Origin of the sequence: Tenacibaculum sediminilitoris, assembly GCF_964513795.1 — a bacterium.
GTDB classification, from domain to species: Bacteria; Bacteroidota; Bacteroidia; order Flavobacteriales; family Flavobacteriaceae; genus Polaribacter; species Polaribacter sediminilitoris.
Map to the genome: position 1 here is coordinate 57,672 of NZ_CAZEQR010000033.1, position 57,671 is coordinate 115,342.

Consider the following 57,671-nt stretch of genomic DNA (forward strand, 5'->3'; position numbering starts at 1 on the left):
TGACAACAAACAGTATATCAGTCAATTATATTGTTTTATTTAATTTTGGAGCGCAAATATACAAAGTATTATTTAAAATATAATTGCTTTTTCTCTTTTTTAGATAAAAAAAAGTCTAAGTAAATTTCTTCAAGGCAAGCCCATGGAGCATTTAGTGGAGTCATGTTTCCAAACTTTAATCATTTACTAATGAGGCAAGCCTTGGCCAGTATAAATACAAAACCCTGCGATATAGCAGGGTTTTAATTTTATTGTTTTTCTACAACTTATGTAGCAGGCTTATATTCTTTTTTTTCTATTATTATTTTTGCAATAATCTCTTTAAGAATCTCAGAGGTACCGCCTCCAATTGGCCCTAATCGACTATCTCGTAATAAACGTGCCATTGGATATTCTTCCATATAACCATACCCTCCTAACAACTGCAAGGCTTCATAAATAACTTCATCTGCCATTTTTGTAGATAGCAGTTTACTCATACTAGCCTCTTTCACTACATAGATACCATCGTTTAATCGTTTTGCTATGGAGTAGTTATACTCTCTACACATATCTACTTTACTAGCCATTTCTGCTACTTTATGACGTAAGGCTTGAAATTTATCTAATGTTTTTCCGAAAGCTTCACGTTCACTCATATACTTCACTACATAATCAACAGCATAATCTGCACGTGCATGAGCATTAATTCCCATTACTAATCTTTCTAGAGCAAAGTGCTGCATTATGTATGGGAATCCTTTCCCTTCTTCTCCCATTAAATTTTCAGCAGGTATTATCACATTATCAAACGCTATTTCTGCAGTGTCAGAAGCTCTCCAGCCTAACTTATCTAATTTAGTTGAAGAAATTCCAGGAGTATCTCTATCAACAATAAAAATACTCATTCCTTTATGTTTGTCTTCTGGATTTGTTTTCGCTGCCACCACTAAGTAATCAGAATACACTCCATTTGTTATAAATGTTTTTGATCCATTAATTACATAAGTATCTCCTTTTTTTATTGCTGTTGTACGCATTCCAGCTACATCACTTCCTCCAAAAGGTTCAGAAATACATAAGCATCCTATTTTATCTCCTTCAATACTTGGTGTTAAATATTCTTTTTTTATCCGATCGTCTCCTTCTTTATTTACATGTGTCATTGCTAAATAAGCGTGAGCCCACATGTTAGCAGCAAAACCTCCTGAATTTATTTTTTGTAATTCTTCTAAAAAAATAACCGTATAAAAAAGGTCTAAACCTAACCCTCCATGTTCTTCTGGCTGATTTAAACCAAAGTACCCCATTTCACCGAATTTCTTCCAGATAAAACGTTCTACTGCACCTTCTTTCTCCCATTTGTCTATATGAGGAACTACCTCTTTTTGTAAAAAATCTTTAAAACTCTGACGAAAGGCTTCATGCTCTTCGGTGAAGTACATACTATTCATAGTGGTTTGTTTATTAAATTTTGTTGCTTGTTTATTTTGCTTCCAAATATAAGATTATTCTATCGTATTTATTTAATGGAAAATCTTTAATATTTCTTAATTCTGAGATATTTTGAAGTTCGGCTACTTCATCTCTGTATTCAAAAATCTTTTTACACAAGTCATAATCGATATATGGATTCTTTAATACTTCTTTAAATTTAGCTGTATTTACATTTACTTTTTTAATTATTGGTTTTTCATCTATAGCAAAAGTTTGTAAAGCTCTATTTGCTGTTTCTTTATCTAAGCCCCAAACTTCATATAGCTGTTCAGAAAGTGAATATCCTTGTAAATTACTTCGATATTTAATGATTCGAGAAGACAGTACTTCTCCTATTCCGCTAATAGTTTTAAAATCTTCTTGAGTAGCCTTATTTATATCTGTAGTACTTAACGTTGGTTTGATGTATGTTAAATTTTGATTTTCGGCTTCATAATTACTTTCCGACTTTACTTGAAATAATGTTTGAGCTTTCCTTTGATTTTTAGCACTCACCCATTCTGGAAATTTGAAATACGGAGCTATCTTGTTCAACAAGCTATCAGACACTTTTGTTACTTGTTTAAAATCTTCAACAGAGTTAACCCACTTATTTTGCTTTCTGTAATTATGTAATCTATCAATCTCTTCAACTGACATTCCTAACTGATATCCTTTAAAGTCAGTAATATAATTTGGATTAAATGGATACCTTTTTGGTTCTCTTTTATCCAGTTCAATTCTTTTTAAACTGTCTATTTTTCTCTGAAAAACTATCAACTCCTTCTTATTTACATCTTGTGCTTCTTTCGAGAAAAAACCGCCATAAACATATACTAATTGTAAAACAACAATTATAAAAAGGAAAAAGAAAACCCCATTTCGTTGGCGTTTATTATACCAGAAATGGGGTTTAAATATTTTCATTTATAGTGAATTTTACATGTGCTCTGTAACATCAATAGCACCATCTTCTATCGCTTCTTCTTTCTTATTGATTGCATTCATATACTTAGATAACTCTTTTTTAATTACCGGTGACAACATTACCACACCAATAATATTTGGAACTACCATTGCAAAGATCATTGCATCAGAAAAATCGATTACAGCTCCTAAACTGATAGATGCTCCAACAACTACAAAGAATAAGAATAAGATTTTATAAACCAAATCAGTAATTTTCCCTTTTCCAAACAGGAATTTCCATCCTTGCATACCATAATAAGACCATGATATCATTGTTGAAAATGCAAAAAGAATTACAGCTATAGTTAATACAATTGAGAAGTGAGGGATTACAGAATCAAAAGCTACTGCTGTTAACTCAACTCCTTCTTTAATTGGAACTCCGTATTCCATAAACTGACCTTCGAAGTTTGTAATAATAATAACCAAAGCTGTCATTGTACAAATTACAACTGTATCAACAAACGGCTCTAACAATGCAACAATACCTTCACTGGCAGGGTACTTTGTTCGAACTGCTGAGTGTGCAATTGCTGCTGAACCAACACCTGCTTCATTAGAAAAAGCTCCTCTTCGGATACCTTGAATCATAACACCTATTAAACCTCCTGCAATACCTAATCCAGAAAATGCTCCTTCAAATATTAATCCGAAAGCATCATCAATTAAGGAAAAGTTTGCAAAAAGAATAATAACTGCTGCTAAAACATAAATACCAGCCATGAAAGGAACTACTTTTTCAGTAACCGAAGCAATTCTTCTAATACCTCCAATAATTACTACAGCAACTAAAACTGCCATTACCAAACCAAAATACAATCCTGCATTAGGGCCTGTTAATTCAAAAAGCTTTGTAAACTGAGCTGCTGCTTGGTTTGCTTGAAACATGTTTCCACCTCCAAAAGACCCTCCAATAACAAAAATTGCAAATAAAACTGCTAAAACTTTACCTAAGCCTCCTGCTCCTTTTTCTTTTAGTCCTTTAGTTAAATAATACATTGGCCCTCCATAAACAGTTCCATCTTCACCTACATCTCTATACTTTACACCTAGAGTACATTCTGCAAACTTAGAAGCCATCCCTAACAAACCTGCTAATATCATCCAAAACGTAGCTCCTGGGCCTCCTATAGATAATGCAACTGCCACTCCTGCTATATTACCTAAACCTACCGTTGCTGACAATGCCGCCGTTAGTGCTTGAAAGTGAGAAACCTCGCCTTCTACTGACTCATCTCTTATGGTTTCAAAAATATCACCTCCAGGAGTTTGATCTCCATAAAGCTTATCTACACCATGTTTTTCTATATCCTCATATTTCCCTCTTACAACCTGTATTGCTGTTTTAAAACCTACAAAATTTATAAATTTAAAATAGAAAGTAAAATATAATGCTCCTCCTACCAACACAATTAACACCCATGGGATTTTAAAGTTTTCCGAAAATGGAATTTCGTAAAATATTGCATTTACAAACCACCCTGTATAATCTTTAAAAATTGAATCTATTTTGTCTGTTGTACTATCGGATGCGAAAGTTAACATTGGTACTAAAGTAAAAAGCAACGTAAGTAGTCTTTTGTTCATGATTGTGTATGATTATATTTTTGAATTTGTAGCCCGCAATATCATAAAAAAATGTACTTACGACAAGTTTTCATTGTTAAATATAGTATTTATGTTAGCTTTTCTTTAATTTTTTGTAAACCTTCTTGAAATGGTTTGGGAACTAAACCTAGATACTTCCTTGTTTTTGTTAAATCAAAACCTGTTATAGGTGGACGTTTAGCTGTTTGATTTAATGAAACTGTGGAAATTGGTTTAATTAAGCTTTTATCTAATTTAAAAACCTCTGCTATTTGTTGTGCTATTTCATAAATACTCAACAAGGTATTTGATGATATATTAAAAATTCCGAATGCTTTCTTATCCATTGATAATTTGCACGCTAAAGCTAAATCTTCCACGTACGTTGGCATACGGAACTGATCTTTTACCATTGTAATTTCTTTCCCATCTTCCAACATTTTTTTTACCCATAACACTATATTACTACGAGACATATTGTGCACTTTTCCATAGACCAATATAGTACGCAAAATCGTGTAGTTTATCATAGACGCTGTTAAAACCTGTTCTGATTTTAACTTTGAGAGTCCATAATAACTTAAAGGATTCGGTTTATCAGTCTCTATATAAGGCCCATTTTTACCATCAAAAATAAAATCAGTTGAAATATGGATTAAGTGTGTGATATTTTCTTTAGAATAGTTTTTAAGGTATTGAACCACATCTATATTTAGTTTATCGCATACCTCTTTATTCTCTTCACATGCATCAACATTGGTCATCGCTGCCGTATTCACAATAACATCTGGTTTGTATTCAGACAACTTTCTATAAAGTAACGTTTCATCTGTAATATCAATCGAAACATACTCAAAATCATTCCTCCCACTCCTATTATCGCCTCTAGAGAAGCCTATTACTTGATACTCTTTTTCTTTTAACAAAAGGTTTACTAAAGTTTGCCCCAACAAACCATTACTCCCAGTTACAACAACTTTCTTCATTAAAAAATTCTTCTAAGCGTTTCTATTTGCTCTGGGCGACCTAGGACAATTAAATTACCCCCTGCTTCTAATTTCACAGAAGCTTCAGGATTGATAATATAATCTTTGTTCGGGGTACGATATCCTATGACAGTACATCCTGTCTTTCTGCGTAAATCTAAATCTAAAATCGTTTTATCTATATATTTTTCTGGCAAATCATTAATTCCAACTTCTTCTAAATTCGCTGTAGTTTCTCCCTCAATGGTTAATCTATCAACAAATTCAATAACATCTGGTGTAACCACCAAGGAAGCCATATGAGACCCTCCCAATTTATCAGGCATTATAACATTATCTGCTCCAGCAATTTTTAGTTTACTATATGAGGTTTCTTTTGATGCTCTACTAATCACTTTACAGTTTTTATTCAATTGTTTTGCTGTAAGTACAACAAACAAATTATCTGCATCTGAAGGCAAAGCAGTTATTAAATTACTGGCATTCATAATACCGGATCTTAATAAAGTTTCATCAAGTGTTGCGTCTCCTTCAATCGTTAATACATTTTTTTCTTCTAGCCGTTTAACAATTGTCTCATGTTTTTCAACTACCACTATATCTTTCTTGTAACTTTCTAGTTTAGATATAGCTTGCTTTCCATTTCTCCCATAGCCACACACAATGGTGTGTCCTCGTAATTGTTCTATTTTTTTTTGCACTTTTTTTATTTTTAGTTGATGAAAAAATTGCCCACTAATTAAATATTCTGAAAATGAAGAAACCGCATAACCAAAAATAAATATACTCGATAAAATCAATCCTATAGTAAATAGTTTCTCACCCGTTCCAAATGGATGCACTTCTCCAAAACCAATTGTACTAATGGTTATAATTGTCATATACAGGGCATCTATTAAAGAATACCCAAAAAGCACAATATAACCTAGCACTCCTATTGAGACAATCAATACAGAATAGATAACGGCTTTATATAATCTTGATTGAAAAACGGTATTTATCATAAATCAAAAACAGAAGTTCTTTTAGTGTAAATCATATCTTTTAAACGCAGCAAAAAGGCCATAGTTAAATACAAACCAAAAGACAAGCCAACTGTTACAAATGACATATATATAAAAAACAACCGTACATTAGTAGCTCGCACACCTAAACGGTCTGCAAATCGAGAGGACACGTTAAACCCATGGCGCTCAAAAAAATGTCTTACAGAATGGATTAGTTTCATTAAACTATTTTTTTTAAGATATAAAAATACTCGTTTAAAATTAATTTTTTTTCTAATTTCACTTGATTATTGTACTTTTTTGAAAGACTGAAATAATCTTGATGATTCTCTAAACTATAGTTTTTATTTTTAGTATAAAAATCATCTTCTATCGTTTGCCAATCTGATGCTTCAGTCTTTATCATTTCATTATTGCAAAAATCGAGTAATTTTTTAAACCCTTGTGTATTTTTTAAATCATTTTGAAAAGAAGCACTTCCTACATAGTCCCCTTCTTCTTGTAATTTTGAAAACAGCTCAAAAAGTTTATCTGTATCTTTTCTTGACAAAAAAAACAACACCCCTTCTATTAAAATAAAAGAAGATTTACTTCCCTTTATTGTCTTGAGTGTTTCCAACAATACATCAACATACTCTTTACTAAAATCTACTCCTATAAAATAGATTGTTCTTTTGGGTAATTTTCCCTCTTTTTGAAACTCTTTAATTTTTTCCTCTTTACAAAGTATTACTTCTTTTTTATCTATCTCAACATTAATCATGTGTTCGTTCAATAAAAAAGGATACATACTAAAACCACTCCCGAAATTAATAAGCACTTCAGGTTTTAATCTTTCAATCTCTTCAAGAAAAAATCGATTTCTTAAACAATGTGCTGAAACTTCTTCTTTACAAACTTGATTAAGATACTTTTCTACTAAAACATTTGTTCTAGAATTACCCCAAAGTTTAGCGTATACATCTCTACTCAAATCTTCATTTAAAGACCTGAATGTTGATGTAACAAAAGCTGTTTCGTGTATTTCAATACTCTTTTTATGCATTACTATTATTATAGATAACATGCAAGATACCAATTTCATATCATTTGTTAGTCCCCTTTGTTTAAAATAAATTTGGTTTTGGTAACTTTGCCTTTTTTGGTAAAATCCTCACTTTGAAAGAACAAGAATACATAGAAGTTTACGGAGCAAGAGCTCATAATTTAAAAAACATTGATGTTAAGATTCCTCGTGAAAAACTAGTTGTTATTACTGGTTTAAGCGGTAGCGGAAAATCTTCACTAGCATTTGATACTATTTATGCTGAAGGACAACGTCGCTATATTGAAACATTTTCTGCATACGCACGTCAATTTTTAGGCGGACTAGAGCGTCCTGATGTTGATAAAATCGACGGACTTTCTCCTGTTATTTCTATTGAACAAAAAACTACGAATAAAAGTCCGCGTTCTACAGTAGGTACTATTACTGAAATTTATGATTTTCTTCGTCTGTTATTTTCTCGTGCAGCTGATGCTTATTCTTACAATACTGGCGAAAAAATGGTCAGTTATTCAGATGAACAAATCAAAGAATTAATTTTAAAAGATTTTGACGGAAAGCGTATTGCAATACTTGCCCCAATAATTAAATCGAGAAAAGGACATTATCGCGAATTGTTCGAACAAATTTCTAAACAAGGTTTTGTTCGTGTTCGAGTTGATGGTGAAATTCGTGAGATTGAAAAAGGCATGAAACTCGACCGCTACAAAACCCACGATATTGAAGTGGTTATTGATCGGTTAGTTATGAATGACACTGCCGAAAAACGTTTGGATGAAACCATTAAAACAGCCTTATATACGGGTGATAATATTTTAATGGTGATTGATGTTGACAATGATAAACCGCGCTACTTTAGTCGTGAACTCATGTGTCCTACTACTGGAATTGCATATCCTAATCCAGAACCAAACACTTTCTCGTTCAACTCACCAAAAGGTGCATGTTCTCACTGTAACGGATTAGGGATTACTAATGAAATAAACAATCAAAAGATAATCCCAAACGATAGTGTTTCAATTAAAAATGGAGGAATTATTCCTTTAGGAGAACAAAAAAACAGCTGGATTTTTAAACAACTTCAAACTATAGCTGATCGTTATAGTTTTAAATTAACTGATCCTATAAAAAGCATCCCTAAAGAAGCAATGGAGATTATTCTTCACGGCGGGAAAGAAAAGTTTGAAATACAATCAAAAACTGCTGGAGTTACTAGAAAATATGAAATTGACTTTGAAGGAATTATTGCCTTCATTGAAAACCAATATAAAAACTCAGAAAGCACTTCAATAAAACGTTGGGCTAAAGGGTTTATGAATGAAGTTACTTGTTCTCTTTGTAATGGAAAACGATTAAAAAAAGAAGCACTTCATTTTAAAATCACCGATAAAAATATTAGTGATTTAGCACAGATGGATGTGTTAGAGTTAGCTAGTTGGTTCCAAGGAATCGATAAAGAACTATCAAAAAAGCAACTTACCATTGCCTTTGAGATTTTAAAAGAAATCAGAACTCGAATTCAGTTTTTATTAGATGTCGGATTAGATTACTTAACTCTAGACAGAACCTCTAAATCACTTTCTGGTGGTGAAGCACAGCGCATTCGATTGGCAACACAAATTGGGTCTCAATTAGTAGGAGTTCTCTATATTTTGGATGAACCCAGTATTGGTTTACACCAACGAGACAATCAAAAATTAATCGATTCACTTATCAAATTACGTGATGTTGGAAACTCTGTTTTAGTAGTTGAACATGATGAAGACATGATTAAAAATGCTGATTTTGTATTAGATATTGGCCCTGGTGCAGGACGTCATGGAGGTGAAATAGTAAGTGAAGGAAGTTTTGACGATTTAAAGGCTCACGATACGTTAACTGCTGATTATTTATCTAGAAGAAAAGTAATTGAAGTTCCTAAAAAACGTAGAGAAGGCAACGGAAAATCAATTATACTAAAAGGAGCTTCAGGAAACAACTTAAAAAATGTTTCAGTTGAATTTCCGTTAGGGAAAATGATTTGTGTTACTGGGGTTTCAGGCAGTGGAAAATCTACCTTAATTAACGAAACTCTCTATCCTATTTTAAATACACATATTTATAGGGGTGTAAAAAAACCGATGCCTTATAAAAAAATTGAAGGTTTAGAGCATATTGATAAAGTTATTGACATTGATCAATCTCCTATTGGTAGAACCCCTCGTTCAAACCCTGCTACTTATACTGGGGTATTTAGCGAAATACGAAGTTTATTTGCAAAAACTCCAGAAGCTTCAATTCGAGGTTATAAACCTGGTCGTTTTAGTTTTAATGTAAAAGGAGGACGCTGTGAAACCTGTCAAGGTGGTGGTGTTCGTGTTATTGAAATGAATTTCTTACCAGATGTTCATGTAGAATGTGAAACCTGTCAAGGAAAACGTTTTAATCGAGAAACATTAGAAATTCGTTATAAAGGAAAGTCAATTTCAGATATTTTAGAAATGACAATCGACGAAGCTACCGTCTTTTTTGAGCATATTCCTAAAATATATAGAAAACTAAAAACAATTAAAGATGTAGGTTTAGGATACATCACTCTTGGTCAACAATCTACTACTCTTTCTGGTGGAGAAGCACAACGTATCAAATTAGCTTCTGAATTATCAAAAAGAGACACTGGTAACACATTTTATATTCTTGATGAACCAACTACTGGTTTACATTTTGAAGACATTCGAGTGTTAATGGATGTTTTAAATAAATTAGCTAACAAAGGGAATACTGTTTTAATTATTGAACACAACTTAGACGTTATTAAACTAGCAGATTATATTATTGATATTGGCATGGAAGGAGGAAAGAAGGGTGGAAAAGTACTGACGTATGGAACCCCTGAAGAAGTTTCTAAACACAATAAAAGTTATACCGCTAAATTCCTAAAAAAAGAGCTAAAAAAATAACAAAACATCATTTCTTATGTGTTAGTAATTTATTTTTCTTATATTTTTTTTATTTTAAATTAGTTTATATAAATTTATAGTCCTGATTTACGTATTGAAAATCAGTAAAATAGTATTTCCCCGAAATTATATTTAAAGATGAGAAAAGAAAAACAGTCTGCTCTAATAGCTGATAATTGCCCACTAATATGTGAAACGTACCAAAATATAATATCTAAAATTGCTAGGTTAAATCCTAAATTTAGTTTCAACACAGACATTACATATAATTGTAATGGAGCCTATGATATTATAAAAAAAACCATTGAAAAAGAAACTTCTCTAAACTTTGTTGTTTTAGACTTAAAACTTTCTCCTGCAATGAATAGAAAAATTTTCTCTGGAGAAGATTTAGGTCTTCTGATAAGAAAATTACTACCACGTACAAAAATTATTGTTTCAACTGAATGTAATGACAATTACAGAATTCATAGTATTTTTAAAAGTTTAAACCCTGAAGGTTTCCTTATTAAAAATGATTTAACTTCTAAAGAGTTAAAAAATGCAATACACAATGTTACCAATAACATTCCTTATTACAGCAAAACTGTTTTAAGCCTTTTAAGAAAAGAAATTTCACATAACCTATCTATCGATTCAATAGACCGACAGATTTTATATGAGCTTTCTCTAGGTTCTAAGATGAAAGACATGCCTAACTATATTCCGCTATCTGCAGCTAGCATTGAAAAACGCAAACGACATTTAAAGAAAATTTTTAATGTAAAAGCTAAAGGAGATAGAGAATTAATATTAATAGCAAAAGAGAAAGGCTTTATATAGGAAACATAAAAAAGTATGGTTTTTCCTTACTTTTTTTATGGTTTATTTTCTTAAAAATTAACAATCAAAACATAGCTTTGAGAAAAACTAGAGACAGCTATACTTAAAAACCCTCTACCTTTGAAAGACACATTAATCAATTTAGTACAAAAACTACTTAAGAAAAATAAAATTTCTTTCGATAAAGAAGAGTTAGCTTTTCAAATTCAAAGCCATCCCTCTTATCCTAGTCTACATGCAATTACAGGAGTGTTAGACCATTTTAATATCGAAAATGTTGCTGCTGATGTTCCTGTTAATACCGAAACACTTTCACAACTGCCCATTTGCTTTATTGCACAAATAAACACCAATCGAGGACAGGATTTAGTTGTTGTTGAAAAAAAAGATGCTGAATATATTATTTACGATGCCGATAATAAAAAAAGTAAAACCCTTGAAAAGGAATTTCTAAATAAATTTACTGGTATTATTGTCGCTGTGGAAGAAACAGAAGGCTACCAAACAACAAGCAGTAACTCCAAACTAGTAAAAACTGTCGGATTTACCCTACTACTTGCTTTTGCCTTGTTTTATATATTCAACAATACTTCTTCATGGTATAACACATTCTACTTTCTATTATCAATAGTAGGAGTTATTATTAGTATAGCCATTATAAAACAAGAGTTAGGATTAAAAACTTCGATAGGCGATGCTTTTTGTTCTGGAGCTGACGACAAAAAAGACTGTGATGCTGTGTTAACTTCTAAAGGTGCTGAAATATTAAAAGGCTACAAATTAAGTGATTTTAGCATGCTTTATTTTACTGGATTAGCTCTTTTAACTTTTACACAAATTCATAACCCAACTATATCATATACCATTAGCTTACTTGCTTTACCAATTACCTTATACTCTTTATACTATCAATATGCAGTAGTAAAAAAATGGTGCCTTTTATGTTTAAGTATTGTTGGTGTACTTTGGTTACAAGCTTTAATTCCTATACTTACAAACAATTATATTGAAAATTTCATTATTAGTGATCTTGTAACCTTCGGGTTAATAGCTTCCCTAACATGGTTAGCTTGGAGTTATATTAAACCTCTGTTTACAGAAGTACATGAACTTAAAAAAGAAAAAATTGAAAGTGTGAAGTTTAAAAGGAATTATGAACTGTTTAATAGTTTATTGCAAAAATCACCTCAGCTTGACACTTATTTAAACGATAGTAACGAAATTATTTTTGGTAATATCAATTCCGATGTAGAACTAACAATAATAACGAATCCTTTTTGTGGACATTGTAAACCTGTACATACTCATATTGATGAAATACTTAAAAGGTATCACAATAATGTAAAAATTAAAATACGTTTCAATGTCAATACAGAAGATACAGATAATGATGTTGTAAAAATTACCAGTAGGCTTATAGAACTCTACAACACTGGTGATCAAAAGGAGTGTCGATTAGCTATGGATGCAATTTATGGCGGGCAAAAACCTGCTGCTTGGTTAAAACAATGGGGTGAGTGTACTCAAAAAGAAATGTACCATTCTGAACTAGAAAAAGAAAAAAATTGGTGTATCGAAAACGCTATTAATTTTACTCCTGAAATTTTAATTAATGGAAAATCGTTTCCTAAAGAATACAATAGAACAGATTTAATATTATTTATCGAAGACTTGGAAGAGAGCTCTCAAGTTTTGGTAAGAGTATAAACATTATATAAGCAAAGCCCAATTAAGGGCTTTACTTGTTTTGAACAAAATTCTCTCGCGAAGAATAGACACATTGGTGAGTGTCTTTAAATGTTCGCCGCAAAAGTAACCTTAATATTTTAATTATGAAAAAACAAATTTTAAACTTAGGTAAGGCTTTAAATAAAGCGGAACAAAAAAAAGTTAATGGAGGACGTGATCCAAAAAAAGCTTGTTGTGGTGGTACTGGCGGTATACCTGTTAACTTAGCGCTTTGTGAATCAGGAACTTATGGTACGGATTATTGTAATGGTGTATGTTATGCATGTTATTAATTAAAAACTAAATCATGAAAAAACAAGTTTTAACTTTAGGGAAAGCCCTTAATAAAGAAGACCAAAAATTAATTAATGGAGGTGGTGATCCTGTAGGTCTTTGTGACGGGAATAATAGTTGCCCTTCTGGTGAATATTGTAGAGGTATTTATTGCTACAGAGATAATGATGGTGGTACAGGTACAGGTGGCAGTAACAATTGTACTCATCCGTGGCAATTTTGCCCCAATGGTAGTATTAGCTGTACAGGGTGTTAATTAGTAAAAAACTAAGGATTATGAAAAAACAAATTTTAAACTTAGGGAAAGCCTTAAATCAAATAGAACAAAAGCAAATTAGCGGAGGTTTAAAGTTAAAACCTACTCGATGTTGTGATCCAGCACTAAGATGCTGTACTACAAGTCATTTAGCACAAAATAACACTAGCTGTGGAGGTACATATATTTCAGGTTGTCAATATCATCCATCAACAGATTGTTGTATCTAACTGCTAGCTTATGAAGCAGTGTTAAAATTTAAGTAAAGGCTTAAATAAATAGCACAAAACAAACTAGAAGAAAGTATTATGAAAAATCACCAAAACTATCTTAGCTGTTTAGATATATGGTACTCTCAAATGCTTTGTAAGATAAATAACTACTTTAATAATGACTTTTATTTAAGGTCTATTAAACTCAAAATTATGAAAAAAACAATTCTAAACTTAGGTAAATCACTAAGTAAAAGCAATCAAAAAAAGATTAAAGGTGGTATAGAAATCCCTGGTGGTTGCAGAACAGACAAAGGTTATTATTGGCATCCAATAGAGAGATGTTGTTGGACCGACCAATATAATTGCTGTTATGGAACACCTGAATGCCCTGCCCCATACCTATAAAAATTATCGTTTTAAGAAAAAACAAATTTTAAACATCGGTAAAACTTTAAACAAGATAGAACTAAAAATTAATCAATGGTTGAGGTTCTCTAAGCTTTTGTGACGATCAAAGTAATTGTCTATCAGGTCAATATTGTAATGGTATTTTACTGCTATACTGAAAAGGAAACTAATAATGGTAATAATAGCTATACTGGTCCATGGCAATTTTGCCCTAATGGAGGTGTTAGCTGTTCAGGATGTTAATTAATAATCGTAAACTACAAAAAATGAAAAAATCAATTTTAAATTTAGGTAAAGCCTTAAACAAGGTACAACAAACTCAAATTAATGGTGGTAAGAAGCAGTGTGACAATCATTATCAATGTGGTAGTGGCAACTGTTGTAATACAGCTGGATGGTGTCAAACCTTTGGTGCTAATACAGGGTATTTATGCGACGGGGGTATAATTTAGTTTTTATAAGTACTATGCATGAAAAATCTATTTTAAATTTAGCATTATTCTATCTAAATTTAAAATGATAAATTCAAATCAATGGTAGTCTTACAATCATACCAACCTCTAAACAAAATTATAAATCCAGAGGTACATGTATAAATATAATACTCACCATCATAAAAGCATATTATCGATAGTAATTACTATAACTAGGTTAGAAATTGTATATTTCTAACCTAGTTATATCTTATACCAAAATTGAACTTGAAAAAATTTCCAAATTACAAGCAGACTGAAGCAAAAGACTGCGGCCCTACATGCATAAAAATCATAGCTAAACACTATGGTAAAACTATTAACACACAACAATTAAGAAGCTTAAGCGAAACTACTCGAGAAGGTAGTAGCTTACTCGGTTTAAGTGACGCTGTTGAATCTATTGGTTTTAAATCTTTAGGAATCAAGTTAGCTTTTAAAAAACTTAAAGAAGCTCCTTTCCCATGTATTGTTCACTGGAACAAAAACCATTACGTAGTTCTATATAAAATAAAAAAAAATACTGTTTATATATCTGATCCTGCACATGGACTTATTACTTTTACTAAAGAAGAGTTCATTCAACATTGGATTGGCAACAATGCAGACGAAAATACAGAAGAAGGGATTGCCTTATTAGTTGAACCAACACCTAAATTTTACCAAGAAGAATTTGAAGAAGATGAAAAGTTTGGTTTTTCTTTTATCTTCAAATATTTATATAAATATAAAAAGTTTATTGTTCAGTTAATTATAGGACTTCTAGCTGGGAGTTTATTACAATTAATATTACCTTTTTTAACCCAAAGTATTGTTGATGTAGGGATCAAAAATCAAGATTTAAACTTTGTATACTTAATTCTATTTGCCCAGTTATTTTTATTTATTGGAAAAGCTTCCTTAGAAATTATAAGAAGTTGGATTTTACTACATCTTAGTACTAGAATCAATATTTCTTTAATCTCTGATTTCTTTATTAAACTAATGAAACTCCCTATCTCCTACTTTGATGTAAGAATGACTGGTGATTTACTACAAAGAATAAACGATCATAAGCGTATAGAAAGAATTTTAACAACATCTTCATTAACTGTTTTATTTTCTTTTTTCAACCTTATTATTTTCAGCTTAGTTTTAGGTTATTATAGTATACAAATATTTGGAGTTTTTGTACTAGGAAGTGTTCTTTATTTTGGGTGGGTATTGTTCTTTTTTAAGAAAAGAAAAGAACTTGATTATAAAAGATTTTCACAAGTAAGTCAAGAACAAAGTAAGGTTATTGAACTTATTAACGGAATGCAAGAAATAAAACTCCACAATGCTGAAAGACGTATGCGTTGGAACTGGGAATACGTCCAAGCTCGTTTATTTAAAGTAGCTACTAAAAGCCTTGCTTTAGAACAAACTCAAAGCGTAGGTTCTAACTTTATAAATGAGTTAAAAAACATGTTCATTACCATACTGTCTGCCAAACTTGTTATAGATGGTCAAATTACCTTAGGTATGATGATGGCTATTAGCTACATCGTTGGCCAATTAAACGGTCCTATTACACAGCTAATTAACTTCATGAGAGATATACAAGATGCACAAATATCTATAGACAGGTTAGGTGAAATACACAACATGGAAGACGAAGAGAGACCTGAAGACGAAAAAGTAACAACTATTCCTGAAAACACATCTATAAAATTAGATGACATTTCATTTAGATACACTGGTGGTTTAGAACCTGTATTAAAAGATTTATCACTCGAAATTCCTGCTAATAAAACAACAGCTATTGTAGGTGTTAGTGGAAGTGGGAAAACTACTTTAATGAAATTGTTACTTGGTTTTTATCAAGTTGACCAAGGAGATATTATGATTGGTAAATTCAATTTAAAAAACATATCACAGAAAGAATGGAGAAGAAACTGTGGAGTAGTAATGCAAGAAGGATATATTTTTAATGATTCCATAGCTAAAAACATCGCAGTAGGAGAAGATTATGTAGATAAAGAAAAGTTAGCCCACGCAATTAATGTAGCAAATATTAACGATTATATTGAAGGGTTACCACTAGGTTACAATACAAAAATTGGTAGCGAAGGTAACGGACTTAGTACTGGTCAAAAACAACGATTACTAATTGCTCGATCTGTATATAAAAATCCAAAATTCTTATTCTTTGACGAAGCTACTAGTGCGCTCGACGCTAACAATGAAAAAGTAATTATGGAAAAACTCAACGAGTTTTTTGCCAATAAAACAGCTGTAGTTATAGCACACCGATTAAGCACTGTGAAAAATGCACATCAAATAGTTGTGTTAGATAAAGGAAAAATAATTGAAAAAGGAAGCCATGAAGAACTAATCAAATTAAAAGGAAGTTATTACCATTTAGTAAAAAATCAACTAGACTTAGGTAAATAAGATATTCTCTCGCAAATAATAGACGCAAAACCTTGGGTGTCTTAAAAAATCAAGGATTAATTAATTAATTAATTAAATTATATCATTATGAAAAAATCAATATTAGATTTAGGGAAAGCTCTTAATAGAGTTGAGCAACAACAAATTAGTGGAGGTAAGTTTATTTGCTGTTATAGCAATCCTTCTTGTCCTCCTTCTCCTGTAACCTCATGCATTATTATAGGAGGAGAATGTCATTATTTTGCGGAAGAAGGTGTTGCTTGCTAAAAAACACAACAATTAAAACAAACTATAGAGAGAAAGTAAAAACTTTCTCTCTATAAAAATACTTTTAATATTAAATGCCAAACAATACACAAAACATAGAAATACGAAGTGAAGAAGTTCAAGAAATTTTAACACATGTACCAAATTGGATGATTCGTTGGGGTAATACTTTACTTCTTGGACTTATCGTAATGTTGTTATTTATTTCATGGTTTGTAAAATATCCTGATGTTATTTCTACAGAAGTTATGGTTACTACATCAATCCCTCCAGAAAAAATTTACGCTAAATCTAACGGACAATTTGAAGTATTTTTAACCAGTGAGGGTAAAAATGTATCAGAAGGTGATGTTTTGGCTGTTATTGAAAACAGTGCATCTTACAAAGATGTATTGTTATTAAAAAGTATTGTAGACACAATTGAAATAAATCAACAAAAATTCTTTTTTCCAATTGATGAAGTACCTCCATTAATATTAGGGGATATTACCTCTAGTTTTTCTCAGTTTGAAAACGACTACTCAGAATATGTCTTAAATGAAAAACTAACCCCTTTTAAATCTGAAAACTTTGCAAATCAAATGTCTGTTATAGAAGCAAAAGGAAGGTTGCAAATTTTATTATCACAAAAAGAATTAAACTTAAAAGAATTAGAATTCAAAGAAAAAGACTTAGAACGTAGCAGAAAAATGTTCAACCAAGGGGTTATCTCAGCTAAAGAAAAAGATCAAAAAGAAATAGAATACCTACAAGCAAAACGCTCTTATAAAACTCTCGAATCTTCAATTTCACAAATACGAGAATTAATTAATAATTCTGCAAAAAACCTAGAAGGTACCACTATAAAGAAAACACAACAAGATACAAGATTAAAAAAGAAAGCTATACAATCTTTCTTATACTTAAAAAAAGCTATTAAAGATTGGGAGAAACAATATGCCTTAACCTCATCTACGGATGGTAAAGTATCGTTTCTATCTTTTTGGAATAAAAACCAAACTGTTAACACGGGTGATTTAATTTTCACCATTATTCCAAATAAAGGAAACTTTTTTATTGGTAAAATTAAAGCTCCAGCTGCTAACTCTGGAAAAATAAAAAAAGGTCAGAAAGTTCAAATTAAACTATTAAATTATCCATCTGATGAATTTGGTGAATTAAACGGAACCGTTAAATCTATTTCACTAATTCCTAATGAAGAAGGAAGTTACTTAATTGACGTTGAACTTCCACAGAATCTAAAAACTACTTACGACAAATCCATTCCTTTTAGGCAAGAAATGAAGGGAGCAGCAGATATAGTAACTGAAGATTTAAGATTGATAGAACGATTCTTCTATCAACTTAAAAATATTATTAAATAAGAAATTCTCTCGCAAAGAATTGACACAAACCTTGAGTGTCTTTAAATGTTCAAGGATTAACTAATTTTTATTTTTTAATCATGAAAAAACAAATTTTCACCTTCGGTAAAGCCCTAAACAGAGCTGAACAAAAAGAAGTAAAAGGAGGTAATGATCAATCTAACTCCAGAGGCTGTTATGAGCAACCTGTATCAAATGTTAATTGTATTAGCCCATGGGAGTACATACCAGGTTGTGGCTATACTTGTATGGTTGCTCCTACTGAACCTTAACCTTTTGAAAGGTAGATATTCATACAAACCTAAAATATTTATGAATTAATAAAAAAGTCATTAATTTTAAAAATTAAAACCATGAAAAAATCAATCTTAAGCTTAGGTAAAGCTTTAAACAAAGTAGATCAAAAACAAATAAAAGGAGGAACAAAATTAACAGCCTCAGGAAAATGTGACGCTATAGAAGGCAATGTTCCTTTTAATTGTCCTTGTATAACTAACTGGTGTGCACCAGGTATGTATTGTGATACTACACAACAAAGTCATTTAGATGGTATATGTGTGTATAATTAACATCTGTTTCACATGTTTTTAGCACCTTTTATCAGCAGACATTCTATGTTTAACTATATAAGGTGAACTTAACACCTTAAAAACTACCTTAAAAGGTAGTTTTTTTCTTTTATCTTTTTCTATCATTAAAAAAGAACTAAATTAGCAGGCTTGCTAAAAATGTAATTTTAGCAACTAAATTTGTTATTAAATATATAAAGTAGAAGAATTATGAGTCCGAATGATGATAGAAAAATTAGAGAAAAATTACAACAGAAAACGTGGAATGAGATAAAAACAAACGATTCATGGGCAATATTTAAAATTATGTCTGAGTTTGTTGAGGGTTATGAAAAATTAAGTAAAATAGGACCATGCGTTTCTATTTTTGGATCTGCTCGTACAAAAACAGATGATACTTACTATAAATTAACAGAAGAGGTTGCCTTTAAATTAACACAAAGTGGTTTTGGGGTAATTACTGGAGGTGGTCCAGGTATTATGGAAGCTGGAAATAAAGGAGCTCACCGAGGAAAAGGTACTTCAGTAGGTTTAAATATTGATCTTCCTTTTGAGCAAAACAATAACCCCTGGATAGATTATGATAAAAACTTAAATTTTGATTACTTCTTTGTTCGTAAGGTTATGTTTGTAAAATATTCTCAAGGTTTTGTTGTTATGCCTGGTGGTTTTGGTACAATGGATGAACTTTTTGAGGCAATTACTTTAATTCAAACTAATAAAATTGGTCGCTTTCCTATTGTTCTAATTGGTAGAAAGTTCTGGGCTGGATTATTAGACTGGATTAAAAATACTTTAATTGCAGAAGGTAACATTAGCGAAAAAGATTTAAATTTATTTAGAGTTGTTGATACTGCTGATGAAGCTGTTGAGCATTTTAATAAATTCTATGCTAAATATCAACTCAAACCTAACTTCTAAAAATATTTATCTTTAAAGCTCATTGAAAATTAAATGAGCTTTTTTATTTTCACAAGGTTTATTAAATTATAAATCTTTTTAAAAGACCTTATATAATATTGAAACAGAAAACACTCTTCTTATTATGTGCTACCATCTTGTATTGCTTTAAAATAGTAGCACAAGAAAACTCTGTTGAAATAAAAGCTAAACTAGATGTAAACAACGATGTAATTCATATTTTACAAAAAACAACTTTTTTCAATCACTCATCATCCAACTTACATCATGTTTTCTTACATAATTGGGCTAATGGCTATAAAAACGATAACACCCCTTTAGCTAAGCGATTTATTGAAGATTATAAGAAAACATTTTATTTTTCAAAAGAGAAAGATAGAGGTTATAGCAAAATAAGAAACCTAACAATAAACTTCAAACAAGTTTCATTTAAAGAAAGAAAAACTCAGCAAGACATTATTAAGGTATCCCTTAACAAACCTCTAAGACCAAAAGATAGCTTAATAATCCGCACATCATATTCTGTAAAAATTCCAAATGCAAAATATACAGGATATGGAAAAACAAAAACAGGTTATCATCTACGATTCTGGTATATAATTCCTGCTATATATGATAAAAAGTGGCAATTAATGAGCAACTTAAATTTAGATGATTTATATGAAGAGCTTTCTAATTATTCTATTTCCATAGATGTTCCGAAAAATTATCACATTGAAAGTAACCTATATCAATATAAAACTGAAAAAGAAAACTATACCAACTACTATTTAGTGGGAGCAAAAAAGAAAGACATTATACTCCATATCGATACTATCAGAACTTTTAAGTCTTTTAAATTAAAAGGTAAAGAGATAAAAACAGATGCTTTTCTTAGAAAAATTCCTAATAAAGAAACAACCAAAATCATAAATCGACAAATACAATTTATTGAAGACTTTATAGGAAAGCACCCTCATCCTGAAATTTTTGTTGATTCACGAACCATTAATAAAAATTCGTTACATGAAATTTATGGTCTTCCCAGTTGGCTAAAACCTTTTCCGAAAAACTTTAGGTGGGAAACAGGATTTTTCAAAGCCCTTACCCAAAAGTATTTTGATGATGTAATTATTCAAAATCCAAGAAAAGATTATTGGCTTACTGATGGATTACAAACGTATTTAATGATGGCGTATATAAAAAAATACTACCCAAATATTACTTTTTTGGGGAAGTACTCCAAGTATTGGCCCATAAAAACCTACAACATCGCTAAATTAAAACAAAACGATAAATATCCTCTCGTATATCAGTTTAGCTCTCGTAAATTCTATGACCAACCCTTAACAGCCTCTAGCAACTCTCTTTCAAATTTTAACAGAAAAGTTGTTAGCAAATATAAAGCCGGTTTGGGAATTAAGTATTTACATGACTTTGTTGGAGACAGTATATTAAGAGAATCTGTAAAAGAGTTTTACACTAAAAACCAGCTAAAGCCTTCAAATAGTAAATCTTTTGCCGAAATTCTTCAAAAGAAAACCCCAAAAGATTTGCAATGGTTTTTTGGTGACTATATCAATACAAACAAAAAAATAGATTACAAAATAAGAAAGGTATCCTATACCAAAAATAAAGATTCTCTATTTGTTACAATTAAAAATAAAAGAAGTATTATAGCTCCTGTAGCACTGTATGGTATTCAAAAGAAAAAAATAAAACTTAAAACTTGGGTTACTGGTGTAGACTCTACTAAAACAATAAAAATTAAAAGAGGTGACTTTAACAAACTAGCGTTAAATTATGAAAATAACTATCCTGAATTTAACTCTCTAGATAATTTTAGAAATGTAAATAATAGCATTATAAACAAACCTATTCAATTACGTTTTTTTAAAGATTTTGAAAATCCATATTATAATCAATTATTTTACTATCCTGATATTAAGTACAACTTGTATGATGGATTAATACTTGGGGTAAACATAAATAACAAATCACTCGTTAGTCATAACTTTCAATTTAGCTTAACCCCTAACTATGGTCTTAAAAGTAGAAATTTAACCGGATCTTTCTCAGTAGGATATAATCATTTTTTTAAAAGCCCAAAACTTTATAAAATACGATATGGTGTTTCTGGAAGTAATTTTCATTACGCACCTGAATTAGGGTACAATACTTTAAGTCCGTTTATCAATTTTCAATTTCGAAGAAATACACTCCGTGATATTGGTTCTAAGTTCTTAATAGCCCGTATGGTTAGTGTTGATAAAGAAGTATCTCCCAACAGTACTCAAAACGATCAAGATAAATATAACATTTTCAACCTGCGTTATATTAACAATAAATTTGATGCTATTCACAGAATTAGATATGCTGCTAACCTCGAGGTAAATTCTAATTTTAGTAAAATATCTACTGATTTTCGTTATAAAAAGTTTTTTACCGCTAACGAAAGCTTTGAAATCCGTCTTTTTGGTGGACTCTTCTTATCCAACAAAACAGAAGGAGATTATTTTAGTTTTGGATTAAACCGTGGTAATGACTATTTATTTGAACAAAACTTATTTGGACGCTCAGAAAATGAAGGTTTCTTTAGTCAGCAATTTGTAATTGGACAAGGAGGGTTTAAATCTAAGTTTAAGCAGCCATACTTTGCCAATCAATTTATTGGTGCTATAAATACTAGTGTTAGTCTTTGGAAATGGGCAGAGATTTATAATGATGTTGCTGTATTGAAAAACAAAAAAACTTCGCCAAAGTTTTTTTATGAAAATGGTATTCGTCTCAATTTTCTTCCAGATGTTTTTGAATTTTACTTTCCTGTCTACACTAACGAGGGTTTTGAAATTAATAAAAGAGCCTATCCTTCAAAAATTAGATTCATCATTACAACAGATATTGATAGGATTTATAATTTTATTAGAAGAGGTATATTATAGATACTTCAATAATTTTCTTTATATCCTTGTTTTATTGAAAGATGTTCAATAAAAATTCAAATTTTTAAATTTCAACTAAAAATCCTATCTTTGTAACCATACCTAAATTAGATGATTATGACGCAAAATACCGAAATAGCTAATACTCAACAGCTTTCTTTTCAAGATTTTAAAAATGAAGTTTTAAAAGACTATAGAACCGCTCGTATTAGTCGAGAATGTAGTTTATTAGGAAGAAGAGAAGTTTTAACAGGAAAAGCTAAGTTTGGAATTTTTGGAGATGGTAAAGAAGTGCCTCAGTTAGCTATGGCTAAAGCTTTTCAAAATGGTGATTTTAGATCGGGTTACTACCGTGATCAAACATTTATGATGGCAATTGGAGAATTAACTCCGCAACAGTTTTTTGCAGGATTATATGCTCATACTGATATAAATGTTGAGCCAATGTCTGCAGGTCGTCAAATGGGAGGGCATTTTGCAACACATTCTTTAGATGAAACTGGAAATTGGAAAAACTTAACAGCTCAAAAAAATTCATCTTCAGATATTTCTCCCACCGCAGGTCAAATGCCTCGTTTATTAGGATTAGCACAAGCATCAAAAATATATAGAAATGTTGAAGGCTTAAAAAAACACACTAATTTCTCAATTAACGGAAACGAAGTTGCTTGGGGTACTATTGGTAATGCTAGTACAAGTGAAGGCTTGTTCTTCGAAACCATTAATGCTGCTGGTGTTTTACAAGTTCCGATAGTTATGAATGTATGGGATGATGAATACGGAATTTCAGTACATGCACGCCACCAAACCACTAAAGAGAGTATTTCAAAAATTTTGAAAGGGTTTCAACGTGAAAATAAAAGTAACGGATATGAGATTTTCGTCGTTAACGGTTGGGATTACGTTCAGTTAATTGACACTTACAATAAAGCTTCTCAAATTGCAAGAGAGCAACATATTCCTGTATTAATTCACGTAAAAGAATTAACACAGCCACAAGGTCACTCTACTTCAGGTTCTCATGAACGCTACAAATCAAAAGAACGTTTACAATGGGAACAAGAGTTTGATTGTATTGCCCAAATGCGTAAGTGGATTTTAGAATTTGAATTAGAAAATGAAGATGGAGATACTTTAAAATTTATTGATTCTGAAGAAGATTTAATCAACATTGAAAAAGAAGCAAAAAAAGAAGTAAGTAAAGCTAAACGCGATGCTTGGAGTGCATACACAAATGAAATAAAAACAGAAGTAGCTGAGGCTGTTTCTTTGTTAGAAGTTATTGCTCAAAAAAGCAGCAATGGTTCATTTATCACAAAATATAAAAACGATTTAGCTGCTATTTCAGAGCCTATTAGAAAAGATATTTTAGTTGCTGCTCGCAAAACTTTACGTTATTTAAGAAACGAAAATTTCACAGAAAAAATTACTCTACAAAATTTTATCAAAGCTTCAACTGATAAAGCTGCTATAAAATATTCAGCTCACTTATTAAGTGAAACAGAGTTAGCTACACAAAATATTTCTGCAGAAGCTCCAACCTATGCTTCAGAAAAAAATATCGTGGATGCACGTGTGATTATGCGTGATAATTTTGAAGCTATTTTGGCTAAACACCCAGAAGTGCTAATTTTTGGTGAAGATGCAGGATACATTGGAGATGTAAACCAAGGATTAGAAGGATTACAGGAAAAGTTCGGTGAGTTACGTGTTTCTGATACAGGAATTCGTGAGGCTACCATCTTAGGACAAGGTATTGGAATGTCAATGCGCGGATTACGTCCTATTGCTGAAATTCAGTATTTAGATTATTTATTATATGCTTTACAAATAATGAGTGATGATTTAGCGACGCTACGTTATCGTACTTTTGGAAAGCAAAAAGCTCCTTTAATTATCCGTACTCGTGGGCACCGTTTAGAAGGTATTTGGCACTCGGGTTCACCAATGGGTGGAATTATAAATAACGTACGAGGTATACATGTATTAGTTCCTCGTAACATGACTAAAGCTGCAGGATTCTATAATACGTTACTAGAAGGTGATGACCCTGCTTTAGTGGTAGAATGCTTAAATGGTTACCGTTTAAAAGAAGAGTTACCTACCAATTTAGGAGATTTTAAAACTCCAATCGGTGTTGTTGAAACTATTAAGGAAGGAAATGACATTACAATTGTTTCTTATGGTTCTACTTTACGAATTGTTGAAGAAGCTGCAAAAGATTTAGCTCAAGTAGGTATTGATGTGGAAATTGTAGACGCACAAAGTTTATTACCTTTTGATATTAATCATGATACTGTAAAATCAGTAGCTAAAACAAACCGTTTGTTGGTTGTTGACGAAGATGTTCCTGGAGGAGCTTCAGCATACTTATTACAAGAAATTATTGAAAACCAAAACGGTTATAAATACTTAGATAGCAAACCACAAACCTTAACAGCAAAAGCACACAGACCTGCCTATGGTACCGATGGAGATTATTTCTCTAAACCATCTGCAGAAGATATTTTTGAAAAGGTATACGAAATTATGCATGAAGCAAACCCTAATAATTTTAAGCGTTTATACTAAAAAAACTCATTTAATAAAAAAGCGCATTGATAATTCAATGCGCTTTTTTTATTAAAAATCACCCCAAAAGGGTGAGTGAAATTTTATTAGTCAATATTATTTTTGCTGAAAAATAATTTAAAAAAATGAAAAAAATAATCATCTTAGTATTAGCTTCTATTTTAACAATCTCATGTAATAAAGACGAAAATGAAATCATTAAAAAATCAGTTTTTGAAGCTAGTGAAAAAATTTTAGATTTTGGCATTTTACCGGTTAACAGTTCCTCTAACAAAGAGCTTACAGTTAAAAATACTGGAAATGGTGATTTAATCATTTCTAGCTTTCAGTTTAATTTAAAAAGCTACTTTTACACAAACTCTATTTCAAAAGGTGAAATCATTATAGCACCTAATAAAGAATATACTTTTTCTCTGGGGTTTAGACCTTTAGAACATGGAGAATTTGAGAACACTCTAATTTTTGAAACAAACGTAGGAGAGCAACAAATTACACTTAAAGGAATAGGAATAATCTTAGGCCCGCTATAGAATAAAGTAATTTAAAGTTTGATTAAATAGTTTCCTATTGCGCACTGTAAACAACGTTTCTTTGCGCAATAATTATTTTTAAGTTCTAATAAAGCTTGAGTTTGAAAAGCATTATCCGTCTTAATTTTTAATTCAGAAAACTTACTTACAATCGAATTACTTTCAGGTTTTAATTGCTGAATTAAGTATAGTAAACTTTCTTCATTAATATCTCCCTTTCCTTGTTCATAAACAAATTTTAAAGGAATAACTGTATTAATAATCAACAAATCAATAAATGGCTTTGTAAGTTTTTTAGTTGATTTTTTTGATTCTGTCTCAAATGTGTAATGTGTTTTCCAAAAATCGTTTACTTCCACAGACAATAAATTATAGAACTCTTCTAGTCTGCTTATATCTATTAATCTAGAGAATAGATTTTGACACTTAACATATAAAGCTACTAATTGAGCTATTCTAATTGTTGGAAAGTTACTTGGACGCATTCTAAAAAACTGAAACGTATGTTTAGCAATTGGCTGTAACTTTTGTTTATGCTGTATATAAGCATATTCTTTCTGTAATTGCTGATAATAACTATCTTCTATTTCATCAGCTAAAAATCCTGCTTGTCCAAACAATAAAGCTGATAATTGCTCTTCATCGAATCGAACTTTACGCAACACTGAAAAATCAAACGATTGTGCTAGTTCTAGAAAAGCCGCTCCATTAACTTTCAATCCGAAATTCTTAGCTAATAACTGAAACAACACCACTTCATAATCATTTTTTGATTTTTGCAGCAGCTCTTTTATTACAACCGATTTATTCTCTAATCGTTCAAAGTACAAACGCTCTAACCAGTTATTTAATAAAAAAGAATTGATTTCTCCTATTTCCTTTTCACAAGGAATCCACCGTTGTCCTTTTAAAAACAACTTTCTATAATTTGCCAATACATCTTCTTGAACAAATCTTTGTAATTCTACCGTTGGTAATGGATGGTTATTTTTCATAAATACATTGGTATCGTGCTCCCATACAATGTGCAAAATAACCGCATCGTAATTCTTATCTTTTTCATGATGATGCGCATACCAGTCTGATGATTTTATATGAATTTCAACATTCCCTATCCATAACTGATCATCAATCTTTAATTTTGAGTTTAAAAAATCTGGTCCTGAATTCGTATTATAACTTCCTGAATTTAGAACTTCAACAACTCCTCCATTTACTGATGTTAAATTTGCTTTGTTAAATAATTTGTATTGCCACAAAAAGTGTAAAAATTCTTCTTTCATAAGCTTTCTTTTTCACTTTCAATGTACAAAATATTTCTATGATACTATCAATATTAATTATTCAAAGTATTTTTAGGCAACTTTTTATTCCTCTATTTTTGTCAAGAAATTTATCTTATAAAAATTAATAAGCTAAATCTTGAAATATTTTAACCCTCGGTTATCGAGTAAAAATTAAACCACATGAATAGTATAGAAAATTTACAATGGCGTTACGCTGTTAAAAAATTTGATGAACATAAATTTCTTTCTGAAGAACAAATTAATATTTTAAAAGAAGCATTTAATTTAACTGCTACTTCTTACGGATTACAACCTGTTAAAATGGTTATTGTAAAAAACAAAGACATTCAGCAACAATTAGTTGCCCATTCTTGGAACCAGCATCAAGTAGTGCAAGCTTCTCATTTATTGGTTTTATGCATTCCTAATGAATTAACTTCTGAACATGTAGAAAGCTATTTTAAATTAGTAAAAGACCTCAGAAACACACCTGATGAGATTTTAAATCCATTTAAAGAGTTTTTAACAAACGACATTGATAATAAATCACCTGAAGTATTATTTCATTGGATGAAAAACCAAGCTTATATCGCTTTAGGAAACTTAATGACTGTTGCTGCTAACGAAAAAATAGACAGCTGTCCAATGGAAGGTTTTGTTCCTGAAAAATACAATGTAATTTTAGATTTGGATAAATACAATTTACAATCCGTTTTAGTATTACCTGTTGGTTTTAGGGCAGAAGACGACTATATGAAAGACTTAAAAAAAGTTCGTAGAAAAACCGAAGAAGTGGTTATTGAACTTTCTTAGGCAATGCTATTTATGAATTACGAATGATAATTTTAGTACATTCGTAATTCATAATTTAATTGTATGCAACCACTACATATACTACTCCTTATTTTAGCCTATTTTGGTGTATTAATTCTTATCTCATACATCACTGGTAAATCAGCAAACAATCAAACATTCTTTAAAGCAAATAACTCCTCACCTTGGTATTTAGTTGCCTTTGGTATGATTGGCGCATCGCTTTCAGGAGTAACTTTTATCTCAGTTCCAGGTTGGGTTGAAGGTGATAAAATGAGTTATATGCAAATGGTACTTGGGTATGTAGTAGGTTATGCCGTTATTGGACTCGTATTACTTCCTCTTTATTATCGGTTAAATTTAACCTCAATTTATACTTATTTAGAAGGACGTTTCGGTAGGCATTCATATAAAACAGGCGCCTCTTTTTTCTTACTTTCAAGAACTGTTGGTGCTGCCTTTCGTTTGTTTTTAGTGGCAAATGTATTACAGTTAATTTTATTTGATGCTTATGGAATTCCGTTTTGGGTAACAGTAACCATTACTATTTTACTTATTTGGTTATATACTTTTAAAGGAGGAATTAAAACTATAGTATGGACAGATACTTTACAAACGTTGTTTATGCTTATTGCTGTTGGTGTATGTATTGTGATGATAAAAGACGAAATGCAAATAGATAATTTATTTTCGTACGTAGCAGATAATAGCTTATCAAAAACCTTCTTTTTTGATGATGTAAAAGCAGGGAATTACTTTTGGAAGCAGTTTTTTTCTGGAGCTTTTATTTCCATTGTGATGACAGGTTTGGATCAAGACATGATGCAAAAAAACTTAACCTGCCGAAACTTAAAAGATGCTCAAAAAAATATATTTTGGTTTACCATTGTGTTAGTCATTGTAAACTTTTTCTTTTTAGCCTTAGGAGTTTTATTAACTGATTATGCTACAGCTAATGGTTTAGACACTCATAAAGACAATTTATTTCCTACCATAGCTATGAGTGGCGATTTAGGTATAGCTACTTCCCTATTCTTCCTACTTGGTTTAATTGCAGCAGCATATTCAAGTGCTGATAGTGCTTTAACTTCTTTAACTACTTCTTTTAGTATCGATATTCTTGAAATTGACAAGAAAGAAAATGAAGAAGAAAAAGAGAAAATAAGAAAGAAAATTCATGTATTATTTTCATTCATTTTGATAGCTGCCATCTTAATTTTTAAATATTTTATTGCTGATGAAAGTGTAATTGCTAAAATATTTCAATTTGCTGGGTATACCTACGGACCATTGTTAGGTTTATATGCCTTCGGATTGTTTACTAAACTAAACATAAAAGACAAGTTAGTTCCTATCATTTGTTTAATTGCTCCTATTATAACTTATATCATCAGTTTTTATAGTAAGGAAAAAATTGGTTTTGACTTTGGATTCTTTGTGTTAATATTAAATGGATTTCTAACCTTCTTAGGCTTGTTAGCTATAAAAACATCAAAAAATGCCTAAAAAAGGAAAAGCTAAAAATACGGTAAACAAAGCGAAACATACACGCTTAATGAAACAAAAGGAGAATAAACTTCGTTTAGAAAAACAACGCACTAAGGAACGTTTAAAGTCAATTATTAAAAAAGTAAACGAACAAAAAGAAAATGACAGCTCAACAACTAATTAAAAAGTTTGACTTAGCGGAACACCCTGAAGGTGGTTTTTATAAAGAAACCTATAGAAGTGAGGGGATTGTTAAAAATGAGCAACTAAGTTCAAATTTTATTGGAGATAGAAATTACAGTACATGTATTTATTTTTTATTGACTTCTGAAAAATTTTCTGCTTTTCATAAAATTAATCAAGATGAAATTTGGCATTTTTATAAAGGGAGTACTTTAAAGCTACATATGATTTCTCCAGAAGGTGACTATTCTTTTGTTCTTATAGGAAATAACATAGAAAATGATGAACAGCCACAATTTGTGGTTCCTGCTGGTTATTGGTTTGCTGCTGAAGTAAGTGAAGAAAACTCGTATGCTTTTACAGGTTGCACAGTGGCTCCTGGATTTGACTTTAACGATTTTGTATTACCTAAAAGAGAAGAACTCATACAGTTATTCCCCCAGCATAAAGAGATTGTAACTAAATTAACTCACTATTAATTGATTACTCTGTAAAACTAGGTAAAAACTATAATCAAAAACTTATGTAAAACAAAAACCCTGAGTATTTTGATACTCAGGGCTCTTTCATTTAAACTGTAAGATTTACAGAACATTATTGGTCTATAGAACCTAAAACACGTTTCATAAAATTATTCAACGCTTCTTTTTTAGGAGTTCCATTTTTTATCATTTTATCTACTTCTACTGCTCCATACATGTTAGAAATCAACTCACCTATTACGTCTAATTCTTCATCTTTTAAAGATGGAACTTCAGTTAAAGCTTCTAGTGTCTCAATAGTTTCTAGTATGTAATCTTGGTCGTTTTCTTCAATAAATGAAGTTAAGTGTTTAATTACCGGTAGTTTCATAATTAAGCAACTTCGTTTACTAAATCTTTCAACACCTCAAACTTATTGGTTTGTGTTTGGTTTACAAATTTACCATCAATAAAAGTAGCAAAGGTTGGTAAATTGCTTACATCAGCTAATTTTCTGCTTTCAGGAAATTTTTCTGCATCAGCAATAACAAAAGTAACTTCTTCATTTTCAGAAGATAATTTTTTAAATTTAGGTTTCATAATACGGCAATTACCACACCATGTAGCCGAAAACTGTACTACTACTTTTTTATTATTGGCAACAACTTCCGATAAGTTGTCTTGACTTAATTCTTGTACCATAGTCTTGAGTTTTATCCACTTCGAAAGGAGCTCGTGCTCGACCCCTTCACTTATCTCACACGAACTTGTTTCCTTTCTTGAATTATATAAATTTTAGTATGCTGCTAAGTATGCTGCTGTTGCTTTGGCATTTGCTTGCATTGCCTCTTTACCTTCTTCCCAGTTTGCTGGACAAACCTCACCTTTTTCTTGTACATGAGTGTAAGCATCAACTAAACGTAAATACTCTTTTACATTACGACCAACTGGCATGTGGTTGATTCCTTCATGAAATACAGTTCCTTCTTCATCAATTAAATATGTAGCTCTATATGTTACATTATCTCCTTCAACCTGTACAGTCCCTGTAGCTTCATCATAAACTTCGTTAGAAATATCTAAGATACCTAAAATAGATGACAAATTACGATTACTGTCTGCTAATAACGGATATGTTATTCCTTCAATTCCTCCATTATCTTTTGTTTGATTTAACCAAGCAAAATGTACTTCTGGAGTATCACACGAAGCTCCAATTACAATAGTATTTCTTTTTTCAAACTCTGGCAATGCCGCTTGAAAAGCATGTAACTCTGTTGGGCAAACAAAAGTAAAATCTTTTGGGTACCAAAACAACAATACCTTTTTCTTATTATTCACTGCCTCTTCTAATACATTTAACTTAAACGTATCGCCCATTTCGTTCATTGCATCTACGTTTAAATCTGGGAATTTTTTTCCTACTGCTGTAGCCATTTTATAATTTTTAATTGATTAATATTTTGTTACGAGCACAAATGTATTTTGTTTCTTATCATTTAAACGGTAAATCTAAAAATATTTTTTTATTACACTATAAATATATTCAATACTTAAATAAAATCAAAATAAATAAAACAAATACACTCTTAAAAACCAATAAATTAAAAATAAAAATAAAAAAACAATAAGAAAATACTATATCAAAATAAATAATATAGATAAATATTATTCATTGTTTTATTGTAAATTTGATGGTATTATAACCTATAAAAATATACACATGAAAGATACAAACTCACACTCTTCAAGTAAAAATGGAAAGTGTCCTTTTTCACAAGGAGCTAATACTGAAATACATGACAATATTATGGAATGGTGGCCTAAATCATTGAATTTAGATATTCTACACCAACATGACACTAAAACAAATCCTTTAGGAAAGAGTTTTAATTATGCTGAAGAGTTTAAAAAATTAGATTTAGAAGTAGTTAAAAACGATTTGAAAAACTTAATGACCGATAGTCAAGTCTGGTGGCCTGCCGACTGGGGACATTATGGAGGTTTAATGATTCGTATGGCGTGGCATGCTGCAGGTACTTATAGAGTTGCTGATGGTAGGGGTGGTAGTAATACAGGTAATCAACGGTTTGCTCCTTTAAATAGTTGGCCTGATAATGGTAATTTAGATAAAGCTAGACGTTTGTTATGGCCTATCAAGAAAAAATATGGTAATAAACTGTCTTGGGCAGATCTTATTATTTTAGCTGGAAACATGGCTTATGAATCTATGGGATTCAAAACATTTGGTTTTGCTGGAGGACGTGAAGATATTTGGCATCCTGAAAAAGATATTTATTGGGGTGCTGAAAAAGAATGGTTAGCTCCTACCAAAAATCGATATGGTAGTGACGAAGATCGTGAGTCACTTGAAAACCCGCTTGCTGCCGTTCAAATGGGATTAATTTATGTAAACCCTGAAGGTGTAGACGGAAAACCTGATCCGTTAAGAACTGCAAAAGATGTAAGAGAGACTTTTAAGCGAATGGCAATGAACGATGAAGAAACCGTTGCGTTGACAGCTGGTGGGCACACCGTAGGAAAAGCTCATGGTAATGGTGATGCTGATGCTTTGGGTCAAAGTCCTGAAGGAGCTGAAATTCACAATCAAGGTTTTGGCTGGATGAACCCTAAAGGAAATGGAAATGCAGCAGATACTGTTACCAGTGGTTTAGAAGGTGCTTGGACAACTACCCCTGACAGATGGAATCATACCTATTTTCATTTATTATTAAATCATGAATGGGAATTAAAAAAGAGTCCTGCTGGTGCTTGGCAATGGGAACCTGTTAACATGGATGATGCTGACAAACCTACCGACGCCCATAACCCGAATATTAAAAGAAATCCTATCATGACTGATGCGGATATGGCGATGAAAATGGATCCTAAATACCGAAAAATATCTGAAAAATTCTATAAAAACCCAGAGTATTTCGCTGATACCTTTGCTCGTGCTTGGTTTAAATTAACACACCGTGATTTAGGACCTAACACACGTTATTTAGGTGCTGATGCTCCAACAGAAACACTTATCTGGCAAGATCCTGTTCCTACTGTTGACTATACTTTAAACGAAACTGAAATTGAAGAACTAAAAGAAAAGCTATTAAATAGTGGGCTTACTCGTACTGAACTTATAAATACTGCTTGGGATAGTGCTAGAACTTTTAGAGGTTCTGATTTTAGAGGAGGTGCTAATGGAGCAAGAATTCGTTTAACTCCACAAAAAGACTGGGAAGGAAACGAACCTGCAAGACTAAAAAAAGTACTAAATAAATTAACCGAGATTCAATCAAGCTTAACTAAAAAAGTAAGCATTGCTGATTTGATTGTTTTAGGTGGAAGTGCTGCCGTTGAAAAGGCTGCACAAGAAGGGGGCGTTAATATTAAAGTTCCTTTTACTCCTGGAAGAGGTGATGCTACTTCTGAAATGACAGACGCTGAATCTTTTGATGTTTTAGAACCTTTACACGACGGGTACAGAAACTGGCTAAAGAAAAATTATGTTGTAAAACCTGAAGAGTTGTTATTAGACAGAACGCAACTAATGGGTTTAACAGCTCCAGAAATGACTATTTTAGTTGGAGGGATGCGTGTATTAGGAACTAACTATGGAGGTACAAAACATGGTGTATTTACAGATAACGAAGGTGTATTAAGTAACGATTTCTTTGTAAACCTTACCGATATGACATACTCATGGAAGCCTGCAGGAGAAAACCTATACAATATTGTTGATCGTAAAACCGGAAACACCAAATGGACCGCAACTAGAGCTGATTTGATATTTGGTTCAAATTCAATTCTTCGTTCGTATGCTGAAGTATACGCACAAGATGACAATAAGGAAAAGTTTGTTAACGATTTTGTAGCTGCTTGGACTAAAGTAATGAATGCTGATAGGTATGATTTACTATAAAAATAGCCATAATACAAGTTAAAAAGAAGAGCAAATTGTTCTTCTTTTTTGTTTAAAACTCATTTATAAGCTTCTTAAAATAAAGTGAGTTAACATTTCAACTTATTGAGTCAACACCTATTAAAGTCTTAAAGTAACTTTGTAACAGAATTTTAATTTAAAAAAATATTATAAGTAACGATAAAAGTATTTTGGTTTAATGGTAGGAATGGTAGTTGGTGCTAATTATGTGCATTGTTTGCTCCTGATGAAGGAAGTAAAACAAGACAAAAAATTGCTGATGGCTCTGCTTCGGCAAAAAATACAATAACCTCTGAAGCAACACAACTTAAAGAAGAAGTGGAATATAGAGCCAAAAACTAAAAGCACTGAAGGTTAAGAATAAAAAATTACAAACAAAATAATAGCTTTTTTAAAATCATAACCTACTATTTCAGAAAAAGCAATTGAAAAAGTGAATAATATAAACTAAAGGTTTGTCAAATATTAACCTCTTCTAGGTGTTTATTATTTGACAAAAAAGAGTTTAAACTAAAAAAAGTCCCTAAGTCCGAAACACTTTTAGGGACTTTTTTTTTATTTACTAGCGAACAGTTTTACATCATTTTCTGAAACTTTCTTTTCTCCCAGAATAAGTAAACGTTCTACTACATTTCTCAATTCTCTAATATTACCTGTCCAATCATATTCTTGCAATTGTTTAATGGCTTTATCTTCAAATTCTTTTTGAGGCATGCCTTGCTCTTCAGAAATCTTTTTAGTAAAGAAGTTTACTAATAATGGAATATCTTCTCTTCGATCATTTAATGCAGGAACTTTAATTAAAATTACTGCCAATCTATGATACAAATCTTCACGAAAACGACCTTCTTCAATTTCCTTTTTTAAATTTTTATTTGTTGCCGCAACAACACGTACGTTTACCTTTATATCTTTATCAGAACCTACACGTTGAATACGGTTTTCTTGCAAAGCTCTTAAAACTTTTGCTTGTGCAGACAAACTCATATCCCCTATTTCATCTAAGAAAATAGTTCCTCCATTGGCAGCTTCAAATTTACCTGCTCTATCTTTATTAGCTCCAGTAAAGCTCCCTTTTACATGTCCAAATAATTCACTTTCTATTAATTCAGAAGGAATAGCTGCACAATTCACCTCAATCATTGAAGCTTTAGAGCGATCAGATTTTTCATGCAACCAATGTGCTACTAATTCTTTTCCTGTTCCATTAGGTCCTGTAATTAAAACTCTAGCATCTGTAGCGGCTACTTTTTCAATAATTTCTTTTATATGAGTAATAGCATCACTTTCTCCTATCATTTCATAATTCTTACTCACTTTCTTTTTGAGTCGTTTATTTTCTACTACTAGTTCTTTTTTATCTAAAGCATTTCTTACAGTATTAAGCAAACGATTTAAATCTGGCGGTTTAGAAATATAATCAAAGGCCCCTAAACGCATTGTATTTACTGCAGTATCTAAATCTCCATGCCCAGAAATCATAACCATTGGTATTTCTGGTTTCAATTTTCTAGCTTTCTCCAATACCTCAACACCATCCATTTTAGGCATTTTAATATCGCACAGTACTAAATCATAATCTGTTTTCTTTATTTTTTCAACTCCTTCTAATCCATCTTCAGCTTCTTCTACCTCATAAGTATCATTTTCTTCAGAAATAATTTTTTTTAATACTCTGCGAATTGCAGCTTCATCTTCAATTATTAATATTTTACTCATATTTTAGACTTTTAGATGTAAGACAAAAAGAAAGAATACTAGTTTAATGAATTCTTAAATCTCGAAATCATTTTTTGAAGCTCTTAATTTCGTCTTCTAAACCTATTAATGTTACTTTATTGATATATTCTTTATAAAAAGAAAGAACTATTTGTGTTTGCAGTTCAAAAAGCGAGCCAAGTGCAATTTCAAAAAATCTTTTGAACTCTTTATTTGAACTTCTATCTGACCCTTCTGTAATATTCGATGGGATAGAAATTACCAATCTATTTATCTCTGAGGTTATAAAGTATACTCTTCTTTTGGAAACTCTTTTGTAACCTTAAAAACCTTATCACAGAGTTTCATTGAATAAGTTCAAATTTAAGTTTTTTAAAATTATGTTTTCCCATCGTCTTAAATCTTTTTTCTTTTTGTTTTTACTCTTTGATAATATGCACATCTCTTTGAGGGAATGGAATACTAATTTTATGTTCTCTAAAAAGTTCATCTATTCTAAATCGAATATCACTCTGAGGTATGAGTGCCTGGAAACTATCACCTAAAGTAAAAACTAGTTTAAATTCTAAGGCGCTATCTCCAAAGTTTTCAAAAACAACCATAGGTGCTGGATGTTTATATACTTTTGGATGTTCATCTGCTGCTTGTAATAATAACTTTTTCACTAAAACTACATCACTTCCATACGCTACCCCTACCTTAACACTTTCGCGAGTTGTGGTTCCATTTTGCGTCCAATTATATAAACTATTTGTTAAATATTTATGATTGGGTATTACCAACACCTTATTATTAATTGTAACCGCTCTAGTCGTTCTAAGTTTTATATCTTCTACTCTACCAACCTTTCCGTCTAATTCTATAATATCACCTACATGCACACTTTTATCTAGAATAATAAAAATACCTGAAATTATATCTTGAAAGAACGTTTGTAACGCCAAACCAACACCTATTAATAATGCAGATGAAGCCACTAAAATAGCACTCAGGTTAACTCCTGCCGAACTCAATGCTATTGAGAAGGTGATTAAGTAAACAAGCCAGCTAGCAAAAGAAAAAATAGTATCAAACTTATTTTTATCTTCATTTTGCAGTTTGCTTGTTGAAAACTTCTTAAAACATCTCAATGCATACTTTGCCAAGATTAAAGCTATAATTAAAAACAAAACTGTTTTTATTGTGAAGTCAACATCTTTACTTCCTATAGGAATTCTAAGATTTAAAAATTTAGTTATTTCTTTTATTATTTCTTTCATCTGCTAATTCTTATTGTTTTTATTGGTCAGATGTAATTTACTTTTAAATGCTTTCGATCAATATTAAGTTAATTACCACAGTTCATTTCATAAAAATTTAATTATAGCGAATCCACTTCCATAAATCTTTGTAAGTGGGTTTTTTACCATACATTAAAATACCTACTCGATAAATTTTAGCAGCAATCCATACTATCACTATAAAAGTAAGAATTAATAACAACATAGAAATTGCTATCTCCCACCAAGCAACTCCAAACGGAATTCGCATTAGCATTACAATCGGTGATGTAAATGGTATGTAAGAAAATATTACCGAAACTGGCCCGTGAGGATCATTAATTACCGTTGCAAAGCCAACATATACTGCTAAAATTAATGGCAACATAATTGGCATCATAAATTGTTGTGTATCTGTTTCATTATCTACCGCCGCACCTACCGCTGCAAACAAAGAACTATATAACATATACCCTCCTAAGAAATAGAAAATAAATAAGAAGAACATTTTTACTAAAGGTAACCTAAATATTTCTTGCACAATCATTTCGCCTTTATTAGTTGCTGTTTGCTGAATAGCATCTAATTGTTCTGGTGATACTTTTGCCGATTGCATTTCCATCATATCAATTTCAAATACTGATGAAGCTATTAAACTGAATACTAAAAACAAAACCCCCCAAATAAAGAACTGTAACAGTCCAGCTGATGCATTTCCTATAATCTTTCCTAACATTAATTGAAAAGGTTTTACTGACGAAACAATAATCTCAATAATTCTACTTGTTTTTTCTTCAATAACACTGCGCATTACCGATGTACCATAAATCATTACAAACATCATTAGTAAATATCCTGCGATAGCTCCCACACCAATTTTTAATCCGTTAATTAACTTTGATGATTTTTCACCAGAGAAATTCAACATTTTTATTTCTGAGGATATTTTAGACTCTTCTATGTGTGCAATATCAATTCCAAAGCTTGTCAGTTTTTTATGACGTAACTCTTTATCAATCTTATCTTCTAAACTTTCCATGATAGACATACTTGGTGAATCTTTAGAGAAAAACTCAATCGATTTTGCCAACACCTCTAAACTATCTTGTTTTGGAATGTATAAAGCCCCGTAATAATCACCATCTTCTACTTTCTTTTTAGAATCTTCAATTCCTAAAGCAGTAAAATCTTCATATTTTATTGTTTTTGAATCTACAAACACATCTTTAGAAAACATTCCCGACTCATCAACATATACTATTTTCTTAACCTTCTCATCATTCTTTTTCATTAAGAAAAATACCAAAGCTCCCATACCAATCATTAACAACGGACTTAAGAAAGTCATGACGATAAACGATTTATTTCTAACCTTAGCTATAAATTCGCGTTCTATAATTAATCGTAATCTTTTCATTGCTTAACTGTTTTTGTGTATTGCTTGAATAAAAATATCATTGGCACTTGGCACTAACTCGACAAAATGCTGTACTTGTCCCTGAGTTGTTAAATACGATAACAAATCGTTTGGAGAACTTCCGTTGGTCAATTTTACATTAAGTTTTAATCCGTCATTCAGTAATTTGAAATCAGCCGGTAACACTTCAAAGTTTTGCTTTAATTTATCTTCTACTTCTCTAGAATTAGAAGTTGTTAACCCTATTTGAAAAGTATTTGTTCTAAATTCTTTTTTAATATCTTCTAGCTTACCATCTAAAATTTTATTCGACTTATTAATCAAGGCTATATAATCACACATCTCCTCAACAGATTCCATTCTATGTGTAGAAAAAATTATGGTAGCCCCTTCATCACGCAGCTGTAAAATTTCTTTCGCTATTAGTTGTGCATTGATAGGGTCGAACCCAGAAAACGGCTCATCAAAAATTAATAATTTAGGTTGGTGTAAAACGGTTACAATGAACTGTACCTTTTGTGCCATTCCTTTTGAAAGCTCTTCTATCTTTTTATTCCACCAAGCACCTATATCAAATTTATCAAACCAATATTTCAATCGCTTTTTAGCTTCCGACTTACTCAACCCTTTTAATTGAGCAAGATATAATACCTGCTCTCCTACCTTCATACTTTTATACAGTCCTCTTTCTTCTGGTAAGTAACCTATATGTTCTATATGATTTGGAGCTAACTTTTCTCCATCTAAAATAATTTCACCAGCATCAGGCATTGTTATTTGATTGATAATTCTAATAAGTGAGGTTTTTCCTGCACCATTAGGTCCTAACAAACCAAAAACACTTCCTTTAGGTATGTGCATCGACACATTGTTTAATGCCGTATAATCGCCGTAACGCTTTACTACATTATTAATTTCTAATAAATTATTCATAGACTCAATAGTTGATTAATTACCATTAATTAAAAATAGGCAGTGACAAACTTACATATTTTATATTCTTTTAGCCTATTGTTTTACCATAAACCTTACCAGCCTTTTTTAAACTATAATTTGTATGTATTGACGTGCTACTTAAACCGAATATTGCAGGAAACCCCTAGTTCGTAGAGCAAAAAGTAATTCTCTCTTGCAAAACTTTTTTCTTCTCTCATAACACCTAAAAAAACTCTCCACAGGTAGTTTTTTTTTGAATTTGTAAACAAATAGGCGGCATTAATTCTTTGTGATTTTAAATTTAATAACACTTTTTGCTCTTGGTTAACTGGCAATCTTGTTAATTCTGGAAAAACGCCATACCCAAGCGTTACATCAAAATAATTATTAGGTCCTTTTATATATTTTCTATAAGTTACTGCCCCCGATTTACTTGTTACATCATTACTCTTAGAAAAGAAAGCTCTCACACTTAAATAGTTGTTTCCAATATACTTACTAATCGTTCCTGTATAACCCAACGTTGTCTCAGAAAATTTTAACCTTCTAAAACCTAAAGACACTTCAAATTTTTTAGGTAACGATTGAAAAAATTCTAGCCCATATCGTTCACTAGGGAAAAAATTATCTTTTGAAAAACCCACATTTACATAAGCATATGAGGTCTTGGTTATTTTCGGATACATATCTAGTTCATATTGTAAACCATTTGTTTCAAACCTATTGGCATAGTTAATTTTTAAAATAACACTTCCTTGTTTTATTTTTTTTGAATATGAAAGCGTACCAAAATACGAAGGTACTCTTTCACTTTTATCGTAATGAAATGTAGATAATTGAATTCCTATAGTATTGGTTCGTTGGCTATTTAAAAAGTTTTCCTTAAAACTGATTACTTTTTCATTCGTTGGGTCTATAGTAAGAATTTTTTGGAGTGTTAAAAACACCTCATCTGTCTTCCCATTTTTTTCTCCTAACTTGGCTTTTAAAAACAAAATATCTACATCTTCAGGAAAAAAAATCAGGGCTCTTTTTATTAGCAAATCTACTTGTTGCGGATACATAGAGTACAATTCATTTTTGAGCACCGCAACCCAATCATTTTTTCTTTTCGGATCTGCTTCTAACACTTTCAAAAACTGCTTTCTTGCCATTTCATGTTTACCATCCCATGAGTAGGTGTTTCCTAAAAAAGAACGAACATCTAAATAATTGGGATACTTATCTAAAATATGTATCAAGGTATCTTGCGCTTGTTTCAATTGCTTGTCAAAAGCTAATTCTCTAGCAGTCTTAAAAGTTAAATCTACATCTCTTGTATTTTTTGTTCCTTGTGAGTTTGCTTTTGAATATACTAGTAGAAAAAACAACACCACTACGTTACTAATTCTTTTAAGATTTCTATTCATTCCTTTTGCCCTTTTAATTATCTAGTATAAAAACAGGTTCATATTATTCGTTGTTACTCAATCCTTTTCTTATCATAACGCCCCATTTTTTATTTTTATTAAAATAGTAATCTACATTTCCTTTTAAAGCTGCATATAAAATAAAAGGGTGAAATACTATTGTTTCTAAAAAAGCAGTTACAATTAATTTTGATACATCTCCTTTATTTTTATATTGATTGTAGGTAAATTGCTCTGTTAAAATTGCTAGTAATGAATATACTACAACAAGAAGATAGGCCACTACAAAAAAAACAATTACTTGAATCCATGTCAAACTTCCCAAAAAAATAGCTGTTAAAAAATAAAAAAAGCCTAAAACCTCAAATATCGGAGCTCCCCTCTCAAAAAGCAACCAGTAAGGATAACTCAACATTCCTAAGGTATTGTAATTGTAGTTGAATCCTATTTTGCGATGTTTTTTTAGCGTTTCAATGGTACCCCTAGTCCATCTGTTACGTTGAGACATCAAGATTTTATACGATTGTGGAGCTTCTGTCCAACACAACGGATCTGGTATGTATGCTACTTTATATTTTATATTTTGTTCTTCCATATACCTTCTCATTCTTACTACAATTTCCATATCCTCTCCTACTGTATTGGTATCATACCCTCCCAAATTTACCGCTATTTCTTTATCAAAAATTCCAAATGCTCCTGAAACTATGAGCAACCCGTTTAATTTACTCCAAGCCATTCTCCCTAACAAAAAAGAACGCAAGTATTCTAATACCTGCACCCTACCTAACAAATCTTTAGGTAAATTAACTTCCAGTAATTTCCCGTTTTTTATCACACAAGAATTAACAATTCGTATCACACCTCCAGCAGCTATTACCTTAACCTCTGCTTGTTCTAAAAACGGTTTAATCATTTTTTGTAGTGCATCTTTCAGCAATAAACAATCAACATCTATAGAAGCCACATACTCACTTCGACTAAAATTTAGCCCCATATTTAAAGCATCTGCCTTACCTCCATTTTCCTTATCAATTACGACCAATTTATCAAATGCAGGATTCTTCGATTTGAAAATTCCTTTTCTAATTGGCTTTGTTTGTATACGTTGATTCATTTCAACGGTTACTTTTTCCAGTTGATAAGCTTTTATTAGTTTTTCTAAACTGTCATCTACACTTCCGTCATTAACCACTATCACCTCGTAATCTACATAATGTAATGATAGCAATGATCTAATATTTTCAACAATATTCAAACTCTCATTATACGCAGGTGCAATTACAGAAATAGAAGGTTCTAATTTTGAAGACGGGATATCGTCATAGTCTACAAAACTGTTTTTTCTAAAGTAACTTACAATTTCTATTCTTGAAAGAACAGCCAGTGCAATGTATATAACTGAAACTAACAATGAATACCCCAGCAATAAATAATACAATACCAACGACAAGATGGTTACTATTTCTAATTTCATCGCTATGTTACTTTAGGTTGAGTTGACTGTTGTAAGTTCTCTATTCTCTTCAGGATCTTGGAAACTGACTTCCTTATCTCAAAAACTTTGCAATCAATATATTTTACAACAAATGCTTTATCTTCTACCGTACTTACACTTTCTAAAAATTTAAACACTTCAATTTGTTCTAATTGTGGCAATGTAGGGTATCTTTTAAGGAGAACAGGTGTTACATCTTGTAGATTAAAATAAGTAAAAACACTAATAACCTTACGTCTTATTTCACTCCTCTCATGGTTAACAAGGGTTATCAAGGTTTCTTTCGTTTCTAACAAACCATATAACCTCACCAATTCCAACGTTAACAAAACAACATCTTTATTGGTAGATTTTAACCATTTGGTTACATCGGGAATTTCTTGATTTTTATTGTTTTTTAAGGCTTTCAAAATACCTATTTGATCCCATTTAGATATCGGTGTTTCAATAGTTCCTAAAAAGCTCAATCCTTCAAACCCAAAAACACTTATAAAATACATATAAACTTGTCTGCGAATATCTACTCTCGGATCATTCACAAAGGCAAACACCTGCTTTTTAGCTTCTTTTATAGTAAAAATTCTAAGTTCTTTAATTCCAGAAGCAATCACATACCATTTTTTACTTTTTAACTTATCAATAGCACATTGTGAAAGTTTCAGAGCAACAAAAAGGTTATCAACAATCTCAGCCATTTCCCCTGATATCTGGCCTTTAGATTTAATTAATGTATCTACCAATATTTTTTTATTGCTCTTAGTATGAAGTGTTTGTTGTATTTGTTCAACAACTAAAGATTGTTTTGCTTTTATTGAGTGTAAATCTTTATCTGCAAACAAGTATTGAATCAACATGGCTTCGTACTGCTTTTGTTGGCTAACTAGGTGTTGTTCTTTCCTATGTATGTAATATCTAGACACATAAATTATAACAATCAAGATAAATAATACTACCAGAAGTGCACTTGCTAGCATCCAAACAACATATATAAAAGAAGTAAGCCCTTCTGACATAGATATTAACACGATTATAAAAAATATTTCACTTACCTTGAAAGTTTTTTAACCCTCACTAATAATTCATTTACACTTAACGGTTTACTAAGAAAATCATTTGCTCCAATTTCAAATGCCTTTAACACTATTTCCTCTTGTCCTGAAGCTGAAAACACTACAATCGGGGTTTGTTTTTTTAATTTATTTCTAACATGGCTAATAATTTCCAAACCATTGACGTAATCCATCATAATATCTGTTAAAATAAGATCTGGTGAGTGCTTCTCGATTAACTCAATAGCCTTTTTACCATCTTCTGCCAAAAACAATTCATACCCCTCTTGTTCTAATTTTAATTTTATTACCATGAGAAAAACTGAATTATCTTCCGCAACAACTATTTTTTTACCTAGCATTTTAACTTTATTTTTTTTTTACTAAATTTAGTAAGTACCAAACGATTATATAAATATAACTTTTTTAAAATAGATTATGGCATACAAGCATAAAAGCATAATAGTTGACTTGACATTTTTAAATAAAACAATAGGGAACAACCGAGAAGGACGTATTATGCTTATAAAAGCATTTTTAGAGCAAAGCAATATAAAAATCAAAATGTTAAACGAGAAAATTCATGAAGCAGATTTTGATGAAATAAAAAAAATTACTCATTTCCTAAAATCTTCTTTTTCCTTTATGGGATTAAAATGTGCTGCTTCTCTTTCTGAGATAGAAAATTTGTGTGAACAAAAGATCGACATAAAAAAAATGAAACACCTAGGTCATAATGTAACTAAAAATTACGAAAAAAGTCGCCTAGAATACATAAAAATACTTTCAAAACTTTTGAATCATTCATAAATAAATACTCGATACTTGTAAAATGAATTTTAAAAAACATATATATACATTCTCATCGCTTTTTATTCTTTTTTTTAGTGTTATTGTTTTCTACGAATGGATATTTGATAAGAGATTATTTTTTACTGTTAACGAAAATAGCTCCACTACTAAAGTAAATACAGCGTTGCTTTTTCTTTTTTCTACCCTTGCATTGTTATCAAGAAAGTACCTTAAAAAAAATATTCATATAATCATACTTGCCTCTCTTATATGTTTTATCAGTACTTTTACACTTCTTGAATATCTTCTTAATTTCAATTTTTTATTAGATAATTTCTTAGTTCAAGATACTATTTCGAATACCAATCCTGGTAGAATGTCGGTTGCAACTGCTATTTGTTTTCTTCTTTTTTCTATAGGGCTCTTTTCACTCACTCGTACAAACAAACATTCAATCAAAAAGCTACAAATTCTTTTCTTTTTTGCCCCAGCTTTCGCTTTTTTCAATGTTATTGCTTTTATCTTAAGAGTTCCTCTAGACGAAAACATCTCTTTTTTTAAAACAATGTCTATTCACACTTCTATTGGTTTTTTAATTATATCGTACCTTCTTATTTTTGATAATACCTTTTACAACTTAAAAAAGTTTTATTTTTCTGATTTACAGGGAAGCATTATTTTAAGAAAGTCCGTTCCTATTACCATCATTTTCCCACTACTTCTAGGGTTCTCCATACTCAAGTTAATACAAAATGGAATGTTGAATCACGAAACAGGCATCGTACTATTTACCTTAGTTTTAATGCTATCTAGTTTTATTATTTTCTTAGTAGCCTCTGTAAAGTTCAATAAAGTTGATTATGCAAAGAAAAAGTTAACTCAAAATATCTTGAATAAAAACATAGAGCTATCTTATTATAAAAATGCATTAGACAAAGTGGCCTCGGTAACCTTTATTGATGAAAATGGAATTATAAAATATACCAATACTAATTTTTGTAATCTGTCAAAATACTCCAAAAAAGAAGTTTTAGGAAAAAAGTGTAATTTTTTATTTTCAGAACAACAAAATAACCCCTTACTTCCATCCATTATAAAAATTATTTCTAAAGAAGGGATATGGAACGGGGAAATAAAAAAAATAAACAAAGATGGAAATCCTTACTGGACCAATACAGCTATTGTACCACTGCAAAAAAACTCTAATATTAATGAGTTTATGTGTATAGAAATGGACATCACAACGGAGAAAAAAGCTACTGAGTTGCTTGCCTCAAAATATGTTGAAACTCTACAGCAAAAAAACCAAGAACTCCAACAATTTTCGTATATCGCTTCTCACGATCTTCAGGAACCTTTAAGAACCATCAATAGCTTTTCCAAATTCCTATACGACAATTACGCTGATCAATTAGACGGTACTGCAAAAACACTCTTCTCCTACATTAAGCAAGCTACCCACAGAATGAGTAAACTTATAAAAAACTTATTAGAATATTCTAAAATTGAACACCATAAAAAACCTAAAAAAGTAAACTGTAACACGTTAATAGAAGAAATAAAACTTGATTTTCATTTCATTATACAACAAAAAAAAGTCATTATTACATATGATAATTTACCAGTAATTCATGCCTACAAATCCATGCTTCGTATGTTGTTCCAAAACCTAATTAACAATGCGATAAAATTTTCCAAAAAAGACTCCCCTCCTGTTATAGAAATACATAGTGTGAAACAAAAAAATTCTTGGCTGTTTTCAATTAAAGATAATGGAATAGGAATAAAAAAAGAGTTTCATGACAAAATTTTCTCTATCTTTCAGCGCTTACATTCGGGTAAAAAAAAATATAAAGGTACGGGAATTGGGCTTGCTCATTGTAAAAAAATAATTCATCTCCACGGGGGGGAGTTATGGGTAGAATCTAAGTTAAACGAAGGTAGCACCTTTTACTTTACCATACCTAATCTTAAATGATTATGAAAAAATTAAACTTAATTTTATTAATTGACGATGATGCTGCGACCAACTTTTTCCATAAACTTATCTTAGAAAAAGAAAATTGCTGCGAAAATATTGTTTGTAAAGAAAATGGCGAAGATGCCTTAGAGTACCTCTCTACCAAAACTGACAATGAATACCCCGCTCCAGAATTAATTTTTTTAGACATCAACATGCCTAGAATGAATGGGTGGGAGTTTTTAAAAGCATATGAAGAGCTCGAAGCATATAAAAAAGCTAAAAAAGTAATTATTATGTTAACCACTTCACTCAACCCTACCGATAAAGAAAAAGCAAAAGAAATCGTCAGTATTAACGATTTTATGTCTAAGCCTCTTACCAGCAAAAAAATACAGTCTATTTTGAATTCTTTTGATTCTTTTTTTCAGTAAAGAGTACTCCCTATATTTTTTCAGCCTACTACTGTTAATAATGCCTCTAAAATTGCATAAATTTACTATGCGCGCATAATTTTTTAAAAAAATACTATGCATGCATAGTAAAATTTTATATATTTGGCATCGATGAACAAGGATAAATCAATAGATCACCAATTAAGAGCCACGTGGCAAGCAGTTGCAAAGATGTATAATGAGCAAGCTGCAAAGCATGATAGCACCATGGCTACAGCTTTCGCTCTATTGAATATAGATTTTGAAAATGGAACTCCTTCAACTGCTTTGGGACCATTAATGGGAATGGAACCTACAAGTCTTTCTCGTTTATTAAAAACAATGGAAGATAAGGGGGTTATATGTCGTGAGAAAAACCCTAATGATGGGAGAAGCGTTATTTTGAAACTTACCGAATACGGTAAAGAGATGCGTGAAGTTTCTAAAGGACATGTATATCAATTCAACAATAAGGTAAAAAAGCATATTACAGAGGAAGAACTAGACACTTTCTTTAAAGTAACAACAACAATAAACAAACTAATTACAGATAAGTTAATATACGAAGAAGATATTGACAATAAAGCTGTATAAAACAAACAAACAAATGGCAAGAAGAATTAAAAAAGTAGCAATTATCGGTTCTGGTATTATGGGATCAGGTATTGCATGTCATTTTGCTAATATTGGCGTTGAAGTATTACTATTGGACATCGTTCCAAGAGAGCTTAACGACAAAGAAAAAGCAAAAGGACTAACCTTAGAAGACAAAGTAGTTCGTAACCGTTTGGTAAATGATGCTTTGACTGCTTCGTTAAAGTCGAAACCATCACCTATCTACAATAAAAAATTTGCAGATAGAATTACTACTGGAAATCTTGAAGACGATTTACATAAAGTAAAAGATGTAGATTGGATTATGGAAGTAGTTGTTGAACGCTTAGACATTAAACAAAGTGTTTTTGAAAAAGTAGAAAAATATCGTACTCCTGGTACCATTATATCTACCAACACTTCTGGTATTCCTATTAAGTTTATGAATGAAGGACGTAGTGAGGATTTTCGTAAGCATTTTGCTGTAACTCACTTTTTTAACCCTCCTCGTTATTTAAAATTATTTGAAGTTGTTCCTGGACCAGACTGTAAACAAGAAGTTACAGACTTCTTAATGGATTATGGTTCTAAATTCTTAGGAAAAACTTCAGTATTAGCAAAAGATACTCCAGCATTCATTGGTAACCGTATAGGTATCTTCGGAATCCAATCGTTATTTCACCAAGTAAAAGAATTAGAATTAACTGTTGAAGAAGTTGATAAATTAACTGGTCCTGTTATTGGACGACCAAAATCAGCTACTTTCCGTACCGTAGATGTTGTTGGATTAGATACTTTAGTGCATGTTGCTAACGGAATCTATGAAAACTGCCCTAACGATGAAGCACATGATTTGTTTAAGTTACCTGGTTTCATCAACACCATGATGGAAAACAAATGGTTAGGTAACAAAACTAAGCAGGGTTTCTATAAAAAGACAACCAATACTGAAGGAAAACGTGAAATTTTAGCGTTAGACTTAGACACGATGGAATACCGTCCGTCTAAAAAAGCAAAATTCGCTACGTTAGAATTAACAAAAACAATAGATAAGCCAATTGACCGATTTAAAGTATTAGTTGGCGGAAAAGATAAAGCGGGTGAATTCTACCGTAAAAACTTCGCAGCAATGTTTGCGTACGTTCAAAATAGAATTCCAGAAATTTCTGATGAATTATACAGAATTGACGATGCCATGAAAGCAGGTTTCGGTTGGGAAAACGGTCCTTTTGAAATTTGGGATGCTGTAGGCATTGAAAAAGGTATCGAATTAATGAAAGCTGAAGGAAAAGAACCTGCTGCTTGGGTAACTGAAATGTTAGCTAAAGGAGAGAAATCTTTCTATACAGTTAAAAACGGTGCAACATATTACTACGATGTACCTGCAAAAGCACAAGTTAAAAAGCCAGGACAAGATTCATTTATCATCTTAGACAACATTCGTAAAACTACTGAGGTATTTAAAAACTCAGGAGTGGTGATTGAAGATTTAGGAGACGGAATCTTAAACTGTGAGTTCCAATCTAAAATGAACACCATTGGTGGTGATGTTTTAGCAGGAATAAACAAAGCAATCGATTTAGCTGAAAAAGACTTTCAAGGATTAGTAGTTGGTAACCAAGCTGCAAATTTCTCAGTTGGTGCTAACATTGGAATGATTTTTATGATGGCTGTAGAGCAAGAGTATGATGAGTTAAATATGGCTATCAAGTATTTCCAAGATACCATGATGCGTATGCGTTATTCTGCAATTCCTACTATAGCTGCTCCTCATGGAATGGCGTTAGGTGGTGGATGTGAAATATCATTACACGCAGACAAAGTAGTTGCTGCTGCTGAAACCTACATCGGATTAGTAGAGTTTGGAGTTGGAGTAATTCCTGGTGGTGGTGGATCTAAAGAAATGGCTTTAAGAGCTCAAGACTTATTCCACACTGGTGATGTTCAATTAAACGTGTTACAAGAACACTTCTTAACTATTGGTATGGCAAAAGTGGCAACTTCAGCTTATGAAGCATACGACTTAAACCTACTACAAAAAGGAAAAGATGTTGTTGTTGTAAACAAAGACCGTCAAATTGCAGAAGCTAAAAAGCACGCTGTGTTATTAGCAGAAGCAGGTTATACACAACCAGTAAAACGTAAAGATGTTTTAGTATTAGGTAAGCAAGCCTTAGGAATGTTCTTAGTAGGAACAGATTCTATGGAAGCTTCTAAATATATTTCTGAACACGATCAGAAAATTGCAAACAAACTAGCCTATGTAATGGCTGGAGGAGATTTATCAGAACCAACAAAAGTTACTGAGCAGTATTTATTAGACCTTGAACGTGAAGCTTTTTTAAGTTTAACTACTGAAAGAAAAACGTTAGAGCGTATTCAACACATGCTAAAAACAGGAAAACCACTTCGCAACTAGTTGCGAAGAGTATTGAGATATTAGTATTAAGTAGTTAGAAATGCATAAAGTAGAAGATTTAAAAATATGGCAAAAATCAATAGAGTTAGCAAAGGCTACCTATCTACTTATTTCAGAATTACCATCGGATGAAAAATTCGGGCTAACATCTCAAATAAAGAGAAGTGCTATTTCGATTCCTTCAAATATAGCTGAAGGAGCTGGTAGAAATTCACAAAAAGAATTCAAACACTTTTTGAGTATTGCAAATGGTTCTTCATACGAACTTCAAACGCAATTACTATTAGTTATTGAATTGAACCTAATACATAAAGATAAAGTACAACCCGTTATTGAGTTGTGTATTGAAATTCAAGAAATGAATTATGATTTTCAGCAAAAGTTAAAAGCCTGATAAATACTCAATACTAAAACCTCAATACTCAATACTAAAAATAAAATGAAAACAGCATATATAGTAAAAGGATATAGAACCGCCGTAGGTAAGTCTAAAAAGGGTGTGTTCAGATTTAAAAGAGCCGACGAATTAGCTGCCGAAACCATCAAGTATATGATGACTAAGTTGCCAGAATTCGATGTAAAGCGTATCGACGATGTTATTGTTGGTAACGCAATGCCAGAAGGTTCTCAAGGATTAAACATGGCAAGAATTATTTCGTTAATCGGATTAGATTCTGTAGATGTTCCTGGAGTTACCGTTAACCGTTTTTGTTCATCAGGAGTAGAAACTATTGCAATGGCAGTAGCAAAAATTCAATCTGGAATGGCAGAATGTATTATTGCTGGTGGAGCAGAAAGTATGAGTTCTGTACCAATGACAGGTTTTAAACCAGAATTAAACTACGATATCGTAAATGCAGGTCACGAAGATTACTATTGGGGAATGGGTAATACTGCAGAAGCAGTAGCCCAACAATACAATGTATCTCGTGCAGACCAAGATCAATTTGCTTACGAATCGCACATGAAAGCTTTAAAAGCGTTAGATAGCAATCGTTTCCAAGATCAAATAGCACCAATCGATGTAGAAGAAACATATATTGATGGAAATGGAAAACGTGCTATAAGAAATTACACAGTTACTAAAGACGAAGGTCCACGTCGTGGAACTAGCGTAGAAGCCTTAGCAAGATTACGTCCAGTATTTGCTGCTGACGGTTCTGTTACTGCTGGTAACTCATCACAAACAAGTGATGGAGCTGCCTTTGTTATGGTAATGAGTGAAGATATGGTAAAAGAGTTAGGTATTCAACCAGAAGCTCGTTTAGTAAGTTATGCAGCTGCAGGAGTTCCACCTCGTATTATGGGAATTGGTCCTGTAGCAGCAATTCCAAAAGCATTAAAACAAGCAGGTTTACAACAGAGTGATATTGAATTAATTGAACTAAATGAAGCATTTGCTTCACAATCATTAGCAGTTATTCGCGAGTTAGGATTAAATCCGGATATCATTAATGTAAACGGTGGAGCAATTGCTTTAGGCCATCCATTAGGATGTACTGGAGGTAAACTGTCTGTTCAATTATTTGATGAAATGCGTAAGCGTAACATGAATAACAAATACGGAATGGTAACCATGTGTGTAGGTACTGGTCAAGGTGCTGCTGGTATTTTTGAATTCTTAAATTAAAATTAAGATATAAGTATTGAGTATTGAGAATTTTCTCATCTCTTTTAAAAAATAAGTAACAAAATTATAAAAGTAGTTAGTATCTCAATACTCACTACTAAATACTAAAATCTATGATTATGTCAGAATTAAATAAAGATCTTTTACGCGGAGGGCAGTTCCTAGTAAAAGAAACAAAATGTGAAGATATATTTACTCCTGAAGATTTTTCAGAAGAGCAAACAATGATGCGTGATGCGGTTAAAGAATTTAACGACCGTGAAATCATTCCTCATAAAGACCGTTTTGAGGCGAAAGATTACGCACTTACTGAAGAAACCATGCGTAAAGCAGGTGAATTAGGATTCTTAGGTGTGGCTGTTCCTGAAGCCTATGGCGGATTAGGAATGGGATTCGTTTCTACCATGTTAACATGTGATTACATTTCAAGTGGAACAGGATCTTTTAGTACAGCTTTTGGAGCGCATACAGGTATTGGTACGATGCCAATTACATTATACGGTACCGAAGAGCAAAAGCAAAAATACGTTCCTGCCTTAGCAATGGGTGAGCGTTTTGGAGCTTACTGTTTAACAGAACCAGGGGCAGGATCCGATGCGAACTCAGGTAAAACTACTGCTGAGTTAACTGAAGACGGAAAACATTATAAAATTAACGGACAAAAAATGTGGATTTCGAATGCAGGTTTTGCTGAAATCTTCATCGTTTTTGCTCGTATTGAAGACGATAAAAATATTACTGGTTTTATCTTAGAATATGATAAAAACAACCCTAACGGAGTAACTTTAGGAGAAGAAGAACACAAATTAGGTATTCGTGCATCATCTACACGTCAGGTATTTTTCAACGACACTTTAATTCCTGTTGAAAACATGTTATCTGTTCGTGGTGGTGGATTTAAAATTGCCATGAACGCCTTAAACGTTGGTCGTATCAAATTAGCAGGTGCCTGTTTAGATTCTCAAAGAAGAATTATTAGCCATGCTGTAAACTATGCAAACGAGCGTAAGCAATTTAAAACGCCTATTGCTGAGTTTGGTGCTATTAAAATGAAATTAGCTGAAATGGCTACTAGTGCCTATGTTGGTGAATCTGCATCGTACAGAGCTGCTAAAAACATTGAAGATAGAATTGCTATTCGTGAAGCAGAAGGAAGTTCTCATCAAGATGCAGAATTAAAAGGTGTTGAAGAATATGCTATTGAGTGTTCAATTTTAAAAGTAGCTGTTTCTGAAGACGTACAAAACTGTGCTGACGAAGGAATCCAAATTTACGGAGGTATGGGATTCTCTGAAGAAACTCCAATGGAGTCTGCATGGAGAGATGCTCGTATTGCTCGTATTTATGAAGGAACTAACGAAATTAACCGTTTGTTATCGGTAGGAATGCTAGTTAAAAAAGCAATGAAAGGTCATGTAGATTTATTAAATCCTGCAATGGCAGTTCAAAACGAATTAATGGGAATTCCTTCTTTCGATACTCCAGATTACTCTGAATTATTCTCAGAGGAAAAAGAGATGATCGCTAAATTAAAGAAAGTATTCTTAATGGTAGCTGGAGCTGCATTACAAAAATTTGGTCCTGAATTAGAGCAACACCAACAGTTATTAACGGCTGCTTCAAATATTTTAATTGAAATATACATGGCAGAATCTGGAATCTTAAGAACTGAAAAGAACGCGAAGCGTTTTGGTGAAGAAGCTCAAAAAGAACAGATTGCAATGGCTAAATTATACTTATACAATGCCGTAGAAATGATTACTAAGAGTGCAAGAGAAGGAATTATCTCTTTCGCTGAAGGTGATGAACAACGTATGATGTTAATGGGGCTTAAGCGTTTTACAAAATACGCAAACTACCCTAACGTAATAGAGTTACGCAATACAATTGCAGAAAAACTAAAAGCAGAAAATAAATACTGCTTCTAAAAAAATAGAAAGATTTTCTTTAACTTTTATAGGTTTTAGAATTTAGTTGTTTGTTTAAAAGATCGTCAAATTAGTTTTTGGCGGTCTTTTTTTTTCTCCTAAAGAAATATTAACTAATCAATACCAACCCAGTAAAACTACTTACAAATTAGTTGATGCAAAACTTCAAGAATAGTTGAAATAAAAACACCATCGATTTTAACACGAACCAATAAACTATTAAACATGAAAAAACTATCATTTTATTCGCTATTATGTTACTAATCGCAGTTCTTGTACTAAAGAAGATGCTACTAACAATTTAATACTACTTGGGAATTAGAATATATCTCTGGACTCAAAATTGCTTTTGAAGGATTCATTCCTACAAAAAACCGCAACTTACGTTTGATAAAGAAACAATGAAAATTTATAGTAATAATGGTTGCAATGGGTATTATGCTACGTTTACTTTAAGTGAAGAAACGCTATTTTTTTTGAAGAAGCAGGTCCTATCACCATGATGTATTGCGGACAAAGGGAACAAGAATTTTTAAAAACTATTAAACAAATTAACAAGTATAGCTTTGACATAGAAAAAAACTAAATTTATTAATGTACGATGTATCGATGATACACTTTAAAAAAGCAACCTCAGCTGAATAATTCAGTACAGTTGTCATTTCAAATGGAGTAATAACAACAAAACCTCATACTATACACCCTTATATGGTTGTTAGTATGAGGCTTTTACTTTTACCACAAAATACATCATAACGAATAACCACAGCAACGTGCTTATCTCTCAAAGTATAGCAAACATCCTCATAACGAAGAGTGACAACGACGTGGTTATCTCATAAAATTATAACTCTAATATTCTCTATTTTTAAAAAATTACGGGAATCCACTACTTATTTTACGGTTTTTCTCAAATTTGATTACTCTTTTTGTAATAACTTTAAAAGCACAAAAAGTACTTTTATACCACCATATTGGATGTATAAGAGGAATAGAGGTGCTTTTATAAACAAGTTAGGCACAAGCAGGAAAACACTAAAACGAAAAAACTATGAATGGAACTGAAAACGAGGAAATAGACGAAAAAATAATTGATGTAGATGAGAAAGAAGAATCAATTGCACCAATAATTTACGACATATCTAGTTATGGTGCCGACTATGATGTTGAGGGACTTGTCAAAAGGCTTAAAAGAGGAGATATTTTTATACCACCATTTCAAAGAGATTATGTTTGGAATCAAGCAGAAGCATCTAGATTGATTGAATCCCTTTTACTAGGACTTCCAGTTCCTGGCGTATTTTTAGCAAAAGAAAGTGATTCAAATAAATTATCTGTTATTGACGGACAGCAACGCCTTAAATCTCTTTTGTTTTTCTACGAAGGTTTTTTTAATCCAAAAGAAGGAGACAATAGAAAGAAAGTGTTTAAACTTAAAAATGTACAACAACAATTTGAAGGAAAAACTTATGATGAATTAGAAGAAGAAGATAGAATTAACCTAGACGATTCAATAATTCACGCGACAATAATTAAACAAGAAACACCAAATGATGATAACACAAGTATTTATCACGTTTTTGAGAGATTAAATACAGGTGGAAGAAAATTAACACCTCAAGAGATTAGGTCAGCAATTTACATCGGAAAATTGAATGAACTGATTGTTGAATTAAATGATTACGAACCTTGGAGAGAACTTTTTGGAAAAAAGAATAATCGTCTTAAAGACCAAGAGATGATTTTGAGATTTTTCGCAATGTATACTTCCCTAGATATTTATACTAAACCTCTGAAAGAATTTTTAAATAAATTTAATGGCAAATATAGAAATCCTATTGATTCAGAAATTGACAGATTATCGACTGTATTCAAAACAACAACAAATAGAATATTAGATAATTTTGGTAAATCAGCATTCAGACCAGACCGAGTTTTTAATGCTTCAGCATTTGAAGTGCTAATGGTCGGAATTGCTACTAGACTTGATGAAAATATTGATTTTGAATCTTTGGTGGCAAATATTAACGAATTGTACAAAGACCAAGATTTTATTGATTCTATAACGAGAGCAACTTCGGATGACAAAGTAGTTGAAGCAAGACATAAAATGTTTAACGATTTTATAGTTGAGTATGTTCAATAATCCCGATTTAGAAAGACAATATTTAAGACTAACAAATCTTATTAGAAACACAAGAGATAGTTTTGAGCCAGATGACGAATTGCAATCTCATTTAGCAAAATATCTTTGTATTCTATGTTCAGGTTTTCTAGAAAATGCTCTTAAAATTACACTTTCAGATTTTGCGGAACAAAGGACAGGTGATGAAATGATTTTGTCTTATTTAAAATCCCAATTACAGCGAATTAATAATCCTAATTCAGGAAAAATAAGAGACACGACTAAAATTTTTAGCCCAATTCTTGAAGAAAGACTAAACACATTTATGCAAGTTAATGATAAATCTTCCGCAATTAATTATATAATAAAAGATAGACATAAAATTGCTCACGGAAAGGATTCAGATATTACAATTAGAAAAATTGAAGAATATTTTACTAAAGTAGTAAAAGTTTTCGTCTTTATTGAACAAGATTTACTGACAAATGCCCGTGCCTAACAATGTATAAAAAAAATAGGGCAAAAAGTGCTTAACCGAAAGGTGTGTGTATTTGTCAAGTCGCCAAATTTTTAAATTTGGTATATTTAAAACAAGAAAAGATAAATAACAAAATTTAAAAATTCGGCTTGTGTTTCATCCGAAAAGTATCGCTTAAAACTGCCCTACTTTTCTTATACTAACCGTTAGCGGTCAGTTAAAACGACAACAAAAAATGACAGATATTAAACAACAATTTATTGGACTAATTCAAAATAGAAGTAAAGAGAATTCCGAATCATTGAAAGACGACTTTGAAAAAAGACGCATCGGAAAATGTATGGAAACGCTTAGAACAGAATTAGATTCATTTATTCGAGTTATGTATTTAGGTAGAATTGCTAACATAGCCGAAAGAGAAAGACTAATACAACAAACTTTATCAGGAGAAAAATGGACTGTTTTGACACACAATAATAAGTGGAAACAAGTTACAGATAGAGATATGGTGGAAAAAGCAAATGAATTGATGGGATACATTCAATATGTTTATAAGTTTGGTTGTGGATTTATTCATTTATCTGACTTCCATAACTACTCAATGAATAACCCGTTTGACAAACTCAGTGACACAGAAAAAACAGACGTTAAAAATTATCTGAACCAATACCATTTTTTTCCTCTTGACACTGAATTAAAGATAGAAAATTTAACCAGCTATATTCCTGACGTATTTAATAAAATATCTTCGAACTTAGCTTGCTATTTTGACAATATATTAACTGACGAAATGATAACAATGTAAAAAAACCGAACCGCTAACATTTTGTATAAGTAATGGCAGGAATGTGGCAAAAAACAAGGTTTGTAGCCCGCTTAAACTGCGTAGCTGTTTGACAGGAAAGTGCCACGCAATCTGCCACTACTCATACAATTTACCGTTATAAAAATAAAAACTATGAAAAAAATTACTGCTTTTTTTGTATTAACGTTAGTTACTATTACGAGTATAAATGCACAAAGAGAATTAGACTCTTTGACTTATGAAAACACTCAAGACATTAATTTTTTTAGAAACATCAAAAACAATACTAAAATAAATAAATATGTTACTGTTAGTGAAAATGTTGTTAAAATTGGGGATACTTTAATTTTAGGGAATCCGACATCACAAGAGACAAATTCAAGCACTTATGGAGGAAGTTATGGGAGAAGAGGAAGAATTGGTGCTGCAAAAACAAGAAGTACAACTACTAAAACTTATGAATTCATTAAAATGGGAAGACCTGCGGGATTTGGAAGTATTATGACTGCTATAAGTGGAGAGTCACAAATAATGGCAAGCAATAGCTTCAAGAATACTAAAGTTATAGTAAATGAAATGAAAGCGTACCATAGAGGAAGCAAAAAGAAACCTCTTTATATCGTTATGGTATTAGGTGAAATTAATGGTCGTGCTTTTGGTGTAAATAAATATTTAAGTGTAATGGATTCAGAATTAGCCTTGGAATCTGGTGAAATTTTATTGAAAAATAGAAAAATGACGAGAGGTGAAGCTATTTCAAAATTAAAAGAAGCTAAAGAGTTGATGGAAATTGAAATGATGTCTAAAGAAGAATTCAATAAATTAAAAAAAGAACTTGCTCCAATAATAATGAATAAAAATTAGAACTATTACTTTTTACAACAATGGCTATGGCTATAAGTAATTGCTTGTTCATACCTACTTCTAAAAATTCTCACAGATTTCTAACTTAGTGTGTACTTGCAAAGTTCAATCCTAAACCACTTAACTACTCATAACCGAAACCGTTACCACTAACAAACAAAGAAAAACATGTCAGATATCGACAAACGAGTATTGGCTATTAAAGAACTACTACAAGCCTTTAAATTAGAAAGAATACTATATGTAGTAATTTCTTGTATTGCTGTGAGCATTTTGCTAACCGTAGCAATTTTTATCATGGTAAAAAACCCAGAAAAAATCGAATGGTTTATCAGTCTGTTTGTACCTGCTGGAGCCATTACCTATTCTATTGGACGAATTTTAAAAATGTGGAATCAGGCATTAACATTTGTCAGTAACCAAAAAATAGGAGGTAACG

The 57,671-nt window shown here is 31.5% G+C and carries 56 protein-coding genes (1 of these 56 only partly in view); 36 read left to right on the forward strand and 20 right to left on the reverse strand.

What is annotated here, in order from left to right; all coding sequences use genetic code 11:
* Positions 1-266: 266 nt before the first annotated feature.
* From ACKTSW_RS08800 to ACKTSW_RS08830, 7 genes are all read right to left on the reverse strand, one after another.
* Entirely contained in the window at positions 267-1,433 is a 1,167-nt protein-coding gene (locus ACKTSW_RS08800; protein WP_408024895.1) for an acyl-CoA dehydrogenase family protein, read from the reverse strand.
* A gap of 31 nt (positions 1,434-1,464) precedes the next feature.
* Entirely contained in the window at positions 1,465-2,382 is a 918-nt protein-coding gene (locus tag ACKTSW_RS08805) for a helix-hairpin-helix domain-containing protein (RefSeq protein WP_408024896.1), read from the reverse strand.
* A 12-nt stretch (positions 2,383-2,394) separates the two neighbouring features.
* Entirely contained in the window at positions 2,395-4,011 is a 1,617-nt protein-coding gene (locus ACKTSW_RS08810) for an alanine/glycine:cation symporter family protein (protein ID WP_408024897.1), read from the reverse strand.
* Between the two features lie 89 nt (positions 4,012-4,100).
* Positions 4,101-4,997 (reverse strand): SDR family oxidoreductase, encoded by an 897-nt coding sequence (locus ACKTSW_RS08815; protein WP_408024898.1) that lies wholly within the window; start codon positions 4,995-4,997, stop codon positions 4,101-4,103.
* Entirely contained in the window at positions 4,997-6,001 is a 1,005-nt protein-coding gene (locus tag ACKTSW_RS08820; protein ID WP_408024899.1) for a potassium channel family protein, read from the reverse strand. Before ACKTSW_RS08820 ends, ACKTSW_RS08815 begins: the two co-directional genes overlap by 1 nt.
* Positions 5,998-6,225 (reverse strand): PspC domain-containing protein, encoded by a 228-nt coding sequence (locus ACKTSW_RS08825; protein WP_408024900.1) that lies wholly within the window; start codon positions 6,223-6,225, stop codon positions 5,998-6,000. The genes ACKTSW_RS08820 and ACKTSW_RS08825 overlap by 4 nt, the downstream gene beginning before the upstream one ends.
* The gene (locus ACKTSW_RS08830) at positions 6,225-7,070 is read right to left on the reverse strand and encodes a class I SAM-dependent methyltransferase (RefSeq protein ID WP_408024901.1); all 846 of its coding nucleotides are present in this window, start codon (positions 7,068-7,070) and stop codon (positions 6,225-6,227) included. The genes ACKTSW_RS08825 and ACKTSW_RS08830 overlap by 1 nt, the downstream gene beginning before the upstream one ends.
* Before the next feature lie 92 nt (positions 7,071-7,162).
* Between ACKTSW_RS08830 and uvrA the strand changes: the two genes are divergently transcribed.
* From uvrA to ACKTSW_RS08915, 17 genes are all read left to right on the forward strand, one after another.
* On the forward strand, positions 7,163-9,988 hold the full coding sequence (gene uvrA / locus ACKTSW_RS08835; RefSeq protein WP_408024902.1) for an excinuclease ABC subunit UvrA: 2,826 nt from the start codon (positions 7,163-7,165) through the stop codon (positions 9,986-9,988).
* 138 nt (positions 9,989-10,126) lie between these two features.
* Positions 10,127-10,810 (forward strand): DNA-binding response regulator, encoded by a 684-nt coding sequence (locus ACKTSW_RS08840; RefSeq protein ID WP_408024903.1) that lies wholly within the window; start codon positions 10,127-10,129, stop codon positions 10,808-10,810.
* 120 nt (positions 10,811-10,930) lie between these two features.
* Complete coding sequence (locus tag ACKTSW_RS08845; RefSeq protein WP_408024904.1) at positions 10,931-12,517, forward strand: vitamin K epoxide reductase family protein; 1,587 nt, start codon at positions 10,931-10,933, stop codon at positions 12,515-12,517.
* A 125-nt stretch (positions 12,518-12,642) separates the two neighbouring features.
* Positions 12,643-12,831, forward strand: a complete 189-nt coding sequence (locus ACKTSW_RS08850; protein WP_408024905.1) for a hypothetical protein — start codon at positions 12,643-12,645, stop codon at positions 12,829-12,831.
* Positions 12,832-12,845: 14 nt separating this feature from the next.
* Positions 12,846-13,088 (forward strand): hypothetical protein, encoded by a 243-nt coding sequence (locus ACKTSW_RS08855; protein ID WP_408024906.1) that lies wholly within the window; start codon positions 12,846-12,848, stop codon positions 13,086-13,088.
* A 20-nt stretch (positions 13,089-13,108) separates the two neighbouring features.
* Positions 13,109-13,318: a hypothetical protein gene (locus ACKTSW_RS08860; protein WP_408024907.1), complete on the forward strand. Its 210-nt coding sequence runs from the start codon at positions 13,109-13,111 to the stop codon at positions 13,316-13,318.
* A 195-nt stretch (positions 13,319-13,513) separates the two neighbouring features.
* Positions 13,514-13,708 (forward strand): hypothetical protein, encoded by a 195-nt coding sequence (locus tag ACKTSW_RS08865; RefSeq protein WP_408024908.1) that lies wholly within the window; start codon positions 13,514-13,516, stop codon positions 13,706-13,708.
* A gap of 269 nt (positions 13,709-13,977) precedes the next feature.
* Entirely contained in the window at positions 13,978-14,163 is a 186-nt protein-coding gene (locus tag ACKTSW_RS08870) for a hypothetical protein (RefSeq protein ID WP_408024909.1), read from the forward strand.
* Positions 14,164-14,412: 249 nt separating this feature from the next.
* Positions 14,413-16,599, forward strand: a complete 2,187-nt coding sequence (locus ACKTSW_RS08875; protein ID WP_408024910.1) for a peptidase domain-containing ABC transporter — start codon at positions 14,413-14,415, stop codon at positions 16,597-16,599.
* A gap of 87 nt (positions 16,600-16,686) precedes the next feature.
* Complete coding sequence (locus ACKTSW_RS08880) at positions 16,687-16,866, forward strand: hypothetical protein (RefSeq protein ID WP_408024911.1); 180 nt, start codon at positions 16,687-16,689, stop codon at positions 16,864-16,866.
* Between the two features lie 74 nt (positions 16,867-16,940).
* A complete protein-coding gene (locus ACKTSW_RS08885) occupies positions 16,941-18,230 on the forward strand; it encodes an HlyD family secretion protein (RefSeq protein WP_408024912.1) in 1,290 nt (429 codons plus the stop codon).
* 80 nt (positions 18,231-18,310) lie between these two features.
* Positions 18,311-18,502, forward strand: coding sequence for a hypothetical protein (locus ACKTSW_RS08890; protein WP_408024913.1), 192 nt, complete (start codon positions 18,311-18,313; stop codon positions 18,500-18,502).
* Between the two features lie 81 nt (positions 18,503-18,583).
* The gene (locus tag ACKTSW_RS08895; RefSeq protein WP_408024914.1) at positions 18,584-18,799 is read left to right on the forward strand and encodes a hypothetical protein; all 216 of its coding nucleotides are present in this window, start codon (positions 18,584-18,586) and stop codon (positions 18,797-18,799) included.
* A 210-nt stretch (positions 18,800-19,009) separates the two neighbouring features.
* The gene (locus ACKTSW_RS08900) at positions 19,010-19,720 is read left to right on the forward strand and encodes an LOG family protein (RefSeq protein ID WP_408024915.1); all 711 of its coding nucleotides are present in this window, start codon (positions 19,010-19,012) and stop codon (positions 19,718-19,720) included.
* A gap of 98 nt (positions 19,721-19,818) precedes the next feature.
* A complete protein-coding gene (locus ACKTSW_RS08905) occupies positions 19,819-22,641 on the forward strand; it encodes a gluzincin family metallopeptidase (RefSeq protein ID WP_408024916.1) in 2,823 nt (940 codons plus the stop codon).
* Between the two features lie 117 nt (positions 22,642-22,758).
* Positions 22,759-25,212 carry an alpha-ketoacid dehydrogenase subunit alpha/beta gene (locus ACKTSW_RS08910; protein WP_408024917.1) on the forward strand — a complete coding sequence of 818 codons (2,454 nt, stop codon included), beginning with the start codon at positions 22,759-22,761 and terminating at the stop codon, positions 25,210-25,212.
* Positions 25,213-25,337: 125 nt separating this feature from the next.
* The gene (locus ACKTSW_RS08915) at positions 25,338-25,742 is read left to right on the forward strand and encodes an Ig-like domain-containing protein (protein ID WP_408024918.1); all 405 of its coding nucleotides are present in this window, start codon (positions 25,338-25,340) and stop codon (positions 25,740-25,742) included.
* A gap of 11 nt (positions 25,743-25,753) precedes the next feature.
* Here the strand turns inward: ACKTSW_RS08915 and ACKTSW_RS08920 are convergent, their stop codons facing one another.
* Complete coding sequence (locus ACKTSW_RS08920; RefSeq protein WP_408024919.1) at positions 25,754-27,025, reverse strand: DUF2851 family protein; 1,272 nt, start codon at positions 27,023-27,025, stop codon at positions 25,754-25,756.
* Positions 27,026-27,208: 183 nt separating this feature from the next.
* Here ACKTSW_RS08920 and ACKTSW_RS08925 point away from each other — a divergent pair, with 183 nt between their 5' ends.
* From ACKTSW_RS08925 to ACKTSW_RS08940, 4 genes are all read left to right on the forward strand, one after another.
* Entirely contained in the window at positions 27,209-27,841 is a 633-nt protein-coding gene (locus ACKTSW_RS08925) for an NAD(P)H-dependent oxidoreductase (RefSeq protein ID WP_408024920.1), read from the forward strand.
* A gap of 63 nt (positions 27,842-27,904) precedes the next feature.
* Entirely contained in the window at positions 27,905-29,347 is a 1,443-nt protein-coding gene (locus tag ACKTSW_RS08930) for a sodium:solute symporter (protein ID WP_408024921.1), read from the forward strand.
* On the forward strand, positions 29,340-29,513 hold the full coding sequence (locus tag ACKTSW_RS08935) for a hypothetical protein (RefSeq protein ID WP_408024922.1): 174 nt from the start codon (positions 29,340-29,342) through the stop codon (positions 29,511-29,513). The genes ACKTSW_RS08930 and ACKTSW_RS08935 overlap by 8 nt, the downstream gene beginning before the upstream one ends.
* Complete coding sequence (locus ACKTSW_RS08940; RefSeq protein ID WP_408024923.1) at positions 29,491-29,991, forward strand: cupin domain-containing protein; 501 nt, start codon at positions 29,491-29,493, stop codon at positions 29,989-29,991. Before ACKTSW_RS08935 ends, ACKTSW_RS08940 begins: the two co-directional genes overlap by 23 nt.
* A 115-nt stretch (positions 29,992-30,106) precedes the next feature.
* Here the strand turns inward: ACKTSW_RS08940 and ACKTSW_RS08945 are convergent, their stop codons facing one another.
* The 3 genes from ACKTSW_RS08945 to ACKTSW_RS08955 form a co-directional block, all read right to left on the reverse strand.
* A complete protein-coding gene (locus tag ACKTSW_RS08945; protein WP_408024924.1) occupies positions 30,107-30,364 on the reverse strand; it encodes a DUF6952 family protein in 258 nt (85 codons plus the stop codon).
* A gap of 2 nt (positions 30,365-30,366) precedes the next feature.
* Positions 30,367-30,675 (reverse strand): thioredoxin family protein, encoded by a 309-nt coding sequence (locus ACKTSW_RS08950; RefSeq protein ID WP_408024925.1) that lies wholly within the window; start codon positions 30,673-30,675, stop codon positions 30,367-30,369.
* Positions 30,676-30,768: 93 nt separating this feature from the next.
* Complete coding sequence (locus ACKTSW_RS08955) at positions 30,769-31,410, reverse strand: peroxiredoxin (protein ID WP_408024926.1); 642 nt, start codon at positions 31,408-31,410, stop codon at positions 30,769-30,771.
* Between the two features lie 286 nt (positions 31,411-31,696).
* Here ACKTSW_RS08955 and katG point away from each other — a divergent pair, with 286 nt between their 5' ends.
* On the forward strand, positions 31,697-33,895 hold the full coding sequence (gene katG / locus ACKTSW_RS08960; RefSeq protein WP_408024927.1) for a catalase/peroxidase HPI: 2,199 nt from the start codon (positions 31,697-31,699) through the stop codon (positions 33,893-33,895).
* A 234-nt stretch (positions 33,896-34,129) separates the two neighbouring features.
* Positions 34,130-34,258 (forward strand): YtxH domain-containing protein, encoded by a 129-nt coding sequence (locus tag ACKTSW_RS08965; protein WP_408024928.1) that lies wholly within the window; start codon positions 34,130-34,132, stop codon positions 34,256-34,258.
* Positions 34,259-34,471: 213 nt separating this feature from the next.
* Here the strand turns inward: ACKTSW_RS08965 and ACKTSW_RS08970 are convergent, their stop codons facing one another.
* The 9 genes from ACKTSW_RS08970 to ACKTSW_RS09010 form a co-directional block, all read right to left on the reverse strand.
* Positions 34,472-35,635, reverse strand: a complete 1,164-nt coding sequence (locus tag ACKTSW_RS08970; RefSeq protein ID WP_408024929.1) for a sigma-54-dependent transcriptional regulator — start codon at positions 35,633-35,635, stop codon at positions 34,472-34,474.
* A 67-nt stretch (positions 35,636-35,702) separates the two neighbouring features.
* Positions 35,703-35,900 carry a four helix bundle protein gene (locus ACKTSW_RS08975; protein ID WP_408024930.1) on the reverse strand — a complete coding sequence of 66 codons (198 nt, stop codon included), beginning with the start codon at positions 35,898-35,900 and terminating at the stop codon, positions 35,703-35,705.
* Between the two features lie 154 nt (positions 35,901-36,054).
* Positions 36,055-36,894 carry a mechanosensitive ion channel family protein gene (locus ACKTSW_RS08980; protein WP_408024931.1) on the reverse strand — a complete coding sequence of 280 codons (840 nt, stop codon included), beginning with the start codon at positions 36,892-36,894 and terminating at the stop codon, positions 36,055-36,057.
* Between the two features lie 97 nt (positions 36,895-36,991).
* The gene (locus ACKTSW_RS08985; RefSeq protein ID WP_408024932.1) at positions 36,992-38,311 is read right to left on the reverse strand and encodes an ABC transporter permease; all 1,320 of its coding nucleotides are present in this window, start codon (positions 38,309-38,311) and stop codon (positions 36,992-36,994) included.
* A gap of 3 nt (positions 38,312-38,314) precedes the next feature.
* Complete coding sequence (locus tag ACKTSW_RS08990) at positions 38,315-39,244, reverse strand: ABC transporter ATP-binding protein (protein ID WP_408024933.1); 930 nt, start codon at positions 39,242-39,244, stop codon at positions 38,315-38,317.
* A gap of 137 nt (positions 39,245-39,381) precedes the next feature.
* A complete protein-coding gene (locus ACKTSW_RS08995) occupies positions 39,382-40,656 on the reverse strand; it encodes a YaiO family outer membrane beta-barrel protein (RefSeq protein WP_408024934.1) in 1,275 nt (424 codons plus the stop codon).
* A 43-nt stretch (positions 40,657-40,699) separates the two neighbouring features.
* Positions 40,700-42,133: a glycosyltransferase family 2 protein gene (locus ACKTSW_RS09000; RefSeq protein ID WP_408024935.1), complete on the reverse strand. Its 1,434-nt coding sequence runs from the start codon at positions 42,131-42,133 to the stop codon at positions 40,700-40,702.
* Between the two features lie 2 nt (positions 42,134-42,135).
* A complete protein-coding gene (locus ACKTSW_RS09005) occupies positions 42,136-43,167 on the reverse strand; it encodes a hypothetical protein (protein ID WP_408024936.1) in 1,032 nt (343 codons plus the stop codon).
* A 32-nt stretch (positions 43,168-43,199) separates the two neighbouring features.
* The gene (locus ACKTSW_RS09010; protein ID WP_408024937.1) at positions 43,200-43,565 is read right to left on the reverse strand and encodes a response regulator; all 366 of its coding nucleotides are present in this window, start codon (positions 43,563-43,565) and stop codon (positions 43,200-43,202) included.
* Positions 43,566-43,641: 76 nt separating this feature from the next.
* On the opposite strand from ACKTSW_RS09010, the gene ACKTSW_RS09015 reads away from it, so the two are divergent.
* The 13 genes from ACKTSW_RS09015 to ACKTSW_RS09075 form a co-directional block, all read left to right on the forward strand.
* Positions 43,642-44,013 carry a hypothetical protein gene (locus ACKTSW_RS09015; RefSeq protein WP_408024938.1) on the forward strand — a complete coding sequence of 124 codons (372 nt, stop codon included), beginning with the start codon at positions 43,642-43,644 and terminating at the stop codon, positions 44,011-44,013.
* Positions 44,014-44,560: 547 nt separating this feature from the next.
* Positions 44,561-45,973 (forward strand): PAS domain-containing sensor histidine kinase, encoded by a 1,413-nt coding sequence (locus tag ACKTSW_RS09020; protein WP_408024939.1) that lies wholly within the window; start codon positions 44,561-44,563, stop codon positions 45,971-45,973.
* Positions 45,974-45,975: 2 nt separating this feature from the next.
* A complete protein-coding gene (locus ACKTSW_RS09025) occupies positions 45,976-46,389 on the forward strand; it encodes a response regulator (protein WP_408024940.1) in 414 nt (137 codons plus the stop codon).
* Between the two features lie 132 nt (positions 46,390-46,521).
* Positions 46,522-46,983 (forward strand): MarR family winged helix-turn-helix transcriptional regulator, encoded by a 462-nt coding sequence (locus tag ACKTSW_RS09030; protein WP_408024941.1) that lies wholly within the window; start codon positions 46,522-46,524, stop codon positions 46,981-46,983.
* A gap of 13 nt (positions 46,984-46,996) precedes the next feature.
* Positions 46,997-49,402 carry a 3-hydroxyacyl-CoA dehydrogenase/enoyl-CoA hydratase family protein gene (locus ACKTSW_RS09035; RefSeq protein WP_408024942.1) on the forward strand — a complete coding sequence of 802 codons (2,406 nt, stop codon included), beginning with the start codon at positions 46,997-46,999 and terminating at the stop codon, positions 49,400-49,402.
* 40 nt (positions 49,403-49,442) lie between these two features.
* Positions 49,443-49,796: a four helix bundle protein gene (locus ACKTSW_RS09040; protein ID WP_408024943.1), complete on the forward strand. Its 354-nt coding sequence runs from the start codon at positions 49,443-49,445 to the stop codon at positions 49,794-49,796.
* A gap of 45 nt (positions 49,797-49,841) precedes the next feature.
* On the forward strand, positions 49,842-51,032 hold the full coding sequence (locus ACKTSW_RS09045; RefSeq protein WP_408024944.1) for an acetyl-CoA C-acyltransferase: 1,191 nt from the start codon (positions 49,842-49,844) through the stop codon (positions 51,030-51,032).
* A gap of 119 nt (positions 51,033-51,151) precedes the next feature.
* Positions 51,152-52,960 (forward strand): acyl-CoA dehydrogenase family protein, encoded by a 1,809-nt coding sequence (locus tag ACKTSW_RS09050; RefSeq protein ID WP_408024945.1) that lies wholly within the window; start codon positions 51,152-51,154, stop codon positions 52,958-52,960.
* 1,051 nt (positions 52,961-54,011) lie between these two features.
* A complete protein-coding gene (locus ACKTSW_RS09055; protein ID WP_408024946.1) occupies positions 54,012-55,106 on the forward strand; it encodes a DUF262 domain-containing protein in 1,095 nt (364 codons plus the stop codon).
* The gene (locus tag ACKTSW_RS09060; RefSeq protein ID WP_408024947.1) at positions 55,096-55,584 is read left to right on the forward strand and encodes a HEPN domain-containing protein; all 489 of its coding nucleotides are present in this window, start codon (positions 55,096-55,098) and stop codon (positions 55,582-55,584) included. The genes ACKTSW_RS09055 and ACKTSW_RS09060 overlap by 11 nt, the downstream gene beginning before the upstream one ends.
* A 214-nt stretch (positions 55,585-55,798) precedes the next feature.
* Positions 55,799-56,368 carry a hypothetical protein gene (locus ACKTSW_RS09065; RefSeq protein WP_408024948.1) on the forward strand — a complete coding sequence of 190 codons (570 nt, stop codon included), beginning with the start codon at positions 55,799-55,801 and terminating at the stop codon, positions 56,366-56,368.
* 153 nt (positions 56,369-56,521) lie between these two features.
* Entirely contained in the window at positions 56,522-57,232 is a 711-nt protein-coding gene (locus tag ACKTSW_RS09070; RefSeq protein WP_408024949.1) for a hypothetical protein, read from the forward strand.
* 168 nt (positions 57,233-57,400) lie between these two features.
* On the forward strand, positions 57,401-57,671 hold the 5' portion of the coding sequence (locus tag ACKTSW_RS09075) for a hypothetical protein (protein WP_408024950.1). 11 nt of this gene lie beyond the right edge of the window; only the first 271 of its 282 coding nucleotides appear in the window; the start codon lies at positions 57,401-57,403; the stop codon falls past the right edge of the window.

Excerpts from the sequence above, each read along its gene's own strand:
- ACKTSW_RS08800 (WP_408024895.1), bottom strand. The coding sequence starts at position 1,433 with ATGAATAGTATGTACTTCACCGAAGAGCATGAAGCCTTTCGTCAGAGT.
- ACKTSW_RS08805 (WP_408024896.1), bottom strand. The coding sequence starts at position 2,382 with ATGAAAATATTTAAACCCCATTTCTGGTATAATAAACGCCAACGAAAT.
- ACKTSW_RS08810 (WP_408024897.1), bottom strand. The coding sequence starts at position 4,011 with ATGAACAAAAGACTACTTACGTTGCTTTTTACTTTAGTACCAATGTTA.
- ACKTSW_RS08815 (WP_408024898.1), bottom strand. The coding sequence starts at position 4,997 with ATGAAGAAAGTTGTTGTAACTGGGAGTAATGGTTTGTTGGGGCAAACT.
- ACKTSW_RS08820 (WP_408024899.1), bottom strand. The coding sequence starts at position 6,001 with ATGATAAATACCGTTTTTCAATCAAGATTATATAAAGCCGTTATCTAT.
- ACKTSW_RS08825 (WP_408024900.1), bottom strand. The coding sequence starts at position 6,225 with ATGAAACTAATCCATTCTGTAAGACATTTTTTTGAGCGCCATGGGTTT.
- ACKTSW_RS08830 (WP_408024901.1), bottom strand. The coding sequence starts at position 7,070 with ATGTTATCTATAATAATAGTAATGCATAAAAAGAGTATTGAAATACAC.
- ACKTSW_RS08840 (WP_408024903.1), top strand. The coding sequence starts at position 10,127 with ATGAGAAAAGAAAAACAGTCTGCTCTAATAGCTGATAATTGCCCACTA.
- ACKTSW_RS08850 (WP_408024905.1), top strand. The coding sequence starts at position 12,643 with ATGAAAAAACAAATTTTAAACTTAGGTAAGGCTTTAAATAAAGCGGAA.
- ACKTSW_RS08855 (WP_408024906.1), top strand. The coding sequence starts at position 12,846 with ATGAAAAAACAAGTTTTAACTTTAGGGAAAGCCCTTAATAAAGAAGAC.
- ACKTSW_RS08860 (WP_408024907.1), top strand. The coding sequence starts at position 13,109 with ATGAAAAAACAAATTTTAAACTTAGGGAAAGCCTTAAATCAAATAGAA.
- ACKTSW_RS08865 (WP_408024908.1), top strand. The coding sequence starts at position 13,514 with ATGAAAAAAACAATTCTAAACTTAGGTAAATCACTAAGTAAAAGCAAT.
- ACKTSW_RS08870 (WP_408024909.1), top strand. The coding sequence starts at position 13,978 with ATGAAAAAATCAATTTTAAATTTAGGTAAAGCCTTAAACAAGGTACAA.
- ACKTSW_RS08880 (WP_408024911.1), top strand. The coding sequence starts at position 16,687 with ATGAAAAAATCAATATTAGATTTAGGGAAAGCTCTTAATAGAGTTGAG.
- ACKTSW_RS08885 (WP_408024912.1), top strand. The coding sequence starts at position 16,941 with ATGCCAAACAATACACAAAACATAGAAATACGAAGTGAAGAAGTTCAA.
- ACKTSW_RS08890 (WP_408024913.1), top strand. The coding sequence starts at position 18,311 with ATGAAAAAACAAATTTTCACCTTCGGTAAAGCCCTAAACAGAGCTGAA.
- ACKTSW_RS08895 (WP_408024914.1), top strand. The coding sequence starts at position 18,584 with ATGAAAAAATCAATCTTAAGCTTAGGTAAAGCTTTAAACAAAGTAGAT.
- ACKTSW_RS08900 (WP_408024915.1), top strand. The coding sequence starts at position 19,010 with ATGAGTCCGAATGATGATAGAAAAATTAGAGAAAAATTACAACAGAAA.
- ACKTSW_RS08910 (WP_408024917.1), top strand. The coding sequence starts at position 22,759 with ATGACGCAAAATACCGAAATAGCTAATACTCAACAGCTTTCTTTTCAA.
- ACKTSW_RS08915 (WP_408024918.1), top strand. The coding sequence starts at position 25,338 with ATGAAAAAAATAATCATCTTAGTATTAGCTTCTATTTTAACAATCTCA.
- ACKTSW_RS08920 (WP_408024919.1), bottom strand. The coding sequence starts at position 27,025 with ATGAAAGAAGAATTTTTACACTTTTTGTGGCAATACAAATTATTTAAC.
- ACKTSW_RS08925 (WP_408024920.1), top strand. The coding sequence starts at position 27,209 with ATGAATAGTATAGAAAATTTACAATGGCGTTACGCTGTTAAAAAATTT.
- ACKTSW_RS08930 (WP_408024921.1), top strand. The coding sequence starts at position 27,905 with ATGCAACCACTACATATACTACTCCTTATTTTAGCCTATTTTGGTGTA.
- ACKTSW_RS08935 (WP_408024922.1), top strand. The coding sequence starts at position 29,340 with ATGCCTAAAAAAGGAAAAGCTAAAAATACGGTAAACAAAGCGAAACAT.
- ACKTSW_RS08940 (WP_408024923.1), top strand. The coding sequence starts at position 29,491 with ATGACAGCTCAACAACTAATTAAAAAGTTTGACTTAGCGGAACACCCT.
- ACKTSW_RS08945 (WP_408024924.1), bottom strand. The coding sequence starts at position 30,364 with ATGAAACTACCGGTAATTAAACACTTAACTTCATTTATTGAAGAAAAC.
- ACKTSW_RS08950 (WP_408024925.1), bottom strand. The coding sequence starts at position 30,675 with ATGGTACAAGAATTAAGTCAAGACAACTTATCGGAAGTTGTTGCCAAT.
- ACKTSW_RS08955 (WP_408024926.1), bottom strand. The coding sequence starts at position 31,410 with ATGGCTACAGCAGTAGGAAAAAAATTCCCAGATTTAAACGTAGATGCA.
- katG (WP_408024927.1), top strand. The coding sequence starts at position 31,697 with ATGAAAGATACAAACTCACACTCTTCAAGTAAAAATGGAAAGTGTCCT.
- ACKTSW_RS08970 (WP_408024929.1), bottom strand. The coding sequence starts at position 35,635 with ATGAGTAAAATATTAATAATTGAAGATGAAGCTGCAATTCGCAGAGTA.
- ACKTSW_RS08980 (WP_408024931.1), bottom strand. The coding sequence starts at position 36,894 with ATGAAAGAAATAATAAAAGAAATAACTAAATTTTTAAATCTTAGAATT.
- ACKTSW_RS08985 (WP_408024932.1), bottom strand. The coding sequence starts at position 38,311 with ATGAAAAGATTACGATTAATTATAGAACGCGAATTTATAGCTAAGGTT.
- ACKTSW_RS08990 (WP_408024933.1), bottom strand. The coding sequence starts at position 39,244 with ATGAATAATTTATTAGAAATTAATAATGTAGTAAAGCGTTACGGCGAT.
- ACKTSW_RS08995 (WP_408024934.1), bottom strand. The coding sequence starts at position 40,656 with ATGAATAGAAATCTTAAAAGAATTAGTAACGTAGTGGTGTTGTTTTTT.
- ACKTSW_RS09000 (WP_408024935.1), bottom strand. The coding sequence starts at position 42,133 with ATGAAATTAGAAATAGTAACCATCTTGTCGTTGGTATTGTATTATTTA.
- ACKTSW_RS09005 (WP_408024936.1), bottom strand. The coding sequence starts at position 43,167 with ATGTCAGAAGGGCTTACTTCTTTTATATATGTTGTTTGGATGCTAGCA.
- ACKTSW_RS09010 (WP_408024937.1), bottom strand. The coding sequence starts at position 43,565 with ATGCTAGGTAAAAAAATAGTTGTTGCGGAAGATAATTCAGTTTTTCTC.
- ACKTSW_RS09015 (WP_408024938.1), top strand. The coding sequence starts at position 43,642 with ATGGCATACAAGCATAAAAGCATAATAGTTGACTTGACATTTTTAAAT.
- ACKTSW_RS09020 (WP_408024939.1), top strand. The coding sequence starts at position 44,561 with ATGTCTATTCACACTTCTATTGGTTTTTTAATTATATCGTACCTTCTT.
- ACKTSW_RS09025 (WP_408024940.1), top strand. The coding sequence starts at position 45,976 with ATGAAAAAATTAAACTTAATTTTATTAATTGACGATGATGCTGCGACC.
- ACKTSW_RS09030 (WP_408024941.1), top strand. The coding sequence starts at position 46,522 with ATGAACAAGGATAAATCAATAGATCACCAATTAAGAGCCACGTGGCAA.
- ACKTSW_RS09035 (WP_408024942.1), top strand. The coding sequence starts at position 46,997 with ATGGCAAGAAGAATTAAAAAAGTAGCAATTATCGGTTCTGGTATTATG.
- ACKTSW_RS09040 (WP_408024943.1), top strand. The coding sequence starts at position 49,443 with ATGCATAAAGTAGAAGATTTAAAAATATGGCAAAAATCAATAGAGTTA.
- ACKTSW_RS09045 (WP_408024944.1), top strand. The coding sequence starts at position 49,842 with ATGAAAACAGCATATATAGTAAAAGGATATAGAACCGCCGTAGGTAAG.
- ACKTSW_RS09050 (WP_408024945.1), top strand. The coding sequence starts at position 51,152 with ATGTCAGAATTAAATAAAGATCTTTTACGCGGAGGGCAGTTCCTAGTA.
- ACKTSW_RS09055 (WP_408024946.1), top strand. The coding sequence starts at position 54,012 with ATGAATGGAACTGAAAACGAGGAAATAGACGAAAAAATAATTGATGTA.
- ACKTSW_RS09060 (WP_408024947.1), top strand. The coding sequence starts at position 55,096 with ATGTTCAATAATCCCGATTTAGAAAGACAATATTTAAGACTAACAAAT.
- ACKTSW_RS09065 (WP_408024948.1), top strand. The coding sequence starts at position 55,799 with ATGACAGATATTAAACAACAATTTATTGGACTAATTCAAAATAGAAGT.
- ACKTSW_RS09070 (WP_408024949.1), top strand. The coding sequence starts at position 56,522 with ATGAAAAAAATTACTGCTTTTTTTGTATTAACGTTAGTTACTATTACG.